This window comes from Streptomyces beigongshangae (genome assembly GCF_019710745.1).
Taxonomy (GTDB): Bacteria; Actinomycetota; Actinomycetes; order Streptomycetales; family Streptomycetaceae; genus Streptomyces; species Streptomyces beigongshangae.
On the sequence record NZ_JAHKJW010000054.1, the window covers coordinates 1 to 53,027 of the forward strand.

General features: G+C 72.8%; 48 protein-coding genes and 3 pseudogenes. 30 read left to right on the top strand and 21 right to left on the bottom strand.

The features are described 5' to 3' along the window. A partial coding sequence (locus tag KM933_RS30830) for a VldE C-terminal domain-containing protein (protein ID WP_488269387.1) occupies positions 1-861 on the bottom strand: 861 nt, incomplete at its 3' end. Between the two features lie 104 nt (positions 862-965). Further along, positions 966-4,244 (bottom strand): AfsR/SARP family transcriptional regulator, encoded by a 3,279-nt coding sequence (locus KM933_RS40395; RefSeq protein ID WP_308013599.1) that lies wholly within the window; start codon positions 4,242-4,244, stop codon positions 966-968. Positions 4,245-4,469: 225 nt separating this feature from the next. On the opposite strand from KM933_RS40395, the gene KM933_RS30840 reads away from it, so the two are divergent. The 5 genes from KM933_RS30840 (at position 4,470) to KM933_RS30860 (ending at position 10,287) form a co-directional block, all read left to right on the top strand. Then, positions 4,470-6,110 carry a peptide ABC transporter substrate-binding protein gene (locus KM933_RS30840; protein WP_221358292.1) on the top strand — a complete coding sequence of 547 codons (1,641 nt, stop codon included), beginning with the start codon at positions 4,470-4,472 and terminating at the stop codon, positions 6,108-6,110. A 93-nt stretch (positions 6,111-6,203) separates the two neighbouring features. Next, positions 6,204-7,127, top strand: a complete 924-nt coding sequence (locus tag KM933_RS30845) for an ABC transporter permease (protein WP_221358294.1) — start codon at positions 6,204-6,206, stop codon at positions 7,125-7,127. Positions 7,128-7,167: 40 nt separating this feature from the next. Beyond that, a complete protein-coding gene (locus KM933_RS30850) occupies positions 7,168-8,214 on the top strand; it encodes an ABC transporter permease (protein WP_221358380.1) in 1,047 nt (348 codons plus the stop codon). Positions 8,215-8,219: 5 nt separating this feature from the next. Then, positions 8,220-9,203, top strand: a complete 984-nt coding sequence (locus KM933_RS30855) for an ABC transporter ATP-binding protein (RefSeq protein WP_221358296.1) — start codon at positions 8,220-8,222, stop codon at positions 9,201-9,203. Beyond that, positions 9,196-10,287 carry an ABC transporter ATP-binding protein gene (locus tag KM933_RS30860; RefSeq protein ID WP_221358298.1) on the top strand — a complete coding sequence of 364 codons (1,092 nt, stop codon included), beginning with the start codon at positions 9,196-9,198 and terminating at the stop codon, positions 10,285-10,287. The genes KM933_RS30855 and KM933_RS30860 overlap by 8 nt, the downstream gene beginning before the upstream one ends. Before the next feature lie 164 nt (positions 10,288-10,451). Here KM933_RS30860 and KM933_RS30865 read toward each other — a convergent pair whose 3' ends face one another. After that, on the bottom strand, positions 10,452-12,608 hold the full coding sequence (locus KM933_RS30865; protein WP_221358300.1) for a S9 family peptidase: 2,157 nt from the start codon (positions 12,606-12,608) through the stop codon (positions 10,452-10,454). A 188-nt stretch (positions 12,609-12,796) separates the two neighbouring features. Between KM933_RS30865 and KM933_RS30870 the strand changes: the two genes are divergently transcribed. Beyond that, on the top strand, positions 12,797-12,991 hold the full coding sequence (locus KM933_RS30870; protein WP_221358303.1) for a hypothetical protein: 195 nt from the start codon (positions 12,797-12,799) through the stop codon (positions 12,989-12,991). A gap of 79 nt (positions 12,992-13,070) precedes the next feature. On the opposite strand, the gene KM933_RS30875 is transcribed toward KM933_RS30870, so the two are convergent. Continuing rightward, positions 13,071-13,472: a MerR family transcriptional regulator gene (locus KM933_RS30875; RefSeq protein WP_221358305.1), complete on the bottom strand. Its 402-nt coding sequence runs from the start codon at positions 13,470-13,472 to the stop codon at positions 13,071-13,073. A 134-nt stretch (positions 13,473-13,606) separates the two neighbouring features. Here KM933_RS30875 and KM933_RS30880 point away from each other — a divergent pair, with 134 nt between their 5' ends. Further along, entirely contained in the window at positions 13,607-14,320 is a 714-nt protein-coding gene (locus tag KM933_RS30880; RefSeq protein WP_221358316.1) for an SDR family oxidoreductase, read from the top strand. Between the two features lie 20 nt (positions 14,321-14,340). Here KM933_RS30880 and KM933_RS30885 read toward each other — a convergent pair whose 3' ends face one another. Both KM933_RS30885 and KM933_RS30890 read right to left on the bottom strand, forming a co-directional pair. After that, a complete protein-coding gene (locus tag KM933_RS30885) occupies positions 14,341-14,550 on the bottom strand; it encodes a DUF397 domain-containing protein (protein WP_221358318.1) in 210 nt (69 codons plus the stop codon). After that, positions 14,547-15,422: a helix-turn-helix domain-containing protein gene (locus KM933_RS30890; RefSeq protein ID WP_221358323.1), complete on the bottom strand. Its 876-nt coding sequence runs from the start codon at positions 15,420-15,422 to the stop codon at positions 14,547-14,549. The genes KM933_RS30885 and KM933_RS30890 overlap by 4 nt, the downstream gene beginning before the upstream one ends. 155 nt (positions 15,423-15,577) lie before the next feature. On the opposite strand from KM933_RS30890, the gene KM933_RS30895 reads away from it, so the two are divergent. The 5 genes and pseudogenes from KM933_RS30895 (at position 15,578) to KM933_RS30915 (ending at position 20,885) form a co-directional block, all read left to right on the top strand. Then, positions 15,578-16,018: an ATP-binding protein gene (locus tag KM933_RS30895; protein WP_221358325.1), complete on the top strand. Its 441-nt coding sequence runs from the start codon at positions 15,578-15,580 to the stop codon at positions 16,016-16,018. Between the two features lie 136 nt (positions 16,019-16,154). Next, a pseudogene (locus KM933_RS30900) lies at positions 16,155-16,981 on the top strand (hypothetical protein). 73 nt (positions 16,982-17,054) lie between these two features. Then, positions 17,055-17,981, top strand: coding sequence for an N-acetyl-1-D-myo-inositol-2-amino-2-deoxy-alpha-D-glucopyranoside deacetylase (gene mshB / locus KM933_RS30905; RefSeq protein WP_221358327.1), 927 nt, complete (start codon positions 17,055-17,057; stop codon positions 17,979-17,981). Then, on the top strand, positions 17,978-18,463 hold the full coding sequence (locus KM933_RS30910) for a DUF6113 family protein (protein ID WP_221358329.1): 486 nt from the start codon (positions 17,978-17,980) through the stop codon (positions 18,461-18,463). Before mshB ends, KM933_RS30910 begins: the two co-directional genes overlap by 4 nt. Positions 18,464-18,623: 160 nt before the next feature. Further along, positions 18,624-20,885: a hypothetical protein gene (locus KM933_RS30915; RefSeq protein ID WP_221358332.1), complete on the top strand. Its 2,262-nt coding sequence runs from the start codon at positions 18,624-18,626 to the stop codon at positions 20,883-20,885. 180 nt (positions 20,886-21,065) lie between these two features. Here the strand turns inward: KM933_RS30915 and KM933_RS30920 are convergent, their stop codons facing one another. Beyond that, positions 21,066-21,914, bottom strand: coding sequence for a transglutaminase family protein (locus KM933_RS30920; RefSeq protein ID WP_221358333.1), 849 nt, complete (start codon positions 21,912-21,914; stop codon positions 21,066-21,068). 179 nt (positions 21,915-22,093) lie between these two features. Further along, positions 22,094-23,110: pseudogene (locus KM933_RS30925) on the bottom strand (GNAT family N-acetyltransferase); the annotation flags it as partial. Between the two features lie 141 nt (positions 23,111-23,251). Here KM933_RS30925 and fdxA point away from each other — a divergent pair. Further along, positions 23,252-23,572: a ferredoxin gene (gene fdxA, locus KM933_RS30930; RefSeq protein WP_003973842.1), complete on the top strand. Its 321-nt coding sequence runs from the start codon at positions 23,252-23,254 to the stop codon at positions 23,570-23,572. Positions 23,573-23,784: 212 nt separating this feature from the next. Then, positions 23,785-24,885 carry a bifunctional succinyldiaminopimelate transaminase/glutamate-prephenate aminotransferase gene (locus KM933_RS30935; RefSeq protein ID WP_221358336.1) on the top strand — a complete coding sequence of 367 codons (1,101 nt, stop codon included), beginning with the start codon at positions 23,785-23,787 and terminating at the stop codon, positions 24,883-24,885. Between the two features lie 103 nt (positions 24,886-24,988). Here KM933_RS30935 and KM933_RS30940 read toward each other — a convergent pair whose 3' ends face one another. Both KM933_RS30940 and KM933_RS30945 read right to left on the bottom strand, forming a co-directional pair. Next, the gene (locus tag KM933_RS30940; RefSeq protein WP_221358337.1) at positions 24,989-25,489 is read right to left on the bottom strand and encodes an ATP-binding protein; all 501 of its coding nucleotides are present in this window, start codon (positions 25,487-25,489) and stop codon (positions 24,989-24,991) included. 374 nt (positions 25,490-25,863) lie between these two features. Beyond that, positions 25,864-26,871, bottom strand: a complete 1,008-nt coding sequence (locus KM933_RS30945) for a VldE C-terminal domain-containing protein (protein WP_221358338.1) — start codon at positions 26,869-26,871, stop codon at positions 25,864-25,866. 153 nt (positions 26,872-27,024) lie between these two features. On the opposite strand from KM933_RS30945, the gene dapE reads away from it, so the two are divergent. Continuing rightward, entirely contained in the window at positions 27,025-28,104 is a 1,080-nt protein-coding gene (gene dapE / locus KM933_RS30950; protein WP_221358339.1) for a succinyl-diaminopimelate desuccinylase, read from the top strand. Positions 28,105-28,191: 87 nt separating this feature from the next. After that, entirely contained in the window at positions 28,192-28,950 is a 759-nt protein-coding gene (locus KM933_RS30955) for an LOG family protein (protein WP_221358340.1), read from the top strand. Positions 28,951-29,052: 102 nt separating this feature from the next. On the opposite strand, the gene folP is transcribed toward KM933_RS30955, so the two are convergent. Beyond that, a complete protein-coding gene (gene folP, locus KM933_RS30960; RefSeq protein WP_221358341.1) occupies positions 29,053-29,913 on the bottom strand; it encodes a dihydropteroate synthase in 861 nt (286 codons plus the stop codon). A gap of 149 nt (positions 29,914-30,062) precedes the next feature. Here folP and KM933_RS30965 point away from each other — a divergent pair, with 149 nt between their 5' ends. Together KM933_RS30965 and KM933_RS30970 are read left to right on the top strand one after the other, a co-directional pair. Continuing rightward, complete coding sequence (locus KM933_RS30965) at positions 30,063-30,413, top strand: DivIVA domain-containing protein (RefSeq protein WP_221358381.1); 351 nt, start codon at positions 30,063-30,065, stop codon at positions 30,411-30,413. After that, positions 30,410-30,994: a DNA-3-methyladenine glycosylase I gene (locus KM933_RS30970; protein WP_221358342.1), complete on the top strand. Its 585-nt coding sequence runs from the start codon at positions 30,410-30,412 to the stop codon at positions 30,992-30,994. Before KM933_RS30965 ends, KM933_RS30970 begins: the two co-directional genes overlap by 4 nt. Positions 30,995-31,119: 125 nt before the next feature. Here KM933_RS30970 and chcB read toward each other — a convergent pair whose 3' ends face one another. Then, positions 31,120-31,926 (bottom strand): 2-cyclohexenylcarbonyl CoA isomerase, encoded by an 807-nt coding sequence (gene chcB / locus KM933_RS30975; protein ID WP_221358343.1) that lies wholly within the window; start codon positions 31,924-31,926, stop codon positions 31,120-31,122. A gap of 359 nt (positions 31,927-32,285) precedes the next feature. Here chcB and KM933_RS30980 point away from each other — a divergent pair, with 359 nt between their 5' ends. Beyond that, the gene (locus tag KM933_RS30980; protein ID WP_003966491.1) at positions 32,286-32,453 is read left to right on the top strand and encodes a DUF3117 domain-containing protein; all 168 of its coding nucleotides are present in this window, start codon (positions 32,286-32,288) and stop codon (positions 32,451-32,453) included. Positions 32,454-32,619: 166 nt separating this feature from the next. Here the strand turns inward: KM933_RS30980 and KM933_RS30985 are convergent, their stop codons facing one another. Next, complete coding sequence (locus KM933_RS30985; protein ID WP_308013600.1) at positions 32,620-33,318, bottom strand: O-methyltransferase; 699 nt, start codon at positions 33,316-33,318, stop codon at positions 32,620-32,622. 225 nt (positions 33,319-33,543) lie between these two features. Between KM933_RS30985 and sigE the strand changes: the two genes are divergently transcribed. The 5 genes from sigE (at position 33,544) to KM933_RS31010 (ending at position 38,768) form a co-directional block, all read left to right on the top strand. Then, positions 33,544-34,245 (top strand): RNA polymerase sigma factor SigE, encoded by a 702-nt coding sequence (gene sigE, locus KM933_RS30990; RefSeq protein ID WP_221358345.1) that lies wholly within the window; start codon positions 33,544-33,546, stop codon positions 34,243-34,245. Next, on the top strand, positions 34,242-35,231 hold the full coding sequence (locus KM933_RS30995) for an anti-sigma factor family protein (protein WP_221358348.1): 990 nt from the start codon (positions 34,242-34,244) through the stop codon (positions 35,229-35,231). The genes sigE and KM933_RS30995 overlap by 4 nt, the downstream gene beginning before the upstream one ends. Positions 35,232-35,370: 139 nt before the next feature. Further along, on the top strand, positions 35,371-37,146 hold the full coding sequence (locus tag KM933_RS31000) for a S1C family serine protease (RefSeq protein ID WP_221358350.1): 1,776 nt from the start codon (positions 35,371-35,373) through the stop codon (positions 37,144-37,146). Positions 37,147-37,344: 198 nt separating this feature from the next. Continuing rightward, the gene (locus KM933_RS31005; RefSeq protein ID WP_221358352.1) at positions 37,345-37,788 is read left to right on the top strand and encodes a sec-independent translocase; all 444 of its coding nucleotides are present in this window, start codon (positions 37,345-37,347) and stop codon (positions 37,786-37,788) included. A 323-nt stretch (positions 37,789-38,111) separates the two neighbouring features. Beyond that, positions 38,112-38,768: a hypothetical protein gene (locus tag KM933_RS31010; RefSeq protein WP_221358354.1), complete on the top strand. Its 657-nt coding sequence runs from the start codon at positions 38,112-38,114 to the stop codon at positions 38,766-38,768. A 203-nt stretch (positions 38,769-38,971) separates the two neighbouring features. Here the strand turns inward: KM933_RS31010 and KM933_RS31015 are convergent, their stop codons facing one another. From KM933_RS31015 to KM933_RS31025, 3 genes are read right to left on the bottom strand one after another with little or no spacing between them, the layout of a single operon-like run. Further along, positions 38,972-40,105: an Mrp/NBP35 family ATP-binding protein gene (locus tag KM933_RS31015; RefSeq protein ID WP_221358356.1), complete on the bottom strand. Its 1,134-nt coding sequence runs from the start codon at positions 40,103-40,105 to the stop codon at positions 38,972-38,974. A gap of 42 nt (positions 40,106-40,147) precedes the next feature. Further along, positions 40,148-40,750 carry a DUF1003 domain-containing protein gene (locus KM933_RS31020; protein ID WP_221358357.1) on the bottom strand — a complete coding sequence of 201 codons (603 nt, stop codon included), beginning with the start codon at positions 40,748-40,750 and terminating at the stop codon, positions 40,148-40,150. Next, positions 40,740-42,173: a magnesium transporter MgtE N-terminal domain-containing protein gene (locus KM933_RS31025; RefSeq protein ID WP_260334412.1), complete on the bottom strand. Its 1,434-nt coding sequence runs from the start codon at positions 42,171-42,173 to the stop codon at positions 40,740-40,742. Before KM933_RS31025 ends, KM933_RS31020 begins: the two co-directional genes overlap by 11 nt. A gap of 271 nt (positions 42,174-42,444) precedes the next feature. Here KM933_RS31025 and KM933_RS31030 point away from each other — a divergent pair, with 271 nt between their 5' ends. After that, entirely contained in the window at positions 42,445-43,206 is a 762-nt protein-coding gene (locus tag KM933_RS31030; RefSeq protein WP_221358367.1) for a hypothetical protein, read from the top strand. Positions 43,207-43,312: 106 nt separating this feature from the next. Here the strand turns inward: KM933_RS31030 and KM933_RS31035 are convergent, their stop codons facing one another. After that, positions 43,313-43,897 (bottom strand): hypothetical protein, encoded by a 585-nt coding sequence (locus KM933_RS31035; RefSeq protein ID WP_221358369.1) that lies wholly within the window; start codon positions 43,895-43,897, stop codon positions 43,313-43,315. Between the two features lie 92 nt (positions 43,898-43,989). Continuing rightward, complete coding sequence (locus tag KM933_RS31040; protein WP_221358371.1) at positions 43,990-45,099, bottom strand: magnesium and cobalt transport protein CorA; 1,110 nt, start codon at positions 45,097-45,099, stop codon at positions 43,990-43,992. A gap of 558 nt (positions 45,100-45,657) precedes the next feature. On the opposite strand from KM933_RS31040, the gene KM933_RS31045 reads away from it, so the two are divergent. The 4 genes from KM933_RS31045 to KM933_RS31060 all read left to right on the top strand — a co-directional run bounded on the left by KM933_RS31045 (position 45,658) and on the right by KM933_RS31060 (position 49,166). Continuing rightward, on the top strand, positions 45,658-46,287 hold the full coding sequence (locus KM933_RS31045) for a suppressor of fused domain protein (protein ID WP_221358373.1): 630 nt from the start codon (positions 45,658-45,660) through the stop codon (positions 46,285-46,287). Positions 46,288-46,588: 301 nt separating this feature from the next. Beyond that, complete coding sequence (locus tag KM933_RS31050; protein WP_221358375.1) at positions 46,589-47,230, top strand: DUF6758 family protein; 642 nt, start codon at positions 46,589-46,591, stop codon at positions 47,228-47,230. Positions 47,231-47,419: 189 nt separating this feature from the next. Next, positions 47,420-48,286, top strand: a complete 867-nt coding sequence (locus KM933_RS31055; RefSeq protein WP_221358376.1) for a PHP domain-containing protein — start codon at positions 47,420-47,422, stop codon at positions 48,284-48,286. 274 nt (positions 48,287-48,560) lie between these two features. Continuing rightward, positions 48,561-49,166: a MarC family protein gene (locus KM933_RS31060; protein ID WP_221358377.1), complete on the top strand. Its 606-nt coding sequence runs from the start codon at positions 48,561-48,563 to the stop codon at positions 49,164-49,166. A gap of 63 nt (positions 49,167-49,229) precedes the next feature. Here KM933_RS31060 and KM933_RS31065 read toward each other — a convergent pair whose 3' ends face one another. Continuing rightward, positions 49,230-49,382 (bottom strand): hypothetical protein, encoded by a 153-nt coding sequence (locus tag KM933_RS31065; RefSeq protein ID WP_007384531.1) that lies wholly within the window; start codon positions 49,380-49,382, stop codon positions 49,230-49,232. A 212-nt stretch (positions 49,383-49,594) separates the two neighbouring features. Here KM933_RS31065 and KM933_RS31070 point away from each other — a divergent pair, with 212 nt between their 5' ends. After that, positions 49,595-50,509, top strand: a complete 915-nt coding sequence (locus KM933_RS31070) for an NYN domain-containing protein (RefSeq protein ID WP_221358378.1) — start codon at positions 49,595-49,597, stop codon at positions 50,507-50,509. A 127-nt stretch (positions 50,510-50,636) separates the two neighbouring features. On the opposite strand, the gene KM933_RS31075 is transcribed toward KM933_RS31070, so the two are convergent. Together KM933_RS31075 and KM933_RS31080 are read right to left on the bottom strand one after the other, a co-directional pair. Continuing rightward, positions 50,637-51,539 (bottom strand): alpha/beta fold hydrolase, encoded by a 903-nt coding sequence (locus tag KM933_RS31075; protein WP_221358379.1) that lies wholly within the window; start codon positions 51,537-51,539, stop codon positions 50,637-50,639. Between the two features lie 174 nt (positions 51,540-51,713). Beyond that, positions 51,714-53,027 (bottom strand): annotated as a pseudogene (locus KM933_RS31080) (DEAD/DEAH box helicase); the annotation flags it as partial.

Sequence of the window (53,027 nt, forward strand, 5' to 3'; positions counted from 1 at the left end):
GCGTCCGGCCGGGTCGCGGGCGAAGACGGACAGCGCTCCGTTGGGGCTGAGGACGACCGCCGGGTCGCTCGCGAGGTGGCCGCCCAGCGACACCCAGTCCGGCGCCCACGCCCCCGCCTCCGACTGCCAGGTGTGCCACAGCGCCCCGTCGGTCCCCCGTACGAACACCGCGAGCCTGCCGTAGCGGCCGACCAGGGCCCACGGCCGTCCCACCGCTCCGGGGGACGGGCGGCCCAGCGGTGTCCACGCCGACCACGCGCCGCCCGCCCGGTTCTGCCACCGGTGTGCCACGTCGCCCGCCCCGTCGACCCCCGACACCGTCATGCCCGAGCCGTGGTCCACCACGGACGGGACCCCGACGCCGACCCGCGGCGCGGCCGCCCCGCTCCCGCCCGTCCACCAGGTGGTCTCCCGGCGGGCCCCGGCCCAGCCGAAGCTGAAGTGGACGTGGTCGGTGTGCGGGCTGGCACCGGTGTACGGCGTCCAGCCGGCGTCGGCGCGGGCCGCCTGCCAGATCCGCCGGTTCCAGATCATGTACATGATTCCGAAGCGGCGGGCGAGGGCGTGGCGGTTGCCGTGCCGGTCGGTGGCGAGCAGCCAGTCGAGGAGACCGGCGGCGACGTGGGCCTGGCTGCCGGCGCTGACCCCCCAGTCCCAGGCCCTGCCCTCCTTGTGCTCACTGACTCCCGGCCTGCCGCACTCCCTGCCGATGCCCAGGCTGCTCGTGCCCGGACAGGCGGCGAGGACCAGGTCGCGGAAGTCGAGGAGGCCGGGCTTCGCCGTCGGGTCGCAGTCCCGCTGCCCCTCGTGGGGGGCGTAGTCGTCGATGCGCGGACCGAAGTCCGGTGCGGTGGGGGGCATGCGGTGGCCTCCTGGAACGGCGTCGCACCGTGGGCGGAGCGCTTCGCCACGGCTTCTCGCCCTCCACCCTCACAAGCCGCGCTGTCATCCCGGTCACACCTCGGTCACTCCCGCCGCGCCCGCCCCGCCGCCGCACCCCGCCGCGCTCCTCCGTCCCCTGCGGACCGCTCCGTTCGGGACCGTTCCCCTCCGGGCCGCTCCGTTCGGGACCGTTCCCCTCCGGGCCGCTCCGTTCCGGACCGTCCCGTTCCCGTCCGCCCGGCTCCGGACCGTTCCGCGTCACCGTCGCGCGCCACCGTCTCCCGGTGGGCGTCCCGCGCGATGCCGAGGACCAGTGCGACGCCGTCCTCAGCGGTCGCGCCCCGTTCCCACGCCCGGGCGTACGCCCTGTCCGCCAGCTGTTCCCTCGCGCGGCGGCACGTGCGGTCGTGGAGCGCGGCGAAGGGGGTGAGTCCTTCGATCCGGGCCCCCGTCACCCGGCGGTGGCGGTGCGCCGCGCCCAGGACGACGGCCGCCCGGCCGGCCTGGCCGAGGGCGCCCAGGGTCCAGGCGAGGGTCTCCATGCTCCAGGCCGGCCCCCAGTTGTCGTCGAAGGCGCGCTGTCTCGCGAGCGCGTCACACAGGGGCGCCAGCGCACGGGCCGGTTCCCCGTGCAGCAGTTCGGTGAGGGCCGCGCACCACTGGCTCCAGGTGTACGCCCACTGCGCTCCGGCCGCCTCGGCCTCGGCCAGGTACGTGTCGCACGCCGCGCGGGCCTCGGCCGGGTCGCCGAGGAACGCGGCGGCCATGGCCCAGAACATGGTGGCCATGTGCGCGTCACCGGTGTGGCCCGCCTTCGCGAACCCGTCGCGTGCCGCCGCCAGCAGGGGGATGCCGGCGCGGTCACCGGGCACCAGCAGCGCGTACACGCCCTCGACGTACAGGACGGGCGCGGAGCCGGCGGAGGCGTCCGCGGCGCGGCACCGGTCGAGCAGGACACGGGCCTCGCGGTGGTCCCCCTGGATGATCGTGACGAACGCCTGCATGGCCGTCACCATGACCCCCGGGGCCCCGGGGACCGGACCGGGCAGCGCCGACAGGCCCTCGATCCAGTGCCGGGCCTCGCCGAGGGTGCTGCCGAAGAACCAGCACCGCGTCCGTATCAGGTCGACGGCGATGGACACGCCGGTCTGCGCGCGGCCGGGGTGCGTGCGGCAGAAGTCCAGCGCGGCGCGCAGGTTGGGCAGTTCGCGGCGCAGCCGCTCCAGCCAGCCGATCTCGTCGGGGCCGTACCAGTCGGCGGCGCCACGTCCCGCGAGCGCCCGGTAGTGGTCGCTGTGCCGGACGCGCAGCCCGGTCGCGTCGCCCTCCGCGCGCAGCCGGTCCGCGCCGTACTGGCGGATGGTCTCCAGCAGCCGGTAGCGGGTGGTGCCGGCCTGCCGTCCGACGGGGGTGAGGGTATCGACGGTCGCGACGGGAGTGAGGGTCGCGACGGGGGTGAGGGTCTCGACGGTCGCGTCGGGGGTGGGGGTCTCGACGGTCGCGTCGGGGGCGGGGGTCTCGACGGTCACGACGGACTTGTGGACGAGGCCGTCCAGGAGGTCCAGCACGTCCTCCCGCGCGATGCCCCCGCCCGCGCACACGGCCTCGGCGGCCCGGAGCTCGAAACCGCCGACGAAGACCGACAGCCGGGCCCACAGCAGCCGCTCCTCCGCCGTGCACAGCCCGTGGCTCCAGTCCATGACGCCGCGCAGGGTCTGCCGGTAGCGGCCGGCGTCGCGGCCGGCGGTGTGCGCGCCCGCCGCCCCGGCCCCGGCCGCACCCGGTGCCGTACGGGGGCCGGACAGCAGCCGGAAGCGGTCCTCCAGGCGTTCCAGGATCTCCTCCACGGTCAGGGAGCCCAGGCGCACGGCGGCCAGTTCGATGGCCAGCGGGATGCCGTCCAGGCGCCTGCACAGCTCGACCGCCGCCGCGCCCTGCGGTCCGTCCGCCCGCAGGGCGGCCGCGCTGGCCGCCGCACGGTCGGCCAGGAGGCGCACCGCCTCGCAGGGGGTGCTGTCCGGCCCGGCGCGCAGCGTGAGGCAGGGCACCGGCAGCAGGTGCTCGCCCGGTACGCCGAGCCGCTCCCGGCTGGTGGCGAGCACCCGCAGGTCCGCCGCGGCCCGCAGCAGCCGCAGGACCAGCGCGGCCACCGCGTCCACCAGGTGCTCGCAGTTGTCCAGGACGAGCAGCAGGCGGCGTCCGCGCAGATGCCCGCAGACCGCGTCGGCGGCGGACCGGGTGGACTGGTCGCGCAGGCCCAGGGACTCGGCCACCGCCCGCTCCACCAGCGCCGGGTCGGTGACCGCCGCCAGGTCGACCAGCCACACCCCGTCCGGAAAGGCGGGCGCCGCCCGCCGCGCCGTACGCAGGGCGAGCCTGGTCTTGCCGACGCCGCCCACTCCGACCAGGGTGACCAGACGGGACAGCCGCAGGAGTTCCCGGGCGGTGGCGAGTTCCCTCTCCCGCCCGATGAAGGAGGTCGTCTCGGCGGGCAGGTTGCCCCGCTCGCCCGGACCCGGCCCCGGCCCCGGCCCCGGACTCAACCCCGGTCCCGGACTCAACCCCGGACCCGGACCCGGCGCCGTGCTCCGAGGCGCGGCGGGGACGAGGTCGGGTGCCGCGGTGAGCATCCGCTGGTGCAGGGCCCTGAGCTCTGCACCGGGTCCGATGCCGAGTTCTTCGGCGAGCAGGGCGGTGACCTCGCGGAAGCACTCGAGCGCCTCGCCCCGGCGGCCGCACTGGTGGAGCGCCAGCATCCGCTGGGCCCAGAAGCGCTCGCGCAGCGGATGCAGTCCGGTCAGCCGGCTCAGTTCCGGGAGGGCCTCCGCGGGGTGCCGGCAGCGGATCACCGCGTCGACCCACGACTCCTGGGCGGCCAGCCGCTGCTCGCGCAGGGCGGGGACGACGTCCGCGAACCGCTGGGGCGGCAGATCGGCCAGCGGCTCGCCCCGCCACAGTTCCAGCGCGCCCTCCAGCAGGGCGGCCGCCCTTTCGGGCCGGTCCTCCGCGAGCGCCGCCCGGCCCTCCCGCACGAGGGCGGCGAAGCGGTGCGTGTCCAGCCGGTCCCGGGCCCCCTCGGCCCCCATGTCCAGCGCGTAGCCGCCGCGTTCGGTCCGTACGGCCCCGGGGCCGAGCGCCCTGCGCAGCCGCAGTACGTAGTTCTGCACGGCGTTCCGCGCGCCGTCCGGCGGACGGGTCCCCCACAGCCGGTCCACCAGCGAGTCCACCGACACGGTGCGGCCGGCGTCGACGAGCAACGCCGCGAGGAGCGTCCGCAGCTGGGCCGCGCCGACGCACACGTACGACCCGTCGCGCCGTACGACCAGCGGCCCCAGAATCCCGAACTCGTACTGTACGTCCATTGCAGTGATGCTATAACTCTGAGTTACTGATCTGCTACGGAACGTGTGTACGGCCGCGATGCCGGTCGGTGCCCGTCGGCGGGCGCCCGTCGGTGCCCATCGGTGCCGGCCCCTCCCCACCCGTGTGGGTCGGCGGATGTGCGCCATGGGGCGTATGCGTCGATATTGGGCGCAAAGGTACTGGCTCCGGCGCCGGGACCGCAGCGCACCAAGAGGAGGCACTCCATGCGTGGAGCCACGCACGCCAGATGGGCCGTATGCGCGACGGCGGCAGCCCTCGCGGCGACGGCCTGCGGAGGCGGTGGAGGCGGTGGCAGCGGTGGCGGCGGCGACGGCTCCGGGATCCTCAGCTCCTCGTGGGGCGACCCGCAGAACCCCCTGGAGCCGGCCAACACCAACGAGGTGCAGGGCGGCAAGGTCCTCGACATGCTCTTCCGCGGTCTCAAGCGCTACGACGCGGAGAGCGGCGAGGCGGAGGACATGCTGGCCGAGAAGATCGAGACCTCGGACTCGCAGAACTTCACCGTCACCGTCAAGGACGGCTGGACGTTCAGCAACGGCGAGGCCGTCACCGCCAAGTCGTTCGTGGACGCCTGGAACTACGGCGCCAGCCTGAAGAACAACCAGAAGAACGCGTACTTCTTCGCGTACATCGACGGCTACGACAAGGTCCACCCGGAGGACGGCGGCAAGCAGACGGCCGACACCCTGAGCGGTCTGAAGGTGACCGGCGACAGGACCTTCACCGTCAGGCTCAACCAGAAGTTCTCGACCTTCCCCGACACCCTCGGCTACGCGGCCTTCGCGCCGCTGCCCAAGGCGTTCTTCGACGACCACGCGGCCTGGCTGAAGAAGCCGGTCGGCAACGGCCCGTACACCGTCGACTCCTACGCCAAGGGCTCGGTGATGAAGCTGCGCACGTGGGAGGGGTACCCGGGGGAGGACGAGGCGCAGAACGGCGGGGTGGACCTCAAGGTCTACACCGACAACAACACCGCCTACACGGACCTGATGGCCGGCAACCTCGACCTCGTCGACGACGTGCCCGCCTCCCAGCTCAAGAACGCCAAGGCCGACCTCGGCGACCGGTACATCAACACGCCCGCGGGCATCATCCAGACCCTCGCCTTCCCGCACTACGACGAGAACTGGGACAAGGCCGGCATGGAGAAGGTCCGCACCGGTCTGTCCAGGGCCATCGACCGTGAGCAGATCACCGAGACGATCTTCCAGAAGACCCGGACCCCCGCCACCGACTGGACCTCGCCCGTCCTCGGCGAGGACGGCGGCTACAAGGAGGGGCTGTGCGGTGACGCCTGCGAGTACGACGCCGCCGAGGCCAAGAAGCTGATCGAGGAGGGCGGTGGCCTCCCCGGCGGCCAGATCAAGATCTCCTACAACGCGGACACCGGCTCCCACAAGGAATGGGTGGACGCCGTCTGCAACTCCATCAACAACGCGCTGGACGACGACAGGGCCTGCGCGGGCAACCCGGTCGGCACCTTCGCCGACTTCCGCAACCAGATCACCCAGTCCAAGATGTCGGGCCCCTTCCGGGCCGGCTGGCAGATGGACTACCCGCTGATCCAGAACTTCCTGCAGCCGCTGTACTACACCAACGCCTCCTCCAACGACGGCAAGTGGACCAGCGAGGAGTTCGACGACCTCGTCGACAAGGCCAACGCGGAGACCGACCAGGCCAAGGCCGTCGGCCTGTTCCAGCAGGCCGAGGAGGTCCTGCGGGACGACATGGGCGCCATCCCGCTCTGGTACCAGAACGGCAGCGCCGGCTACTCGGACCGGATCTCGGACGTGGCGCTGAACCCGTTCAGCCTGCCCGTCTACAACGAGATCAAGGTCAGCTGAGCCGCGGGGGCGCGCACCTCGGCGAGAACCGGGTGCGCGCCCCCGCCCCCGTCCCTGCTCCCGCCCTCGCCCCCGCCTACCTCCGGAGTCCTCATGGGACGGTATGTGATCCGGCGTCTGCTGCAGATGATCCCGGTCTTCATCGGCGCCACCCTGCTGATCTTCCTGATGGTGAACGTGATGGGCGACCCCATCGCGGGCCTCTGCGGCGACCGGCAGTGCGACCCCGCGACGGCGACCCAGCTGCGCCGGGAGTTCGGCTTGGACAAGCCCGTGTGGCAGCAGTACGCGACCTACATGGGCAACGTCTTCACCGGCGACTTCGGCACCGCGTTCAACGGGCAGGAGGTCACCGAGCTGATGTCGGGCGCCTTCCCGGTCACCGTCCGCCTCACCGTCGTCGCGGTCCTCTTCGAGGTCGTCATCGGCATCACGCTGGGCGTCGTCACCGGCCTGCGCCGCGGCCGGCCCGTGGACACCGGTGTCCTGCTGGTCACCCTCGTCGTCATCTCGGTGCCCACCTTCGTCACCGGCCTGCTGCTCCAGCTGCTGCTGGGCGTGAAGTGGGCCTGGATCAGCCCGTCCGTCTCCTCGGAGGCCCCCTTCGGCGAGCTGATCGTGCCGGGCCTGGTGCTCGCCTCCGTCTCCCTCGCCTACGTGACCCGGCTGACCCGGACCTCCATCGCCGAGAACCGGCGCGCCGACTACGTCCGCACGGCCGTCGCCAAGGGCCTGCCCCGGCGCCGGGTCGTCACCCGGCACCTGCTGCGCAACTCGCTGATCCCGGTGATCACCTTCATCGGCACCGACATCGGCGCCCTGATGGGCGGCGCGATCGTCACCGAGCGGATCTTCAACATCCACGGCGTCGGCTTCCAGCTCTACCAGGGGATCCTGCGCCAGAACACCCAGACCGTCGTCGGCTTCGTGACCGTCCTCGTCCTCGTCTTCCTGGTGGCCAACCTGCTGGTCGACCTGCTGTACGCCGTACTCGACCCGAGGATCCGCTATGCCTGAGCACCCCACGCCGCCCGAGGAGCCCCGGCCCCTGCCCGCCATGCCGCCGGGGCCGCACCTGCCGGGCGACGGCCCCGCCTCCGAGGACGGCGCCATCGCCGCGACGGGCATGGGCGGCGCGATGGACCTCGCCACGGAGCAGGGCGACTCGCTGCGGAAGGGCCCCGCGGGACCCGGAGCGCCCGGGGGGGCGGGAGGGCCCGGGGGACCCGGCGGACCGGACGGCACGGGCCCGCAGGAGAAACCCCGCTCCCTCTGGTCCGACGCCTGGCGCGACCTGCGGCGCAACCCCGTCTTCATCATCTCGGGGCTCGTCATCCTCTTCCTGGTCGTCATCTCCCTGTGGCCCTCGCTGATCGCCTCCGGCAACCCCCTCAAGTGCGACCTCGCCAAGTCCCAGGAGGGCTCCCAGCCGGGCCACCCCTTCGGCTACAACGGCCAGGGCTGCGACGTCTACACGCGCACGGTGTACGGGGCCCGGGTCTCCGTCACCGTCGGCGTGTGCGCCACGCTCGGCGTGGCGGTCCTCGGATCGGTGCTCGGCGGGCTCGCCGGGTTCTTCGGCGGGGCGTGGGACGCGATCCTCTCCCGGATCACCGACATCTTCTTCGCGATCCCGGTCGTCCTCGGCGGCCTGGTGCTGCTGTCCGTGGTCACCAGCTCCACGGTCTGGCCGGTGATCGGCTTCATGGTGCTGCTCGGCTGGCCGCAGCTCTCCCGCATCGCCCGGGGATCGGTCATCTCCACCCGGCAGAACGACTACGTCCAGGCCGCCCGCGCGCTGGGCGCCTCCAACTCCCGGATGATGCTGCGGCACATCACGCCCAACGCGGTCGCCCCGGTCATCGTCGTGGCGACCATCGCGCTGGGCACGTACATCTCGCTGGAGGCGACCCTCTCGTTCCTCGGGGTCGGACTGCGCCCGCCCACGGTCAGCTGGGGCATCGACATCTCCTCGGCGTCCCAGTACATCCGCACGGCGCCGCACGCCCTGCTCTGGCCGGCCGGGGCGCTGGCCGTCACCGTCCTCGCGTTCATCATGCTCGGCGACGCGGTGCGCGACGCCCTCGACCCGAAGCTGAGGTGAGTGCCGTGCTGCTCGAAGTGCGCGACCTGCACGTGGAGTTCAGGACCCGGGACGGCGTCGCCAGGGCCGTCAACGGCGTCACCTTCGGCGTCGACGAGGGCGAGACGCTCGCCGTGCTCGGCGAGTCCGGCTCCGGCAAGTCCGTGACCGCGCAGGCCGTGATGGGCATCCTCGACACACCGCCCGGCAGGATCACCGCGGGCGAGATCCTCTTCCGCGGCCAGGACCTGCTGAAGTTCAGGGAGGAGGACCGGCGCAAGGTCCGCGGCGCCCAGATGGCGATGATCTTCCAGGACGCGCTGTCGTCCCTGAACCCGGTGCTCAGCGTCGGCGCCCAGCTCGGCGAGATGTTCACCGTCCACCGCGGCGCGTCCAGGAAGGACGCGCGGGCGAAGGCCGTCGAGCTGATGGACCGGGTGCGCATCCCCGGCGCGGCCGCCCGGGTGGGCGACTACCCCCACCAGTTCTCCGGCGGCATGCGCCAGCGCATCATGATCGCGATGGCGCTGGCCCTGGAACCCGCCCTGATCATCGCCGACGAGCCCACCACCGCCCTCGACGTCACCGTCCAGGCCCAGGTCATGGACCTGCTCGCCGAGCTCCAGCGCGAGCTGCACATGGGCCTCGTCCTCATCACCCACGACCTCGGCGTGGTCGCGGACGTGGCCGACCGGATCGCCGTGATGTACGCGGGCACGATCGTCGAGTCCGCCCTGGTCCACGACATCTACAAGGCCCCGGCGCACCCGTACACCAAGGGCCTGCTGGAGTCGATCCCGCGGCTGGACCAGAAGGGCCGGGAGCTCTACGCGATCAAGGGCCTGCCGCCGAACCTGCTGCACATCCCGCCGGGCTGCGCCTTCAACCCGCGCTGCCCCATGGCCCGGGACGTCTGCCGCACCGACGTGCCGCCCCTGTACGAGGTGACCGGGGCGGGCCCGGACCGCAGGAGCGCCTGCCACTTCTGGAGGGAGTGCCTCGATGGCTGAGCCGACGAGCGGTCCGGTTGCCGGCCGCCCGGCCGTCCCGGTGGCCGAACCGATCCTCCAGGTGCGGGGCCTGGTCAAGCACTACCCGCTCACCCAGGGCGTCCTCCTCCGCAAGCAGGTGGGCGCGGTCAAGGCGGTCGACGGGGTCGACTTCGACCTCGGCGCCGGGGAGACCCTCGGCATCGTCGGCGAGTCCGGCTGCGGCAAGTCGACGGTCGCGAAGATGCTGGTCAACCTGGAGAGACCGACCGCGGGCGAGATCCGGTACAAGGGCGAGGACACCGCCAAGCTGTCCGGCCGCGCCCTCAAGGCCGTGCGCCGCAACATCCAGATGGTCTTCCAGGACCCGTACACCTCGCTCAACCCGCGGATGACCGTCGGCGACATCATCGGGGAGCCGTACGAGATCCACCCCGAGGTCGCGCCGAAGGGCGACCGGCGCCGGCAGGTCCAGGACCTGCTGGACGTGGTCGGGCTCAACCCGGAGTACATCAACCGCTATCCGCACCAGTTCTCCGGCGGCCAGCGCCAGCGCATCGGCATCGCGCGCGGTCTCGCCCTGCGCCCCGAGATCATCGTCGCGGACGAGCCGGTGTCGGCCCTCGACGTCTCCGTGCAGGCCCAGGTGATCAACCTGATGGACCGGCTCCAGAGCGAGTTCGGCCTGAGTTACGTCTTCATCGCGCACGACCTGTCGATCGTGCGGCACATCTCCGACCGGGTGGGGGTGATGTACCTCGGCCGGATCGTGGAGAGCGGCCGGGACACCGAGATCTACGACCACCCGACGCACCCCTACACCCAGGCGCTGCTGTCCGCCGTGCCCGTGCCGGACCCGGAGGCCCGTGAGCACCGGGAGCGGATCATCCTCTCCGGGGACGTGCCCTCGCCCGCGAACATCCCCTCCGGCTGCCGCTTCCGCACCCGCTGCTGGAAGGCCCGGGAGAGGTGCGCCCTGGAGGTCCCGCTGCTCACGGTGCCGGCGGAGTTCCGGCACGAGGGGGGCCCGGCCGCGCACGACTCGGCCTGCCACTTCGCGGAGGACGTGTCCCTCTGGCACGCCCCGCCGGGGGAGCCGGGATGAGCCGGTGGACACCCGCCGACTTCGTTAACACACAGGCAACCCGCCCGACCCGGCACCGATATGCGGAAGCGTCACTCTGGACGGCGTACGGCCGTGCGGGTGCCGTGGGCCGGCCGGGGCGCGTCATGTCACCCCGGCCGGTCGCCGTTCCCGCACCGTTCCGTCTAGGCGAGCCCGAGGGAACGCCTCAGGAAGTCCACCTGGAGCAGCAGCAGGTTCTCGGCGACCTGTTCCTGGGGGGTCATGTGCGTCACCCCGGACAACGGCAGCACCTCGTGCGGGCGGCCGGCGGCCAGCAGCGCGGACGACAGCCGCAGGGAGTGCGCCACCACCACGTTGTCGTCGGCGAGACCGTGCACGATCATCATCGGCCGCGCCGGTTCGGCGGCCTGCACCAGGCCGTCGTCGTCGATCAGCGAGTTCGCCGCGTACACCTCGGGCTGCCGGTTCGGATCGCCCAGGTACCGCTCGGTGTAGTGGGTGTCGTACAGCCGCTGGTCGGTGACCGGCGCGCCCACCACGCCCGCGTGGAAGACGTCCGGGCGGCGCAGCACCGCGAGCCCCGCCAGATAGCCGCCGAACGACCAGCCGCGGATCGCCACCCGGGTCAGGTCCAGCGGGAAGTCCCCGGCGAGTGCCTGGAGCGCGTGGACCTGGTCGTCCAGGGCGACCGCCGCCAGGTCGCCCTTGACCGCCTTCTCCCAGGCCGGCGAGCGGCCCGGCATGCCCCGCCCGTCCGCCACGACGACGGCGAACCCCTGGTCCGCGAACCACTGCGGGGTGAGGTACGCGTTGTGCGCGGCCAGCACGCGCTGGCCGTGCGGTCCGCCGTACGGGTCCATCAGCACGGGCAGCGGACCACCGGTGTGACCGGTGGGGAGCACGACGGCGCACGGCACCCGGCGCGCACCCGCTTCCGTGAGGTGCACGCGCGGGCTCATTCCGGGGTGCTCGGCGTACGAGGCCACGGTCACCGCAGCCGCGCGGCCCCCGGAGCGGCCGGCTCCGCCCTCCCGCCGGCCGCCGTCCCGCACCACCCGGACCAGGGCCCCCGGCCGGTCGGGACCGGCCGACACCAGCACGGTCACCCCGCCCGCCCGCACCGCCGAGTGCACGCCGGGCTCCTGCGAGATCCGCTGCACGCCCAGGTCGTTGACCCGGTAGACGTGCACCTCCCCGATCTCCGCGTCGGCCGCCGCCGTACCGGCCGACGCGGACACCAGCACGTCGTCGTCGGACACGTCGAGCACGGCGCGCACGTGCAGCTGCGCGCCGGTCAGGACGCGTTCGCCGACCGCCAGCACCCGCGCCCCGCCCTCGTCGGCGATCCGTACGAGCTGTCCGCTCGGGCTCCAGACCGGCACACCAGGGAAAAGATCAAGCCATTGTGGATCTTCGTCCGCGTGGACCATCCGGGTCGTCCCGGTCTCCGGGTCGACGGCCAGGTAGAGCTGGCTCGTCTGGTCCCGCGCCTGTACGAGCAGCAGGGGCGCCCCGGCCGCCGACCAGTGCACCCGCGCCAGATAGGGGTAGCGCGCCCGGTCCCACAGCACCTCCGTGCGCGCCCCGTCGAGCCCCACCACGAAGAGCCGTACGTCCGCGTTGTCGGTGCCCGCGGCCGGGTAGGCGACCTGCTGCGGCTCCCGCTCGGGGTGGGCGGGATCGGCAATCCACCAGCGGCGTACGGGGGCGTCGTCGGCCCGTGCGACCAGCAGCCGGTCCGACTCCGGCGACCACCAGAACCCACGCGAACGGCCCATCTCCTCGGCCGCGATGAACTCGGCGAGCCCGTAGGTGACGGTGTCCGACTCGGGCTCCGCGAGCGCCCTGTCGCCCTCGCCCTCGGCGCCGACGACCCGCAGGGCGCCCTGGGCGACGTACGCGACGAGCCGTCCGTCGGGGGACGGGCGCGGGTCGATCACCGGCCCGTGAACCCGCAGCTCACGCGCCGTACCGGCGCGCAGTTCGGCGGTGAAGAGCCGCCCGGACAGGGCGAAGGACGCCAGCTCCACGGCCGCGTCCGTGGCGTAGCCGACGATGCCCGCGCCCCCCTCGCGGCTGCGCTCGCGCCGGGCCCGCTCGGCCGCCGGGAGCCGCTCCGAGGAGCCTCCGAGCAGCGCCCCCGGGTCGGCGGCCGGATGCTCCTTGCCGCTCGCCACGTCGAGGACCCACAGCAGGTTCGCCCGGTCGGTACCGGAGGAGGAGCGCAGGAACGCGACACGCGAACCGTCGGGCGCCACGGTGAACGCGCGGGGCGCGCCCAGGGTGAAGCGCAGGGTACGTGCCTGGCGGCGCGGGAAGGAGAGAGGCTCGGTCGTCATGCCCCGACCATATTGGCCATGCGCCCCCTTGTGCGGCCGTGCGCCGATCAATGCGCACGCACGAATAGTTATGATCACTGGCGCTACGTGGGTATCAACCTGCTGGCTGCTGTACGGATTTACTGCCCCCATCCCGACCCACGACCCCCGGCCCCCGTGTCCCTGGGATCCTTTGGAGGTGAGCCGCCGTGGCACTTTCGATTTCGGCGGTAGTGCTGCTGGCGATCATCGTCTTCATCCTGGTCAAGAAGTCAGGACTGAAGGCGCCTCACGCCATCGTCTGCATGCTGCTCGGCTTCTACCTGGCCAGTTCGACGATCGCCCCGACGATCAACGACCTGACCACGAACATCGCAGGCATGATCGGGGACATCAAGTTCTGACCCCGCCGCAGGACGGGCTCACGGCCGCGGGTGGCCTGAGCCCGCACCTGTCGACCGTTCCGCTCCTTCGCGGCGCCCGTCAGGTCGCGGTGGGCTCCGGGACAGCGGCCTGGTCGAGCGAGGCCGGGCAGCGGTCGACATCCGGGTGTGTGGCGAGCCCGATCAGCACATCGAGCCTGCGGCCCGCGGCCTGCAGCTCGGCGGTCTTCGCGCTGATGCGTGCCCGCTCGTCGAGCAGGCGGCCCAGCAGTTCGGGGCCCATGGAACGGGCGTCGATGGCCGGCAGGAGCGTGGCGATCAGCGGGCTGGCGAGACCGGCGGTGTAGAGCTGCTGGATCAGCCTCACCCGGTCCACGGCCGACTCCGGATAGACGCGCTGGTCGCCGGCGGTCCGCTGCGGACTCAGGAGGCGCTGCTCCTCGTAGTAGCGCAGGGCGCGTGTGCTGACCCCGGCCCGTTCGGCCAGTTCACCGATACGCATGGTGACCTTTCTGCTCGTGTCCGCCTGTGCCGTCGCTCCTCACGACTTGCCCTTCACGTCAACGTCAAGTTTTAGCGTAGGCGATGACACAGGGCGGGCGCGGACCGCATGCCCGCCTGCCGAAGGGAATCATCATGGACATCGCCGGTGCCACCGCGCTTGTGACCGGAGCCAACCGAGGGATCGGCCGGCGCTTCGTCGACCAGCTGCTGGAACGGGGAGCCGAAAGGGTCTACGCGACGGCTCGCCGCCCGGAGGCGATCGGCTTCTCCGACCCCCGGGTCGTGCCGCTGCGCCTCGATCTGCTGGACGAGAAGTCGATCTCGGAGGCGGCCGCAGCGGCCCAGGACGTCACGTTGCTGGTCAACAACGCCGGCATCACCACCGGTGCCGATCTCCTGACCGCCGACCTGGACATGATCCGGCAGGACCTGGAGACGCACCTCTTCGGCACCCTGCGGGTCATCCGCGCCTTCGCGCCGGCCCTGACCGCCAACGGCGGGGGCGCGATCGTGAACGTCCTCTCCGTGCTGGCATGGGTGGCCACCCACGAAGGGTCGGGGTCCTACTCCGTGGCCAAGGCCGCGGAGTGGAACATGACCAACGGAGTGCGCGTCGAGCTCGCCGGCCGGAACATCCTCGTCCAGGGCGTGCATCTGGGGGCCGCGGACACCGACATGATGGCGGGACGCGACGCACCGAAGATCGACCCGGCGGACGTCGCGCGAGCCAGCCTCGACGGCGTGCAGGCAGGGTCCATCGAGGTGCTCGTCGACGACCCCAGCCGCTTCGTCAAGGCGGCGCTCTCGGGTGACCCCGCGCAGCTCTACGCCCCGCTGACCGGCTGAGGGCTGATCGGCGGGACCGGTCAGGCTGTGGAGGCGTAGGGCACGAAGGCCGACCAGGTGCGGGGGGAGAAGTCCAGGCGCGGGCCGTTCACGTCCTTGGAGTCGCGGACGTGGACGGTGCCGGGAGTGGTGGCGAGTTCGACGCAGGATTCGCCGTTGGTGCCGCCGCTGTAGCTGCTCTTGGACCATGCCAGTTCGGAGGCGTCCCCGCCGGGGGCCTTGCGGATCATGTTTCTCCCAGCAGTTGTTCGATGAAGGCCGACGACTCCCGTGGTGAGAGAGCCTGCGCCCGGATGCTGCCATATTGCAGTTCGATGATGCGAAGCTGCTTCGGATCGGTGGTCGGCCGTCCGCTGAACGCGCCGTCGGAGCGTCCCACGGCTGTGCCGTCCGGGAACTTGAGCAACTCGATCCTGCCGTCCAGCCCCGGATGGGCATCCGTGTTGGTCGGCATGACCTGAAGCGTGACGTTGTGCAACCGCCCTGCCTCCAGCAGATGTTCGAGCTGCTGCCGCCACACCATTGTGCCCCCGACTTCTCGGCGCAGCGGTGCCTCTTCCAGTACGAAGTGGATGGACGGGGCCGGGTCACGTTCGAAGACCGATTGCCGAGCCAGGCGAGCAGTCACCATGCGCTCCACGTCGTCCGGGGAGTACGGAGGCTGGGCCGCGCCGATCACGGCCCGCGCGTGTTCCGGTGTCTGCAACAGTCCCGCGATGACGTTGCACTCGTACACGCCGATCTCGATCGCCTTGCCCTCCAGCTTTCCCAGCTCCCGCACCTTCTTGGGATACCGGACCTTCTTCACGTCCTCCTTCATCGCCGAGAGCAGCCCACCCGCATCCAGGACCTCGTCAGCCCTGTCCAGATAGGCGGGCTGAGGAATCCGCTTGCCGGACTCGATCTTGTAGACCATGTCCTCGCCGTACCCGACGGCCACCCCGAATTCGGCGGCCCGCATCCCCATCGCCTCCCGCCGCAGCTTCAGCTGCCGCCCCACCGTGGCGACGACCGCCACGCCCCAGTCGTCGTCCGGGTCGACCTCCCAGCCCGGTTCGTCCGCCTCGGTCCTGAGTCGACCCTCGCCACTGTCCCCGTGCATAACGCGCCTCTCCGCCGGTCCTCCACTGCTCAACGCGCCCTGCCCGTACGGGTGGCTTCGACAGTCCGGACAACGCCGGACAAGCCGTCGACAGTCACCGTACGTATCCACGTCGTCACTGTTCACGGTAAGCAGGTGCGGCCACTCTGGGTGACGTGATTCAAGAAACCACCACCGTCGAGGCCCGGCCGGACCGCCCCGGCCGCACCTACAGCGTGCAGCTGTCCCCCACGCCACGCGGAGCCCGCCTGGCCCGCCTGCTCGCCACTGAGCAACTGCGCTCGTGGGGCATCCCGTTGGACCCGGCGCGCCACCTCGTCGCCGAACTCGCCGCCGACGCGGCCACCCACAGCCGGGTCCCGGGCCGGGACTTCCGGCTGACGCTCGACGCCGCCCCGTCGACCCTGCGCATCGAGGTGACCGACACCTGTGGCGAATTGCTGCCCCACCCGCAGGCCCTCGCGCCCGACAGCGAATCCGGCCGGGGTCTCGTCCTCGTCGAGGCGCTCGCCGACCGGTGGGGCGTCACCCGGGGCCCGCATCCCCGGAAGACGGTCTGGGCGGAGCTGTGTCTATGCCCTCATCCGGGCGAGTGAACACCGCCAACTTGGCCGGATTATCCATCCATTTCCCGTCTTGCGCTCAGCGCGGCACGACAGCAGACATGTGTGGCTCCCCCGCACGTCTGAACGCGTGCAGAAACGCGCGGACCGAAAAACGTAAAGGAACCGCATGTTCAGCCCGCCCCATGAGGCGATGCATCGCATTTTCCAGGAGTACCCGGAGCTGTTCACCGGTGTCTCCCGAGTCCTCGGTCTCGATTTCGCTCCGCCCACCTCCGTCACGGCCGTGCCGACCGATCTCACCGAGGCCAGACCGGTCGAGCGCCGGGTGGACACACTGCTTCGGTTCGACTGCGACGGCTCAGCGGGAGAGGACTCGTTCCTGCTGGCCGTCGAGTCGCAGGGAAAGAAGGACCCGGACAAGCACGCCAGCTGGGCCTACTGCCTGTCGTTCTTGTGCAGCAAGTACAAGATTCCGGTCCTGCTGCTGGTCGTCTGCCAGGACCGGGCCACAGTCGAGTGGGCCGCCCGACCGGTGTCCCTCAGTCCTCGGCGATGGCCCGCGCTGACCTGTCGCTGGCCGCGCTGTCCGTCATCACCCACGCGAAAGATCCGGGTATCGGTGAAATACTGAAGACCCTGTCCACCGCCCTGCAGGGCGTGACCGAAGCCGTCTCGGACCCCATCGTCGAATTCACCGCACAAGGCATGGGCGGCAACCGCCGGGCCGCAGAACTCCGGAGGAACCTGGTGGCTGTGGACCTCTCCTTCTGCAAGTCGTACCTCGTCGAAGAGATCCGGGACGAGGCACGAACGGAATCCCGCGTCCAGGACATCCTGCTCGTTCTCGAAACGCGCGGCCTTGACGTGCCCGACGAAGTCCGTGAGCGCGTCATCGGCTGTGACGACCCCGGTCTCCTCCGCCGCTGGCTCACCCGGGCCGTCACCGCGCCGTCCGCCGGGGAGATCTTCACGGAGGCGCCGGACGACGTGTGAGGCCCGGGGGCGTCGGTCGGCCGGTGGGGCGGCCGATGCCCCCGGGGCGCCCGGTCCCTCGTAGGGTGAGCACATGACAGAACTGCCCGCCAGGCGTCTGCTCCTGGTGCACGCGCACCCGGACGACGAGGCGATCAACAACGGCGCGACCATGGCCCGGTACGCGGCCGAGGGCGCCCGGGTCACCCTCGTGACCTGCACCCGGGGCGAGATGGGCGAGGTCATCCCGCCCGGCCTCGCCCATCTGTCGGGCGAGGAGCTGGGCGCGTACCGCCTGGGGGAGCTGGCCGAGGCGATGCGCGCGCTCGGTGTGCGGGACGTGCGGTTCCTCGGCGGCGCCGGCCGGTACCGGGACTCCGGGATGATGGGCGTCCCGGAGAACGACGACCCCCGCTGCTTCTGGCGGGCGGACGTCGACGAGGCCGCCGCGCACCTGGTCGGGGTGATCCGCGAGGTGCGCCCCCAGGTACTCGTCACCTACGACCCGGACGGCGGGTACGGCCACCCGGACCACATCCAGGCCCACCGCGTCGCCATGCGGGCCGCCGACCTGGCCGCCGAGCCGGACTTCCGCACCGACCTCGGCGAACCGTGGGCGATTGCGAAGATCTACTGGAACCGCGTGCCGCGTTCCGTCGCCGAGGAGGGCTTCGCCCGGCTGAAGGAGGAACTCGCCGAACTGCCGTTCCCCGCCGCCGCCACGGTCGACGACGTACCGGGCGTGGTGGGCGACTCCGTGGTCACGACGGAGATCGGCGGAACCGGCCCGGACGGCGGTGACCACGCGGCCGCCAAGGCCGCCGCGATGCGGGCGCACGCCACCCAGATCGAGGTCGCCGGACCGTGGTTCGCCCTCTCCAACCGGCTCGCGCAGCCCCTCTTCCCCGTCGAGTACTACGAGTTGGTGCACGGCGGAGGTACCGGGACGGCGCGGGAGACCGACCTGTTCGCAGGGATCGCCGATTCGTTCGCGAATGCCAACGACGGTGGTGCCCGATGAGCGCGGCGGAGCGGTCGCGGGCGGACCGGGCGAACCCGGATCGATCGAACACCGACCAGTCGCACGCGGACCGGTCGAACGCGGGCAGTGCGCTCGCCCAGCCCTTGCGACTGCCCTCGGCCACCCGGACCGCCGCCCACCTGGGGCTCTTCCTGCTCGGTGCCCTGGTCGCGGTGGCCGGGGCGCTGGTCCAGTCGGGCTGGTTCCCGGGCGGGCTGCTGCTCGCGCTGGCCGGGGCGGCGGGACTGTTCCTGGGCGGCTCGTACGCGATGGGCGGCCGGGCCGGGGCCCTCGCACCCGCGGCCGGCTGGATGGTCGCCGTCATCCTGCTCACCGCCAGCCGTCCGGAGGGCGACTTCCTCTTCGCCGCGGGAGCCGGTTCCTACCTGTTCCTGCTCGGTGGGATGGCTGTGGCTGTGATGTGCGCCACCCTTGGCCAAGGGTGGCAACCGGGCGGTCCCACCGCCCGACTTGGCAAGTGACGTACCGCTTCGCCACGACACACCGGTGCACGTCCGGTGTGGGTTTCCCCGAAGGCCGCAGGAAGCGGGGGACAAGTGGCCAGTATGGTGGTGCGCGCCGCCGAGCCGCCCGAATCGAGGTCGAGTACACGGGCGGTGGAGCCAACCGGGAGAACCTGCCTTGAGTCGTGAAACTGACAGTTCGTCCTCCGGGCCCAACGGGCGCGGCGGAACCGCATACCCGTCGGGGACTCCGCCGTACGGAACCCCCATGGCTTCCGACGCCGCCGCCGACCGGCCGGAACAGCCCAAGACCGAGACCACGCTGACGACCCGGATCCGCATCAACATCCCCGGATCCCGGCCGATCCCGCCGGTCGTCGTGCGCAAGTCCGTGGCCAACGGGGCCAACGGGGAGTCCTCCGACGCCACGGGTGCGTCGCGGACGCCCGCCCCGGACGCCGGACCGGCCGCACCCTCCGGCGGGCCCGTGGACCCCGACACGGGGTCCCACGCCCTGCCCGCCGGCGCCGACGGCGGCGGCGGGGAGAAGGCCAGCGACTGGTTCGCACCACGCAAGGCCGGTGCGCCGAAGGGTGGTCCGGGCGGTGCCGGTGCCAACGGCGCGGGCCTGGCCGCCGGTTCCGGTGCCCAGGGCCCGGCGTCCGGCGGCGCACCCGCGGCGCGGCCGGGCAGTGGCCCCGGTGGCCCCCGGAACCCCTCCGCCGGTGGTGGCGTGCCCCGTCCCGGCGGCACCAAGGGGGCGGGACTGCCCGGCGCGGGCGGCACCGGACCCGTGGCGCCCGGTCACGGCGGCGGCACCGGCTCGTTCGACGTGTCCCGGGCGCTGGCGGCGGGGCCGTTGGGCTCCGGACCGGGCGAGTCGCCGTATCCGGCGGGCCCCTCGGCGGGCTCTCCGGCGGGCGGCGGAGAACCGCGACCCGACGGACTCCCGTACTTCTCCGACGGCGGCCAGGGCAATCACGGCAATCAGGGTGGACCCGCGGGCGCGACCGGCGGGCCGGTCACCGGTGACACGCCCCTGGCCGTGCGCGGCGGTGTCCCGGACGGTCAGGGCTTCCCCGGCGGGCCCGCCGGGCAGGGCGGCCCCGGCGGTGGCCAGGGCGGCCCCGCGGCCTCCGACGCCTCCGGCTTCCCCGGCGGGAAGGGGGCCCAGAGCGGCTCCCCCTTCTCCGGTGCCCCCGCGGGCGCCGACCGCCCCGGTGGCGGCCTGAGCGACGACACCGCGATCCTCACCCCGCAGATCCCCGCGCCCGAGCCGGGCGCGCCGGGTGCGCCGGGCCGCGGCGGCGCCGGTGACGACGTCTCCGGGCACACCCTCACCAGCGGCATCCCCGTCGTGCCCCCCGCCTCGAACTCGCCGTTCGGACCGGGCGCGCACACGGACGGGCCCCTGCCGCACCAGCCCCCGAAGCTGTCGGAACCGGTCCCGCCGGCCGCCCCCGCGGCCGCGCAGTCCAAGAAGAAGAAAAAGAAGGGGCGCAGCAAGCTGGTGCTCCTGGTCACCGGCCTGGTGACCCTGGGCGGCATCGCGTACGGCGCCGGACTGCTCATGAACCACTCCGACGTGCCCAAGGGCACCAGTGTGCTCGGCGTGGACATCGGCGGCGGCACCCGCGACGACGCCGTCAAGAAGCTCGACGACGCCTTCAAGGAGCGGGCGGCCAAGCCGCTGCAGCTCTCGGTCGACGGCGACACCGTCGCGCTCAAGCCGGACCAGGCCGGACTCCAGCTCGACGGCCAGGCCACCGTGCGCGCCGCCGCGGTCAGCGACTACAACCCCGTCTCGGTGATCGGCTCGCTGTTCGGCAACGGGCGGGCCGTCGCGCCCGTCATGCCCGTCGACGAGGAGAAGCTGGCCGCCGCCCTGGAGCGGGCCGCGGGCGGCTCCGGCTCGGCGGCCGAGGGCACGATCGAGTTCGAGTCGGGCAAGGCCGTCCCCGTCTACGGCAGGGCGGGCAAGGGCATCGACGTCGACCGCTCCACGGAGGCCGTCGAGGAGGCGTACCGCACCCAGGTGGAGACGGGGAGGCCGGCCGCCGTGCGGGTGCCCACCACGCAGAAGGAGCCCAAGGTCAGCAAGGCCGAGGTCGACCGCATGATGAAGGAGTTCGCGCAGCCGGCGATGTCCGGCCTCGTGACCGTCAAGGCCGGCACGGCGGTGGTGCAGTTCAGCCCGGAGAACTCCCTGTGGAAGTTCATCGGCGTCAAGGCCACCGGCCAGGGCAAGCTGGTCGACCACTACGACCTGGACGCGCTCAAGGAGCTGTACGGCGGCGCGTTCGACGGCGTGCTGATCACCCGGGGCAACGGCAACAGGACCGCCGTGACGCCCCAGGACGTGGTCGGCGCGCTGCGCCCGGCCCTGCTCGGCAAGACGGAGGCGGAGCGCGTCGGCGTGATCGAGACCGACCCCAGCTAGCCGTTCCGGTGGCCGGTGGCCACCAGCCGACGGCCGCGGCCTGACGGTGGAGACGAGAGGGCACCCGGTGATGACCGGGTGCCCTCTCGTCCTGTCCGGGCGTCCTGTCCGGGCGTCCTGTCCGGGCGTCCTGTCCGGGCGTCCTGTCCGGGCGTCCTCTTCGGGTGTTCTGTCCGGGCCTCAGTTGAGCATCGCGCGGGCCGCGTGTGCCTGGCTGCGTACGCGGTCGGCGGTGGGCTCGTCGACCGCGGCCACGATCTCCGCGTACGCGTCCAGTTCCCTGGCCCCCGTGAGGAAGTCGCCCCGCTGGACGAGGAGCTGGGCGCGCTCGTAGCGCAGACGGGCCGGGTGGGAGGGCAGCAGCAGGGAGAGGTCGACCGCCCAGAGGGCCACGTCGGAGCGTTCGGGCCGGGCGGCGGCCCAGGCGCGGACGTTGTTGAGGATGCGCAGGACGACGTCGAGCGGATCGGCGGGCGCGAGCATCGACGGGTCGAGCGGGGAGCCGGTGGCCCCGGCCACCATCAGCGCGGCGTCGGTGCCGGTCAGGACCCGGCCGCCGTCGAAGGGGTCGGCGAGGACCTGCTGCTCCGGCGGGCCGAAACCGACGACGAAGTGACCGGGCAGGGCGACCCCGTAGACGGGCGCCCCGGCCCGCCTCGCGACCTCCATCCACACGACCGAGAGCAGGATCGGCAGTCCGCGGCGCCGCCGCAGCACCTCGTGGAGCAGCGAGGAGTGCAGACGCTGGTAGTCGCCGGGTACGCCGCGGAAGCCGAGGCCGCCGAGGTGCTCGGCGAGTGCGGTGGCCCAGGACCGGGGGCCGCCGGGCCGGAACGGCAGCTCACCGGCCAGCCGGTCCAGCTCGATCTGGGCCGCGTCCATCCCGGCCTCGGTCAGCTCCCCGTCGGCCTGGGCGCCCACCAGCAGGCACAGGGCGGACAGGTCGGGGCGTTCGGACCGTGCCTCGTCGGCGAACCGCCGCCGCCACTCGGCGCTCCGCTCCGGGCCGGGGGGATGAAGAGGACGCATAGCTGCTTCGTGCCCTTTCACGCCGATCGATACGGGTCGACGGCGTCTTTGCCGGGGTCCCCGCGGGGGCTGCGGGGGCGGTCGGCTCGGCCGGGACGGTCGGGTGCGGGTTCGTCGTGGCCGGTCGCGCGGTTCCCCGCGCCCCTTTCGGGGGCGCCGGTCCCCGCGCCTCCTTCAGGGGACGCCGGGGCCCGGTAGTGGTGGTACGTGTGGTGCGGGGTGAAGCCCAGGTGGGTGTACAGGGCGCGGGCGCCCGTGTTCTCCGTCTCCACCTGGAGCCAGGCGGCCGAGGCGCCCTCGGTCAGTGCCCGGCGGGCCAGTGCCGTCATGACGGTGGTGGCCAGGCCCTGGCGGCGCAGCCCCGGGTCCACCTCGACCGCGGCGAACCCCGCCCAGCGGCCGTCGACGACACAGCGCCCGATCGCCGCCGGTGCGCCCGGCCCGGTGCCGGGCACGGTCGCGAACCACACCGAGGGGCCGCTGCCCAGCACCTTCAGCGCCACCTCGCTCACCCCCTTGCGCTGGTAGCGCTCCAGCCACCGCTCGTCCGCCTCACGCGACAGCGTGACCGTCCGCTCCGGGCCCGGCGGGGCCGTCGGGCCGGGGAGGTCGGCCACCGGCGCCAGCGCGCCGATCCACAGCTCCGCGCTCACCTCGCGCACCCATCCCCGCGCCTCCAGCTCCGCGCAGAGCAGTTCCTGCGTCCCCTCGGCACCCGTCGCGGTCTGCGCGTAGGCGGGCAGCCCGCGGGCCCCGTACCACTCCCGTACGCGTGCCAGCGCCTCGTCCAGCGGCATGCCCGGATCGCCCAGGGGCAGCACCGAGTTGGCGCGGCGGGTGAAACCGGACGCGGCCCGCAGCTCCCACTCCCCGAGCCGCTCCCGCTCCACCGGCTGCCAGGCCCGCGCGGCGATCCGCGCGAGCTCCCCGTAGGAGGCGGCGGGACCCCGGCGGCGCGCCGGGGCGGAGGGCACCACCTTGCCCGCCACCAGCGCGGACTCCGGAATCCGGACGCTCTCGCCGGACCGGCGTGTGACCAGCAGCACACCGTCGTCCCATGATGTGAGAACGCCAACGGTGTCGCTGAACTTCTCACCCTTAGGGGCCCCTACTCTCAGCTGCCGCACCGAGACACGTTTCCCCACGTCAGCCGGGGTAACGCTGACCTGGAGCCGGAAGTGTGCAGAGAAATCCACAGCTCAGTCCAACCCTCCTGTTCGGATCATGCCCAAGAACGGAGATACTAGGTGCGGGCATCGACGACGCCGCGCTCCCGCGCGCCAGGTGGCGGAGCCTGAAGACGGCTCGCCAGCGCCCTATCGAGGAGGAACGACAGCGTGACCTACGTCATCGCGCAGCCTTGTGTCGACGTCAAGGACAAGGCGTGCATCGAGGAGTGCCCGGTCGACTGCATCTACGAGGGCCAGCGGTCCTTGTACATCCACCCGGACGAATGCGTCGACTGTGGTGCCTGTGAGCCGGTCTGCCCGGTCGAGGCGATCTTCTACGAGGACGACACTCCCGAGGAGTGGAAGGACTACTACAAGGCGAACGTCGAGTTCTTCGACGAACTCGGTTCGCCCGGCGGCGCCAGCAAGCTGGGACTCATCGAGCGCGACCACCCCTTCGTCGCAGCGCTGCCGCCGCAGAACCAGTAAGCGGTCCGTGCGTTCGCGGCCCCGCCCGGCGGTGGCCGGGGGGCGCCGCTCCGGTCCCGTACGGCCCCGCCGCCGTACGGGACCGCCGTGTCCGCCGTGCGTGACCGGTATGCATACGCGTGCGCGGATATGTACGTACATGTGGATGTGCGTCCACGATCACATGTACGCGTCCGGACGTGCCGTCCGTGCGAGAAAGTGAGCCAGAACCCGTGTCCGCAGTCTCCGACCGGCTCCCCGACTTCCCCTGGGACAAGCTGGAGCCCTTCAAGGCGACGGCCGCCGCCCACCCGGACGGCATCGTCGACCTCTCCGTCGGCACCCCGGTCGACCCGGTGCCCGAGCTGATCCGCGAAGCCCTGGTCGCGGCCGCCGACTCGCCCGGCTACCCCACGGTGTGGGGCACGCCGGAGCTGCGGGACGCGCTGGTCGGCTGGTGCGGGCGGCGGCTGGGCGCGCGGGACCTCACGCACCGCAACGTCCTGCCGGTGGTCGGCTCCAAGGAGCTGGTGGCCTGGCTGCCGACCCAGCTGGGCCTGGGCCCCGGGGACAAGGTGGCCCACCCGCGCCTGGCGTACCCGACGTACGAGGTCGGCGCCCGGCTGGCCCGCGCGGAGCACGTGGCGTACGACGACCCCACCGACCTGGACCCCGCCGGCCTCAGGCTGCTGTGGCTCAACTCCCCGTCGAACCCCACCGGCCGGGTCCTCTCCCGGCAGGAGCTCACCCGGATCGTCGCCTGGGCGCGCGAGCACGGCGTCCTCGTCCTCGCCGACGAGTGCTACATCGAACTGGGCTGGGAGGCCGACCCGGTCTCGGTCCTGCACCCCGACGTGTGCGGCGGCTCGTACGAGGGGATCGTCGCGGTCCACTCGCTGTCGAAACGGTCCAACCTGGCGGGCTACCGGGCGGCGTTCCTCGCCGGTGACCCCGGCGTCCTGGGCGACCTGCTGCAGATCCGCAAGCACGGCGGCATGATGACGTCCGCGCCCACGCAGGCCGCCGTGGTCGCCGCCCTCTCCGACGACGTCCACGTCCGGGAGCAGCGCGAGCGGTACGCGGCCCGCCGCCGGGTCCTGCGCGAGGCCCTCGTGCGGCACGGCTTCCGCATCGAGCACAGCGAGGCGAGCCTCTACCTGTGGGCGACCCGGGACGAGTCCTGCTGGGAGACGGTGGCCCGGCTGGCCACCCTCGGCATCCTGGTGGCCCCGGGCGACTTCTACGGCCCCGCGGGCGACACGTTCGTACGGGTGGCCCTGACGGCGACGGACGAACGGGTGCGGGCGGCGGCGGACCGCCTGGCGGCCTCCTGAGCGAGTCCTTCCGGTCGTGGTCCCGGTCGTGGTCGCGCACGCCGAGGGGGTCCGGGGAAGCGGAAGCTTCCCCGGACCCCCTCGGCGTGCGGCCTCCCGGCGACTAGCCGACCGGCAGCTTCTTCAGCGGCAGCTGCTCGGTCGGCAGCCCGCCCTTCGCCTTCGCGACGCTGTCGGTCGGCAGCCCGCCGTCCGCGGCCGAGCCCGCGGTTTCACCGACCACGTCGCCCGCGGTCCCGGTGGCGTCACCGGCGGCCTTCTGCGCGACGGGCGTCGCGGCCTTGACGGCCTTCTTGACGGCCTTGCCACCGGTCTTGCCCGCGGCCGGCATGGCCTTCTTGACGGCCTTGCCGCCCGTCTCGCCCGCCACCGGTACGGCCTTCTTCACGACGGTGCCGCCCGCGGTACCGGCCAGCCCGGCCGCCTTCTGGGTGGCGTTCTCGGCCGTGCTGTCCGCGTTGTCCAGCGTGCTCAGGCCGCCGAGGTCGGGGGCGGCCGGCAGTCCGGCCGCGCTCGCGGAGCCGGCCGCACCGACCACGGGCGCCGCTCCCGCTGCGATGAGCAGCGCGGCACGGGCGATCCGACGGGTCAGGGAGAGGGACATGGTGCTCCTTTGACGGAAGAGAACGAGGGATGGCGAGGAAACAGTGCGCCGAACCCGGTGGTTGACCGACTGGGTGTCGGACGGGCGTCGATCGGCCGGCTGCTGATCGTTCCGGGCCCGGACGCAGTGACTACCGCTCGAAGTCCGCGAAGGTTGCGGTGACCGGACGTAAAGAGTTGGTAACGCGTCGCATTATCGGCTGCGGAGAAAACCGGGCAAAGGGCACCGGGGTGCGCGCTTCGCCGTACGGGCACAGCCCTTTGTTCCCATGGGATGCGCCGTCGGCGGCGCGGCTGCGGGGAGGGCTCGTGGGAAACCCGGGCGGGATCTCGACGCGGCACGCCGGAAGTGCCCCCAACGGGTGAGGGCCCGTACTACTGACCGGTGACGATGCGCACCTCGTCCGTGGTGTCACGGGAGCCCGGGCCGCCGGTCCGCCATTCGCTGCGGGTGCTCCCGGCGGTCCACACCCGGCCCGCGTACGAGACCTGCCTGACGTGCAGCGCGGAGGAGTTGGCCACGGCCCAGTGCGCGAGCGCCCAGCCGCGCTGCCGCTTCCCGCCCTCGCTCCCCTTCCCGTTCCCGTCGGGAGAGGTCTCCGGGACGGGCACGGTCACCGTGTGCGCGCCGGAGGAACCGGCGGACGGGGTGCCGACGGGCGAGGTACCGGCGGACGGGGAGGCGGCGGGCGGGGAGGCGGCCACCGCGGCGCCCGTCTCCTGGAGGACCCCGCGGCCGAAGTCCCGTACGAGCGCCGCGCGCACCGCCTGCGGGCCGCCGGGCCGTACGTCCGGGCGGCCCTCGCAGGTGAGCGTGGCGGCGGCGCGCCCGGTGAGGGCCGCCGCCAGGAGCGCCGCGTCCGGTTCGTGCTTGGCGTACGCGTCCGGGTAGCCGCTGCGCTGGACGCGCTGCGCGGCGACGGTGAGCGGCAGGCTCGCGTAGCCCTCCACCTTGTCCAGGTGCTCGTAGAACTCGCCCGCCGCGTACGCCGGGTCCATGATCTCCTGCTCGGAGCCCCAGCCCTGCGAGGGCCGCTGCTGGAAGAGCCCCAGCGAGTCCCGGTCGCCGTAGTCGATGTTGCGCAGGGCGGACTCCTGGAGCGCCGTGGCGAGGGCTATCGTGACGGCCCGCTCGGGCATGCCCCGGTTGGTGCCGACCGCCGAGATCGTCGCCGCGTTCACCGCCTGCTCCGCCGTGAACTCGTACGACGCGCCGTCGCCCGTGCCCGGGACGACCCTGCACTTGGGCACTCCGGTCCCGCCGGTCAGGTAGTGCGCGGTGAGGTAACCCGCGACGCCGAGGAGCACGACGAGGGCCGCACCGAAACGGAGCAGACGGCCGCGGCGCGCGCGAGGGGCGGAAGTGGGGGACGGCTCAGGCACCCGTACAAGGTACTGGAGAGTACGGCCGGTGATCCGTGGGGTTGTGGATGTTCCACGGGGGCGGTGGGGCCCCGGAGGAGGACGGCGCGGTCCGGCGGAGACCGGGCGGTCCGGCGGGGGCCATGGCCGGACCGGCGCGTTAGGGTCGTCGGCATGGCCGACACCCCGCTCGATCTCACCCTGGACGCCGCCCGGCTCACCGCGCGGCTCGTCGACTTCCCCTCGGAGAGCGGCACCGAGAAGCCCCTCGCGGACGCCGTCGAGACCGCCCTGCGCGCCCTGCCCCACCTCACGGTCGACCGGTACGGCAACAACGTCGTCGCGCGGACGGACCTGGGCCGGGCCGAGCGCGTGGTGCTGGCCGGCCACATCGACACGGTCCCCATCGCGGACAACGTGCCCTCGCGCCTGGACGAGGACGGCGTCCTCTGGGGCTGCGGCACCTGCGACATGAAGTCGGGCGTCGCGGTGCAGCTGCGGATCGCGGCCACGGTGCCCGCCCCCAACCGCGACCTCACCTTCATCTTCTACGACAACGAAGAGGTCGCCGCGGACCTGAACGGCCTCAAGCACGTGGCCGAGGCCCGCCCCGAGTGGCTGGAGGGCGACTTCGCGGTCCTCCTGGAGCCCTCCGACGGGCAGGTCGAGGGCGGCTGTCAGGGGACCCTGCGGGTGCTGCTGAAGACCACGGGCGAGCGGGCGCACTCCGCGCGCGGCTGGATGGGCTCCAACGCCATCCACGCCGCCTCCGCGATCCTCGCGCGCCTCGCCGCCTACGAGCCGCGCCGCCCGGTGATCGACGGACTGGAGTACCGCGAGGGCCTGAACGCCGTCGGGATCACCGGCGGGGTGGCCGGCAACGTCATCCCCGACGAGTGCGTGGTGAGCGTCAACTTCCGGTACGCGCCCGACCGCAGCGGGGAGGAGGCGCTCGCGCACGTCCGCGAGGTCTTCGCCGACTGCGGGGTCGACGAGTTCGTCGTCGACGACCACAGCGGCGCCGCGCTGCCCGGTCTGTCCCACCCGGCCGCGGCCGCCTTCATCGAGGCCGTCGGGGGTACGCCGCAGCCCAAGTACGGCTGGACGGACGTCTCCCGCTTCAGCGCGCTCGGCATTCCGGCGGTCAACTACGGCCCCGGCAATCCGCACTTGGCGCACAAGCGGGACGAAAGGGTGGAAACCGCCAAGATCCTGGCGGGCGAGGAGCGGCTGAGGGCCTGGCTGACCGCCTGATCCACGGCGGACATGCCGGCGTCCCCCCTCCTTCACCTCCGCCGATCTACGCTGAGGTGGAACGATCGCCAAGCGGAGGGAGCGGACATGGCTACCGGCAACCCCGAGGGCAGCACGCAGCCACCGGAGGAGAAGCGGCTGGGCCCCGTGCTGCGCAGGCGGGAACAGGTGCAGCGGAGCACGACGGACCAGCGGCTGCTGGACGAGCGCGCTCCGACGGACTGGGTGCACACCGACCCCTGGCGCGTGCTGCGCATCCAGTCGGAGTTCATCGAGGGCTTCGGCACGCTCGCCGAACTCCCGCCCGCCATCAGCGTCTTCGGTTCGGCGCGCACACCGGCGGGCTCCGCCGAGTACGAGGCCGGGGTCGCGCTCGGCCGCGGTCTGGTCGAGGCGGGCTTCGCGGTGATCACCGGCGGTGGCCCGGGGGCCATGGAGGCCGCCAACAAGGGCGCCTGCGAGGCGAAGGGCATCTCCGTCGGCCTCGGCATCGAGCTGCCCTTCGAGCAGGGGCTCAACCCCTACGTCGACATCGGCCTCAACTTCCGCTACTTCTTCGTGCGCAAGATGATGTTCGTCAAGTACGCGCAGGGGTTCGTGGTGCTGCCGGGCGGCCTCGGCACCCTCGACGAGCTCTTCGAGGCCCTCACGCTCGTCCAGACCCAGAAGGTGACCCGCTTCCCGATCGTGCTCTTCGGCACGGAGTACTGGGGCGGTCTGGTCGACTGGCTCAAGAACACCCTGATCGCCCAGGGCAAGGCAGCGGAGAAGGACCTGCTCCTGTTCCACCTCACGGACGACGTGGACGAGGCGGTGGCGCTGGTGTCGAAGGAGGCGGGACGGTAGGGCCCACCGGCTCCTCGAACGCCGGGCGGGCCGGTTCCCCGGCCCGTCCGGGGGCGGAAGACCCGTCCGGGGCGGAAGACCTGGCCGGGGGCGGAGGGAGTCCTACGCCAGCCCCCGCCGGGCGACCGCCGGCGGCCGGTGCCCCGCGATGGACGCCACCATGTCCAGCACCTGCCGCGTCTCGGCGACCTCGTGCACCCGGTACACCTGCGCCCCCAGCCACGCGGACACCGCGGTCGTCGCCAGCGTCCCCACCACCCGCTCCTTGACCGGCCGGTCGAGCGTCTCGCCCACGAAGTCCTTGTTGGACAGCGACACCAGCACGGGCCACCCGGTCCCGACCATCTCCCCGAGCCGCCGCGTGGCCTCCAGGCTGTGCCGCGTGTTCTTCCCGAAGTCGTGCCCGGGATCGATGAGCACGGACTCCCGCGGCACGCCGAGCGAGACGGCCCGCTCGGCCAGCCCCAGCGTCACCCGCAGGATGTCGGCCACGACGTCGTCGTAGGCGATGCGGTGCGGGCGCGTACGCGGCTGCGTGCCGCCCGCGTGCGTGCACACGATCCCCGCCCCGTACCGCGCGGCGACCTCGGCGAGGAGCGGGTCGACCCCGCCCCAGGCGTCGTTCAGCAGGTCCGCGCCCGCCTCGCACACCGCCTCGCCCACCTCGTGCCGCCAGGTGTCGACGCTGATGACCACGTCGGGGAAGCGGCGCCGCACCTCGGCGACGAACCCGACGGTCCGCCGCGCCTCCTCCTCGGCGGTCACCTCCTCGCCGGGCCCGGCCTTGACCCCGCCGATGTCGATGATGGCGGCCCCCTCGGACACCGCCTGCTCCACGCGTGCGAGCGCGGGCTCGTCGCGGAAGGTGGCCCCCTGGTCGTAGAAGGAGTCCGGGGTCCGGTTCACGATCGCCATGATCACCGGCTCGTGCGCGCCGAACTCGCGCCTGCCCAGCCTGAGCATCCCCTGTGGCCTTTCCCGGTAGACGGCGGCGGATGTCGCCGTTCCGCCGCCTGCGACCCTAACGGTCGCGGGCACATGGCACGATCGGGGCCTGACACTTTCCGTGCCGGCGCGCCCCGCGTCGGCATCAGAGCGTGGGGACCTCACAGATGTTCATGTTCCTGTTCCTGGTCGTCGCCCTCGTCGTCGTGGTCGGCGCGGTGACCCTCTCCGTGGTCGGAGGCGGTGACAGCGCCGTCCTGCCCGAGGTGGCGCCGGAGCGGCTGCGGGACCCCCTGCCCCCGGACCGCCCCCTGCACAGCGGGGACCTGGGGGCGCTGCGCTTCCCGCTGGCCCTGCGCGGCTACCGCATGGCGGACGTGGACGACGCGCTGGACCGCGTCGGCGCCGAACTCGCCGAGCGGGACGCCCGGATCGCCGACCTGGAGGCCGCGCTGGCCGGAGCGCGCTCGACCGCGGCCACCTCCCTGCAGAAACCCGCGGAGGGGGATCACCGGTGAGCGACGCCCTGAAGGGCGCCGACGGGGCGCTGCGCTGCCCCTGGGCCCTGTCGGCCGACGACTACACGGCCTACCACGACGAGGAGTGGGGGCGCCCGGTCCACGGCGACGACGCGCTGTACGAGCGGCTGTGCCTGGAGGCATTCCAGTCGGGCCTGTCCTGGATCACGATCCTGCGCCGCCGCGAAGGCTTCCGCGCCGCCTTCGCGCACTTCAGGATCGCCGACGTCGCGGAGTTCACGGACGCCGACAAGGAGCGCCTCCTCGCCGATCCGGGCATCATCCGCAACCGCGCCAAGATCGAGGCGACGGTCGCCAACGCGCGCGTACTGGCCGGCTGGGCCCCGGGCGACCTGGACCGGCTGATCTGGTCGTACGCCCCGGACCCGGCCGGCCGGCCCGCCCCGCGGACCCTCGCCGAGGTCCCGGCGGTCACCGACGGGTCCACGGCCCTCTCCAAGGCCCTCAAGAAGGAGGGCATCCGCTTCGTGGGCCCCACGACGGCCTACGCCCTGATGCAGGCGTGCGGCCTGGTGAACGACCACCTGACGGACTGCACGTCCAGGACGACCGCCCCCTGAGGGGCGCGGGGAACCGCGCGCCCAGCCCTCACGGACCGGCACGATCCGATTCGACCCGACTCGACCCGATCCGTCCCGGAGCCGCCGGGCCGGGCCCGCCCGGCCCGGCGGCTCCGGCGGAGCGGCTACCGCCCGAGGTACTCCGGCTTCTCCTTGTCGACGAACGCCCGCACGGCGATCAGGTGGTCCTCGGAGGACCCGGCCCGGGTCTGCAGCTCGTCCTCCTTCTCCAGGGTCTCCTCCAGCGAGTGCGAGATCCCGAAGGCGAGGGACTCCTTGAGCGCGGCGTACGCCAGGGTCGGCCCCTCGGCCAGCCCGCGGGCCAGCCGCACGGCCTCGGCGGCCAGCTCGGCCGCGGGCACGATCCGGTTGGCGATCCCCAGCTCGTACGCCTCCCGCGCGGTGATGCTGCGCGGGAAGAGCAGCAGGTCGGCGGCGCGCGAGGGCCCGACGACCCGCGGCAGCGTCCACGAGATCCCCGAGTCGGCGGTGAGCGCGACCCCGGCGAACGACGTGTTGAAGGCGGCCGTGTCGGCGACGATGCGGTAGTCCGCGGCGAGCGCGAACCCGAACCCCGCGCCGGCCGCGACACCGTTGACCGCGGCCACCACCGGCTTCGCCGCCCCGGTCAGGGCCCGTACGATCGGGTTGTAGTGCTCCTGGACCGTGCTCATGACGCCCTCGCCCGAGTCCGGCCCGCGCGCCGCCATGAGCCCGCCGACGTGCTCCTTGAGGTCCTGGCCCACGCAGAACGCCCGGTCGCCGGCCGCGGTCAGCAGCACCGCCCGTACGGAGTCGTCCGCCGCGGCCGCCCGCGCCGCCTCCCGGAGGGCGACCTTGGCCTCGGTGTTCATCGCGTTCATCGCCTCGGGGCGGTTCAGCGTGATCGTCGCGAGTCCGTCGCTCACCTCGTAGAGCACGGTGTCGGCCATGATGGTCCCCTCCGGTGTCGCGGCTTCGTCGTACCCGTCGGTACGCGGCTTCAGAGGACAGCATGGCGGAGATCATGGAGGGCGGCGGAGTTCGTACATGTGACCTGCGTCAAAGAATTCCGCTGTCCGAAAGTCCATGCAGTGGCGCAGTATCGCAGTCACACCACCGAATTGGGTGGTTTTGCTCAAGCGCGTTGCGTAAGCGATGCCGACCGATGTTGGTCATCGGGTCCTGAGATGCGGGATAATGGCTTGGAAGCAATGTGTTCGATGCCGGTGACGCGCGTCCGACGCAGGATGCGTGCCCTTCAATGGGGGCCGTCGGCGACGATGAGCTGGTTTCAGGAAGGGGAACGAGCATGGCGGCCATGAAGCCGCGGACGGGCGATGGCCCGCTCGAGGTGACCAAGGAGGGGCGGGGCATCGTCATGCGCGTTCCGCTCGAAGGCGGCGGTCGGCTCGTCGTCGAGCTGACCCCCGACGAGGCCGACGCGCTCGGCGACGCCCTCAAGAAGGTCGTCGGCTGACGCGGAACGCGACCATACCTCTCCACTGCCCCGGCATCAACGCGATGCCGGGGCAGTGGTGTCCCAGGAGGGGGGCGGCCGACGTGCCCCCGCGCCGCCGGGGCCCGGCGATGCGGGCGTCCACGCGGGCCGGTGCCGTTCATGCGCTCGTTCGGGGAAGGGCGGATCAGCGCTTGACCGCGCACAGCAGGCCGTCGCCGACGGGCAGCAGGGAGGGCACCAGCTCCTGGCTCTCGCGGATCGCGCGCAGCAGCTCGCGCAGCCGCAGCACCTCCGTGGGCTGCGGGCCCGACTCCACCGTCCGTCCGTTCGCGAACACGCCCTCGAAGGCGACGAGCCCGCCCGGCCGCAGCAGGCGCAACGATTCAGCGAGGTAGTCGAGGGATTCCAGCCGGTCGCCGTCGCAGAAGACGAGGTCGTACCCCGCGTCCGCGAGTCTGGGGAGGACGTCCAGCGCGCGGCCCGGGATGAAGCGGGCCCGGTTGCTGGCGAAGCCGGACGCGCGGAAGGCCTGACGGGCGAACTGCTGGTGCTCCGGTTCCGGATCGACGGTCGTCAGTACGCCGTCCGGCCGCATCCCGTGCAGCAGATGAATTCCGGAGACTCCGGTTCCGGTACCGATCTCCGCGACCGCCTTGGCGTCCACGGTCGCGGCGAGCAGGCACAACGCGGCGCCCGTGCCGGGCGACACCGAGCGCAGCCCTGCTTCCCGGGCCCGCTCCCGGGCCCAGTGCAGCGCCTCGTCCTCGGGGACGAAGGCGTCGGCGAACGCCCAGCTCGTCAGCCGGTTGCCGGTAATGGCCCTCTCCTGTCCCCGTGGTTGCCTGGGCGTGACTGTATCCGTTGCCGCCGGGAACCCGCAGATGGGACCAGGCGTTTGGAGAGTGCGGGGAACGGACGGGGAACCACACGGGGGCGGCGGATGGATCTGGACGCGGAGCAAGTGCTGATGCAGCCGTATGAGCGCGTATCAATTTCTCGTAAAACCGCTTATCCGGAGCTAACGGGCGAGGTGGCTATGGTAGGTGCTCCACTGGACACCACCAGAGCCGACAGGGGAGGTGCGGCTGTACCCGTGGACCGGGGAGGGGTGCTTCGGCGCCTGCTCAGGCCGGTGGGTGAGCCGAAATCTGTGAACAACACTGCTGACCGTTCCCACACTGCCGACTCCGCGCAGACAGCGACCTTCACGTCCGACGCGGATTCGCAGGCGTGGACTCCGCCCACCTGGGAGGAGATCGTCAGCACGCACAGCGGCCGGGTGTACCGGCTCGCCTACCGCCTGACGGGCAACCAGCACGACGCCGAGGACCTGACCCAGGAAGTCTTCGTCCGGGTCTTCCGCTCCTTGTCGACCTACACGCCCGGCACCTTCGAGGGCTGGCTGCACCGCATCACCACGAACCTCTTCCTGGACATGGTCCGCCGCAAGCAGCGCATCCGCTTCGACGCCCTCGGCGACGACGCGGCCGAGCGCCTGCCCAGCCGTGAGCCCTCCCCGCAGCAGGTCTTCAACGACACGCACTTCGACGCGGACGTCCAGCAGGCCCTCGACACGCTCGCGCCGGAGTTCCGCGCGGCGGTCGTCCTCTGCGACATCGAAGGGCTCTCGTACGAGGAGATCGCCGCGACGCTGGGCGTCAAGCTCGGCACGGTCCGCAGCCGGATCCACCGCGGCCGCTCCCAGCTGCGCAAGGCGCTCGCCCACCGTTCGCCCGAGGCCCGTGCCGAGCGCCGCGGTTTCGCGGTCACCGGAGTGCCCGCTCTGGGAGGGGGAGGTGCGAGCGCGTGAGCCAACCACGGCTGAATCCTGTCGACGGGCCCCTTGCCGAGCAGCACCTCGGCGACCGGCTCTCCGCCCTCGTGGACGGCGAACTCGGCCACGAGGCGCGTGAGCGTGTCCTGGCCCACCTCGCCACCTGCGCGAAATGCAAGTCGGAGGCCGACGAGCAGCGACGGCTGAAGAACGTGTTCGCGGAGGCCGCCCCGCCGCCTCCGTCCGAGAGCTTCCTGGCCAGACTGCAGGGGCTTCCCGGAGGGGACGACCCGGACGGCGACAGTCCGCGACTGGGCCGGGGGACCTTCGGGGCGTCCGGCGTCTTCGACATGAGGCCGGACTCCTTCGGTTATCCGCCCTCGGACACCCACGCGGCCGTGCTGCCCTCGGAGCAGCGCGGATTCCGCATCCACGAGATGGGCCGGCGCGAGACCGAGCGGTCCGCCTCCCGGGGGCTGCGCTTCGCCGCCGCCGCGGCCGGTGCCGTCTCGCTCGCCGCGATCGCGCTCGGCGGGGTGTCGGCGGGCATGCCGACCGACACCACCGACGCACGGGGCGGCTCGGGCTCGGGAAGCAACGTGACCCCGGTGCGCACGTCGAGCACGAGCGGTGCGACGGGCTCCGACACACAGCGCCGCCGGTCCGTCGCGCCCCTGGTCGCCCAGGGCCAGCGCTCCTTCGGCGGTGAGGGGGGCGCGCAGACCGGGATGTCCGCGCCCCTGCTGCCCGGCGTCCCGGCGTCCGGCGTCCCGGTCTCCGGTGCGCCCGTGCCGCCGCCCGCCGAGCGGAGCAAGGGCTCGCTGCACGCGCTGACCACGCCCATGGTGGTGGGTGCGGCGGCCATGTCCCCCCTGATACGTCCGTTCACCCCGGCCCCGCCGGTCAAGCCGACCAGGGGATCGTCCGGTGCGGAGCTGGAGGTGTCCGTCCTGTCGGCGGTCCCCCCGGTTCTCCGGTCGGCCGTCCCGTCCGTCTCACCCGCGCCTTCCCCCTCCGGCTGAACCGGCCCTCTGCGCGCCGGCCCGCGAACCTGGTTGAATCCAGGGATGGGCCGCGCCCGCCGCAGGGATCCGGGCGCGGAGGTCGACGAACCGCGGCGACCGCCGATGGGCGGTGCCGCGGGTCAGGTGTGGGGAGAGCATGGACGAGGGGAAGCCCACGAAGCCGGCGTGGTGGAGCCGGCCACGGACCCACGCACCGGATGCCGCTCCGGCGGACCCGGTCCCCGGCCAGGACGGCACGAGTGGGTTCCACGGGGGCGGGGGCGGCGCGGACGGCGACTTCCCACTGGAGAAGCCCACGGGGGCGGGTACCGGCGCCACCGCCGACCTGACCGCCGACCTGACCGCCGGGCGGGCCTCGGACGACGTGGGCGGTGGGGTCGGCGCGTCCGCGTCCGCTGCCGGGCCCGCTTCCGGTGAGCGGCCCACCCCCCTGCACGACCCGGACCCCTACAGCACGCCGCCGTACGGCGGGCCCGGTCCCTACGCGCCCGCGCCGCCGGTGCAGCACCCCGGGACGACTCCCGCGCACGGTACGGCGACGGGGACCGCGGCACCGCTCCAGGACGTACACGCGGAAGCGGGCCCCGGGACGGCCGCCCCCCTCACACTCGCCCAGCAGCCCCAGCAGCCCCAGCAGCCCCAGCAGCCCCAGCAGCCCCAGCAGGTGCACGGAGGGCTCGGTCCGGGGCCGTCCGCCGGTCACGGGGCGGCCACCCATGACCCCTGGCGGAACTACGACCCCTGGGCCGCCGCGCCCCTCCAGCACCACGGGGCCGCCGCGGAGGCGCCGGGCGGGCGCCGCGGGCGGGCCGGGCGCGCGCTGGTCCTCGGCATGGCGCTGCTCGCGCTCGTCTCCGGCGGTGTCGGCGGGGCCGTGGGCGCCTATCTGGAGCGCAACGGGGGCATCGACGACGTCCGGCTCCCGCAGGCCGATGCCGAGGCCAGGGACCGGGCGCCGGACAGCGTGGCCGGTATCGCGGCCAGCGCGCTGCCGAGCGTGGTGACCCTGCACGTGAACGGTTCGGACGAGCAGGGCACCGGTACGGGTTTCGTGCTCGACCGGCGCGGCCACATCCTCACCAACAACCACGTCGTCGACCCGGCGGACGGCGGTGGCGAGATATCCGTGACCTTCAGCGGCGGCGAGACCGCCGAGGCCGAGATCGTGGGGCACGACAGCGGCTACGACCTCGCCGTGGTCAAGGTCACCGGTGTCAGCGGCCTCAGGCCCCTCTCGCTCGGCAACTCCGACAACGTCGAGGTCGGTGATCCCGTGGTCGCCATCGGCGCCCCCTTCGACCTGGAGAACACCGTCACGGCCGGGATCATCAGCGCCAAGGAGCGCCCGATCACGGCGGGCGGCGAGAAGGGCGACGGCAGCGACATCTCGTACGTGGACGCGCTGCAGACGGACGCCCCGATAAACCCCGGCAACTCCGGCGGCCCCCTGGTCGACTCCGAGGCCCGCGTCATCGGGATCAACAGCGCCATCCGCTCCGCGGACAGCGGCTCCGACCTGGAGGGCGCTCAGTCCGGCTCGATCGGCCTCGGCTTCGCCATCCCCATCAACCAGGGCAAGCGCGTCGCCGAGGAGCTGATCAACACCGGCAGGGCGACCCACCCGGTGATCGGCGTGACGCTGGACATGGACTACGGCGGCGACGGCGCCCGGGTCGGCACCGAGGGCGACGACGGCGGCCCGCCGGTCAACCGGGGCGGTCCGGGCGCACGGGCCGGGATCAGGGCCGGCGACGTCATCACCGAGATCGACGGACAGCGCGTGCGCTCCGGCGAGGAGCTCATCGTCAAGACGCGGGCGCACCGGCCCGGCGACCGGCTGGAGCTGACGCTGGAGCGCGACGGCAGGGAACGGAAGGTCACCCTCGTCCTCGGCTCCGCCGACGGCGACTGACACGGCCCGGCGGGCCGACGGGGCCGACCGGCCGGCGCGGGCGGCCACCCGTGGCGGACATCCTGGGGAACCGCACGTGTACACGCGGTCGGGGACCCCGGGACAGTACCGGTCGGACGGGATGGACGGGTACCGTGGATCCGGCCCGGACCACGGAATGACCTGCCGAGCACCGAGGACATCGCAAGGAGCTGCAAGGTGTTCAATGACATAGGACCGCTCGAGCTGGTGACGATCATCGTCCTCGCCGTGCTCGTCTTCGGTCCGGAGAAGCTCCCGAAGATGATCCAGGACGTCACGCGCACCATTCGCAAGATCCGTGACTTCTCGGAGAGCGCCAAGGCGGACATCCGTGAGGAGCTGGGTCCGGAGTTCAAGGACTTCGAGTTCGAGGACCTGAACCCCAAGACGTTCATCCGCAAGCAGCTGGACAACGACGAGCTGGGGCTCAAGGAGATCCGCAACGGCTTCGACCTGAAGAAGGAGATGGCCGAGGTCACGGACGCCGTGCACGGCAGGGACCCCGATCCGGCGTCGTCCTCCTCGGCCGCGGGCTCCACGGGCGGCTCCGTCGACCTGACGAAGAAGCGCGAGAAGCTCGCGCCGGACGAGCGCCCGCCCTTCGACGCGGACGCGACCTGAGCCCTCAGCGGGTCGCCGCCTGAGCCCCGAGCGGGTCGTCGCCCGAGCCCCGAGCGGGTCCGCAGGGCCCGCGACGGGCGGCGCGCCCGCCGTCCGGAACACGCTTCACTTTCAGCCGTACGCCGTCCGTCCCCCCTTACGCCGCCCGGCCCGCACCCGCTCGGGACGAGCCGGAGACAGGACGTATGTGCGCCATGTGCCGACCGGCTTCACTGGCCGCCGCCGGGCTGTGACTATCCTGCCTAGTTGTTGTGCGGACCGGAAGAACGCCCGAAGGGGGGCGGGCCACCCGGTCCGACGAGAACGAGGAGGCGTCCGGGCAGATGGAGACGACAAGTCGGGTGGGCGCGCAGGCGCCGGCGGCGGAGGGCGGACAGCAGCTCCCCTCTGCCCGGCGCACGGTCGACGGCTACCTGCTGGCGCCCTTCCCGTGGTACGGCCTCGACGAGGCGTTCACGGGACCGCGCTGGCTGATGCAGGTCGGGGCCGCGGCCGACGGGGCCATCGAGCACGGTTCGGTCGGACACGGCGACGAGCCGTCGGTCCGCAGCGAGTCCACCGAGGACAAGGAGCGGTTCGCGGTCGTGGTCACCGTCGCCGCCAATCCGGTGCGGCGCAGCGCCGACGGCACGGGGATGATGGAGGCCACCTCGGTGTCCTCCGCGGCCTGGCTCGCCGGAGTGGGTCTGCTGTCCTTCACCTGGCCGGGGCAGATGGACCACACCCTGCGTGACGACTGGCTGGACCAGCAGACCGAGACGGCGTGGGTCCTGGCGGACGACCTGACGGGCCCCGACTGGTCGACGCTGTCCCTGCCCGTGGACGGGGTGCCGACCCCCTTCCACTACCGGGAGTCCGAGTTCGGCTGGGTCCTGGCGGGCTCGACGCAGGAAGGGGTGCACGTGGGGGCGTACGGGCGGGGGATGAGCGCGTACGGGGTGGCTTTCGCCGTGATCAAGGACATCAGCACGTACGCCTAGGCGGCGGGCCGTGCGGTGGGGCGCCGGCCGGTGGTTGTCGGCTGCCGTCCGGTGATTCCCCGCGCCCCCTGAGAGCAAGGGCTGCCGCCCTCCGATGAAGGACCGGGGCGCAGCCCCGTCCTTCAGGGGCGCGGGGAACTGCGCGACCGGCCACGACGGACCCGCACCGGCCCGCCCACCTCGGGCAGAGCCCCGCCGAGGGGCTAGAACTTGTTCCTCGGGGTGATGCCCAGGGACATCCCCGACAGCCCCCGCTGACGCCCGCCGAGCTTGCCGGCGATGGCGCGCAGCGCGGACCCCGCGGGCGATTCGGGGTCCGTCAGGACCACCGGCCTGCCCTCGTCGCCCCCCTCGCGCAGACGGACGTCGATGGGGATGGACCCGAGCACCGGGACGGTGGCGCCGGTCGTACGGGTCAGCCCGTCGGCGACCGACTGCCCGCCGCCCGTACCGAAGACGTCGACCATCTCGCCGCAGTGGGGGCAGGGCAGCCCCGCCATGTTCTCGACGACACCGACGATCTTCTGATGGGTCTGCACGGCGATCGACCCGGCCCGCTCGGCCACCTCCGCGGCGGCCTGCTGCGGCGTGGTGACGACCAGGATCTCCGCGTTCGGCACGAGCTGCGCGACCGAGATCGCGATGTCGCCCGTACCCGGCGGCAGATCCAGGAGCAGCACGTCCAGGTCACCCCAGAAGACGTCCGCGAGGAACTGCTGCAGGGCGCGGTGGAGCATCGGGCCGCGCCACACGACGGGCGCGTTGCCCGGGGTGAACATGCCGATCGAGATGACCTTCACGCCGTTCGCCGACGGCGGCATGATCATGTTCTCGACCTGGGTCGGGCGCCCGTCGGCGCCGAGCATGCGCGGCACCGAGTGGCCGTAGATGTCGGCGTCCACGACACCGACCTTGAGGCCGTCCGCGGCCATCGCCGCCGCGAGGTTGACCGTCACGGACGACTTGCCCACACCGCCCTTGCCCGAGGCGACCGCGTAGACGCGCGTGAGCGAGCCCGGCTTGGCGAAGGGGACCTCGCGCTCGGCCTGGCCGCCGCGCAGCGCGGACGCCAGGTCCTTGCGCTGCTCGTCGCTCATCACGTCCAGCGTGACGTCGACACGCGTGACGCCCTCGACGCGCGAGACCGCCTCGGTCACGTTCTTCGTGATGGTGTCGCGCATGGGGCACCCGGAGACGGTCAGGTACACCGCGACCGCGACCGCGCCGTCCGCACCGATCTCCACCGATTTGACCATCCCCAGCTCGGTGATGGGCCGTTGGATCTCGGGGTCGTTCACCGTCGCCAGTGCTTCGCGCACCGCGTCTTCCGTAGCCATGGGTCGATGGTACGGCGCCCGCCCCGGGGGCGGGAAAGCCCGTCACCGGTCGTCTACGTCACGTCCCCGGGGGCGTTCCGCCGGGAATACGGCCCGGTCGTCACCGGGCCCGTCGGAACGCCGGGACTCCAGCTCCTTGAGCAGGTCCTCCAGCTCGGAGCGGATCCAGTCCCGGGTGGCGACCTCGCCGAGTCCCGCGCGCAGCGCCGCGACCTCCCGGGTCAGGTACTCGGTGTCCGCTATGGACCGCTCGTTCTGCTTGCGGTCCTGTTCGAGGTTGACCTTGTCGCGGTCGTCCTGCCGGTTCTGCGCGAGGAGGATCAGCGGGGCGGCGTACGAGGCCTGGAGCGAGAGCATCAGGGTCAGGAAGATGAACGGGTAGTTGTCGAAGCGCAGGTCGCGCGGCGCGGTCACGTTCCACACCACCCACATGATGATGACGAACGTCATCCAGACGATGAACCGCCCCGTGCCCAGGAACCGCGCGATCCGCTCGGAGAGCCGGCCGAATGCCTCCGGGTCGTACTCGGGCAGGAAACGGCGCCGCGGCGGCTGCGGCTGGTCGAGCCGCAGCCGCGGCCGGGGACCGGCGCCGCCCCCGGCGACGGCCCGTTCACGGGCCTCACGCTCGCGCTCAGGAGTCATCGGTGGCCCTCTCGGCAGGGGTGGTCCCGGCGCCGCCCGCCGTGCCGTTCCCGACGGCTTCCTCGTCCACGGTGTACCTGTCCGTATCCGTATCCGTATCCGTATCCATGTCCGTGTCCATGTCCCTGTCCCCGGCGTCCCGGTCCGCGGTCTCCCCGTCCGGGTGGAACTCCTTCTCCCGCCAGTCCTCGGGCAGCATGTGGTCGAGGACGTCGTCCACGGTGACCGCGCCGAGCAGCGACCCGCTCTCGTCGACGACGGGCGCCGCGACCATGTCGTACGTCGCGAAGAAGCCGGCCACGACGGGCAGCACGGCCTCCGGGTCCAGCGGCCGCAGGTCGTCGTCGATCATCGAGCCCACGAGCGTGTACGGCGGGTCGCGCAGCAGCCGCTGGAAGTGGACCGTGCCCAGGTACTTGCCGGTCGGCGTCTCCTCGGGCGGCCGGCACACGTACACCTGGGCGGCCAGCGCGGGGGAGAGGTCGGCGTTGCGCACCCGGGCGAGCGCGTCCGCGACCGTCGCGTCGGGACGCAGCACGATCGGCTCGGTCGTCATCAGACCGCCCGCGGTGCGCTCCTCGTACGCCATCAGCCGCCGTACGTCCGCCGCGTCGTCCGGGCGCATCAGCGCCAGCAGCCGCTCCTTGTCGTCCTCCGGCAGCTCGCCCAGCAGGTCGGCCGCGTCGTCGGGGTCCATGGCCTCCAGGACGTCCGCGGCGCGCTCCTCCTTGAGCTTGCCGAGGATCTCGATCTGGTCGTCCTCCGGGAGCTCCTCCAGGACGTCGGCGAGCCGGTCGTCGTCCAGGGCCGCCGCGACCTCGGCGCGCCGCTTCGCGGACAGGTGGTGCAGGACGTTCGCGAGGTCGGCGGGGCGCAGCTGCTCGAAGGTGGCGAGCAGGCTCTCGGCGCCCTGCCCGTGCTCCTCCAGCGAGAACCCGGTGACGGCCGACCACTCGACGGTGAGCGTCTCCCCCTTGGCCCGCCGGAACGCCCCGCCCGCCCTCCCCTTCCGCACGAACACCCGGTCGATCTCCCAGTCGCGGCGAGCGGGCAGCTGCTGGATGGAGACGTCGAGGACGGTGACCGTCTCGGACGGCTCCCCGTTCCCGACGAGCGTGACGCGCCGGTCGAGGAGTTCGCCGAGCACGAGCCGCTCGGTGGGGCGCTGCTCGAAACGGCGGACGTTCAGTACGCCCGTGGTGATGACCTGGCCCGACTCGATGCCCGTCACCCGGGTCATGGGCAGGAAGATGCGGCGCCGGGTGGACAGTTCCACGACGAGGCCGAGCAGCCGGGGGGGCCGCCGGCCGACGCGCAGGATGGCGACCAGGTCGCGCACGCGTCCCACCTGGTCGCCGTTGGGGTCGAAGACGGCGATCCCGGAGAGGTGTGAGACGAAGATCCTGGGGGCACCTGCCGCCATCCCGGCGCCTCCTTCTGGTGTGTGGTTCGGTTCGCTTCTTGTGTGCGGTCCGGTGTCCGGTCCGGCCCGGACCGCGGTCCCGGTCCGGGGTACGGGCTCCGGTACGTACGGTTTGAGTCCGCATGCCCGCTCGGACGGGCTTCAGGCTAGCCCGTCCCGGTCGGATACGCCCTGGTGAGCGGTCTGCCGGGACTGAGCTCCGGTGGTGTGGCGGACCCCGGTACGCTGCGGTACGCCGTTGAGGACCACCGCACGAGAGGCAGCGCCACCTGTGACTGCGATTCGCCGGGGACGTACCCGTAAGGCCGCGTTGGCGAGGGCCGTGTGCGCGCTCGTCGTGGCGGGGGCGGGGATGACGGGGTGCGCCGCCGAGAAGGACCCGAACGCGGGCACCAACGGGGTCGGGAAGCTTCGCCCCGCCGAGATCCAGACCAGGACCCGGACGGCCGCGGAGGCCGCTCCGACGGTACGGCTGTCCGGAGCCGTGATCAGCAACAAGCGCACCTACCGGCTCGACATGCAGCTCAAGGAGGACGGCGGCACGGGGTCGGTCACCTCGAAGGGGGTGACGTTCCGGCTGCTGCGGGTCGGCGAGCACCTGTTCATCAAGGCCGACGCGGACTTCTGGACCCACCAGGACGGCGAGGGCGACGGCAGTACCTCCGGCACGACGGCGGCGGGCAAGCTCGAGAACATGTACGTGAAGGTACCCAAGGGCGATCCCGCCTATCAGCAGCTGAGCGTCTTCACCGACAAGGACGTCCTGCTGGACGGACTGCTCTCGTTGCAGGGGGAGCTGGACACCGACGGCCACCACAAGCTGAACGGCGTGCGGACGATCCGCCTCACCAGTGACAAGGGCGTCGGCGGACGGATCGACATCGCCCTGGAGGGCAAGCCGTACCCGCTCCTCCTGGTCCGCGCGGGGGACGCGGGCACGCTTCGTCTCACGGACTGGGGCAGGGACTTCCCCCTCCAGGAACCGGAGAAGGACGAGACGGTCGACTACGGCCAGCAACTCCCGTCGTCCTGAGGCTGAAGGCGCGGGCGCAGCCCCGTCCTCAGGGGCGCGGGGAACCGCGCGACCGGCCCCCACGCACCCGCAGCCGACGAACCGCCCGGCCCGCGGAGCACAGCGCTCAGCGGCGGGCGCCGCGCTTCCGGCCGCGCCCGAGGAGCAGCCGCGGCACCGCCGCCGGAACCGGCTGCCGCGTGGTCGCCGGCGTGGGCACCGGCACCGCGGCCAGCGACCCGTCGGGCAGCGGCGCGGTCGCCCCCGTCGGCTCCAGCCGGACCACCCGGCACTCACGGGCCCACCGCTCCGTCATGGCCTCGCCGTCGGGCGCGTTCAGCCGCTTCCCCTTCAGCTCGCCGACCGCCACGTCCCAGGCGTCGGACCCCGGCGCCAGCTCCACCACCGTCGCGGACCAGGAGACGAGCCGCCCGCCCTTGTCCTTGCTGCGGACCGTCACCAGCGCCTCGTGGCCGTCCACGAGCCCGGGCAGCGGCTGCTCGCCGGGACCGTCCCCGACCAGGCACGCCGCCCCGTCGTGCCATACGTGCCACAGTGCCCTGGCCGGCTCCCCGGGGCGCGCGTCCAGCGACGGGACACCGCTTCCCCGCACCCAGATGAGCCCGGACTTCTTGGTGGCCTCCTCGACGAGGGCACGGTCCATCAGGAGCGGCGCCGCGGAGGGGGTGGAAGGGCTGGCCTGATCCGTCATGCGGGCCAGCCTAGCCGGACCGTCCGGAGCCGGGCCGGACCGTCCGGAGCTGGACCGTCCGGAGCCCGGCCGGACCGTCCGGAGCCCGGCCGTCAGAGCCAGCCGTTGCGCTTCAGCGTCCGGTGGATGCCCAGGCAGAGCACCACCGTGATGCCCATGATCATGGGATACCCGTACCGCCAGTGCAGCTCCGGCATGTGCTCGAAGTTCATGCCGTACACACCGCAGACCATCGTCGGCACGGCGACGATCGCCGCCCAGGACGTGATCTTGCGCATGTCCTCGTTCTGCGCGACGGACGCCTGCGCGAGGTTGGCCTGGAGGATCGAGTTGAGCAGTTCGTCGAAGCCGACGACCTGCTCCTGCACCCGGGCCAGGTGGTCGGCGACATCGCGGAAGTACTTCTGGATGTCGGGGTCGATCAGCCGCATCGGCCGCTCGCTCAGCAGCTGCATGGGCCGCATCAGCGGCGACACCGCGCGCTTGAACTCCAGCACCTCACGCTTGAGCTGGTAGATCCGGGCCGAGTCGACACCCCGCGACACCCCGCCCCGGGGGCCGGGGGAGAACACCTCGGTCTCGACGTCGTCGATGTCGTCCTGCATGGCGTCCGCGACCGCGATGTAGCCGTCCACGACGTGGTCGGCGATGGAGTGCAGCACGGCCGACGGCCCCTTGGCGAGCAGTTCCGGGTCGTCCTGCAGCCGGTGCCGCAGCGCCCGCAGCGAGCCCTGCCCGCCGTGCCGCACGGTGATGAAGAAGTCCCGTCCGGTGAAGCACATCACCTCGCCGCTCTCCACGACCTCGCTGGTGGCGGTGAGTTCGTCGTGCTCGACGTAGTGGATCGTCTTGAAGACGGCGAACAGGGTGTCGTCGTACCGCTCCAGCTTGGGCCGCTGGTGGGCGTGGACGGCGTCCTCGACGGCGAGCGGGTGCAGCCCGAACTCTGCGGCCACACCGGCGAATTCGTCCTCGGTGGGCTCGTGCAGGCCGATCCAGGCGAACCCTCCGTCGCGCCGCGCCTGACGGATCGCCGCACGCGGCGTGAGGCCGTCGTCGGACGGGAGGCGGACGCCGTCGCGGTAGACCGCGCAGTCCACGACGGCCGAACTCGCCCCGGCCTCCCGGGTGGTGTCGTACGCGCCGCCGTCCTTGCGCAGCGAGGGGCGGACGGCGGCACGCAGGCTGTGGATCATCGACATGGGTGGCTCCTTCGCGAACGAAGCCCGCCGGCGACGGATGGAACCACCCGGAATGGGGACGTCCTGACCTCGGATGTTTGGCACGTCCACAAAGCGGGGAGCACCGCACCGTCACGGTGGCGGCTTCGCTACTGATACAGATCAGAAAAATTCAGACAGATCAGGAAAAACGAAGTGCTCTTCCGTTGTGCACCGGACCGGCCATGACGCGAGCGCGAGAGGTGGCAGCCAGTAGAGCGTGAGCTCGGAAAGCTGAGGGGTCCTCAGCAGCCGGAAGAGCGGGTGGTACTGCCTGGTCGACTTCGATCCATGGAGCCCCACCTCCTCCGGCCGGTCCCCCGTGGGGGAGGTCCATCCCCCGCAGGGGAGTCTCATGCGTCGAGACGTGGGCCGGNGGGGAGGTCCATCCCCCGCAGGGGAGTCTCATGCGTCGAGACGTGGGCCGGGACTCGAGAGCGACGCTTCTGCGTGCTGCCCCGGCCAGCGGCCAAGAGTATCAGCCGACTGACGTGTCAAGTCGTCGCTTTGCCTGCTGCTGACGAGTTCTATGCTCGGCGCATGGCTGATGTTCTTCCTCTGGTGGAGGCCCGTTTGCGCACCGCGCTGGGCGAACCGGACGCCCGCGCCGCGGTGACCTTCCTCGGCACCGACCGCATCGAGGTGCTCCGCTTCACCGACTTCGCCGACGCGGACACCGGCACGGGCACGGGCGTGGGGGCCGGTACGGGGATCGTCCGCTACGCCACCCTCGGCATGTCGGCCCAGCCGATGGCGGACCCCACGGCGGTCGTCGCCGACCCGGTCGCGGGCCCGCGCGCCGAGTTGGTCCTCTCGGTGCGGGCCGGTGCCGCCGACACCGACAAGGTGCTCCGCCCCCTCGCCGTACTGGCCGCGTCCCCGCAGGTCGAGGGCCTGGTCGTCGCTCCGGGCGCCTCGCTCGACGTGGGTGCTCCGCTGTGGCCCGGAGCGCCCTTCACCTCCGTCCTGGTCGCCGAGCCGGGCGGCCTGGTCGAGGACCTCGAACTCGACGCGCCCCTGGATCCCGTACGGTTCCTGCCGCTGCTCCCCATGACGCCGAACGAGGCCGCGTGGAAGCGGGTGCACGGCGCGGGGGCCCTCCAGGAGCGCTGGCTCACGAACGGAACGGACCTGCGCGACCCCGTACGCAAGTCCGTGTCCCTGGACTGACCGGACCCGCTGGACCGGCCGGACGGGCGGAGCCGATGGCACCGGACCCCAACAGCCGCCACCGGAAGATCAGTTGGGAATGTCACACGCGCGCGGCCGGGGTGGCGGGAACGGACCGGTGCCGCCGAGGCCGGCGCCCTGGAGGCGACGGCCGATGCCCCGGGGGCGCCCGGGAGGCGGTCGGGGCGGGGCCGGGAGACGGCCGGGGAGCGGCCGGGGCGGGGTCGGACAGGTGAGAGGTGCGCGCCGGACGGGTGATCGTCCTTGACGCGACGAAGGACGGGGAGGACCGTTGTGCCCTATGAGGGGCGAACCCAGTTGCCCGAAGTGTGGTGGCCGGGTCAGGGCTCCCGGTCTCTTTGCCGACTCCTGGCAGTGTGACGTGCACGGTGTCGTGCACCCGCTGCAGCCCGTGATCCCGCCCAGCGTCGAGGCCCTCGGCGTGGTCGTGCACCGCGCGCGCGTACCGGTGTGGATGCCGTGGCCCCTGCCCGTCGGCTGGCTCTTCACGGGTGCGGCGTTCGCCGGCGACGACCGCAGCGGTGGCCGTGCGACGGCCGTGGCCTGCTCGGGGCCCGGACCGCTCGGCGGCATGGGGGAGCTGATGCTGGTCGCCGAGGAGCTGGGCGTGGGCCTCGGCGCGCGCTACGCGGGCATCGACGGGCCCGACCCCGGCCCGTACCTGGACATAGCGAAACCCGCCGAGGCGAAGGTGCTGGCCGCGGGCCGGCCGACCCCTCTCTGGCACGTCTCCGGGGCGCCCGACGACCGGGCCGTCTTCGCGGGCGAGGCGCGCGGGCTGTGGCTGTGGGCGGTCGTGTGGCCCGAGCGGTCGGGGCTGATCATGTACGACGAACTGGTGCTGACGGACCTGCGGGACGCCGGCGCGGAGGTGGACCTGCTGCCGTGCGGGGCGCTGTCCCCGCGGATCCTGGAGCCGTAGGCCCACCGGCGGGGCGGGCCGGCCGGCACGGGGCGGCGCGGGTGGCGTGCCCGCGGTCCGCTCTCCCGGAGGACCGCTTGCGGAGGGTTGTAGGGGGCGACCCCGCGCCCTGGGTGTGACGGGAGCTGTTTCCGGTCCCGCTATCCTTGAGCGGTTCCCTTCGTCCCGCCCGTGTCTGGAGTCCGTGTCGTGCGCATCGATCTGCACTGCCACTCCACGGCCTCCGACGGTACGGACACCCCGGCCGAGCTGGTGCGCAACGCCGCCGCGGCCGGTCTCGACGTCGTCGCGCTGACCGACCACGACACCACCCGCGGATACGCCGAGGCCGTCGCGGCCGTGCCCGACGGACTGACGCTCGTGACCGGCGCCGAGCTGTCCTGCCGCCTCGACGGGATCGGCCTCCACATGCTGGCGTACCTCTTCGACCCCGAGGAGCCGGACCTGCTCCGCGAGCGTGAACTCATACGCGACGACCGGGTGCCGCGGGCCCGGGCGATGGTCCGCAGGCTGCGGGAGATGGACGTGCCCGTCACCTGGGAGCAGGTGGAGCGGATCGCGGCCGGCGGCTCCGTGGGCCGGCCGCACATCGCGACCGCGCTGGTCGAGCTGGGCGTCGTACCCACCGTCTCGGACGCGTTCACGAGCCGGTGGCTGGCCGACGGCGGGCGGGCGCACATCCAGAAGCACGAGTCGGACCCCTTCGAGGTGATCCGGCTGGTCAAGGCCGCGGGCGGAGTGACCGTCCTCGCGCATCCCGGCGCCGCCAAGCGGGGACGGACGGTCTCGGAGTCCGCGATCACCGAGCTGGCCGCGGCCGGTCTCGACGGGATCGAGGTCGACCACATGGACCACGACGGGGAGACCCGGACCCGGCTGCGCGCACTCGCGCGCGAGTCCGGGCTGCTGACGACCGGTTCCAGCGACTACCACGGCAGCCGCAAGACGTGTGTGCTCGGCGAGTACACGACGGACCCCGAGATCTACGGCGAGATCACCCGCCGTGCGACGGGCGCGTTCCCCGTCCCGGGCGCGGGCGGACCCACGGGCGAGTAACACCCGCCGCCGTCGGCCGCGGACGACCCGCCCCGGCCATGGCGCCGTACCCCGCCGGCGACGCACCGGAGCCGGCTGCCGCACCGTTCGGCGGCGGCTGCCCGCAGTCGGCCGACGTCGGCTGCGGCGCCGTCCGGCAGGGGCCCGGCAACCGGCTGAAGGGGCGCGGGGAACCGCGCGACCAGCCACGATCCGACCCCCACCCACCCGGCAGCCCGACCCGCCCCCACTCCTCATCCCTCATCCCTCCCCACTCCGCAAGGCGCAACCGCTCATGTTCGACCTGGCCGTCTTCGGCTCCCTCTTCCTCACGCTCTTCGTCATCATGGACCCCCCGGGGATCACCCCGATCTTCCTCGCGCTGACGTCCGGACGCCCCGCCAAGGTGCAGCGGCGGATGGCCCTCCAGGCCGTCTGCGTGGCCGGCGGCGTCATCGCCGTCTTCGGGCTGCTCGGGCACCAGATCCTGAACTACCTGCACGTGTCCGTCCCCGCGCTGATGATCGCGGGCGGACTGCTGCTCCTGCTCATCGCACTGGACCTGCTCACCGGCAAGACGGACGAGCCCCAGCAGACGAAGGACGTCAACGTCGCCCTCGTACCGCTGGGCATGCCGCTGCTGGCCGGCCCCGGCGCGATCGTGTCGGTCATCCTGGCCGTCCAGGACGCCGACAGCGTGGCGACCCAGGTGTCGGTGTGGGCGGCGATCGTCGCCATCCACGTCGTGCTGTGGACCGTGATGCGGTACTCGCTGCTGATCATTCGCGTCATCAAGGACGGCGGCGTCGTACTGGTGACGCGCCTCGCGGGCATGATGCTCTCCGCGATCGCCGTGCAGCAGATCATCAACGGCGTCACACAGGTAGTCCGGGCCGGCTGAACGCGCGACCCCCGCCCGGCGCCGTGCCGGACGGGGGTCGCGAAAGCTGTCGAACGACTGCCGTTATGAGGCCGAGGTGTCGGCCGGGCGGATCCAGAGGCGCTGCCCTATGGCGGCGGCCTGCTGCACGATCCGGTTGACGGAGGCGGCGTCCACGACGGTGCTGTCCACGGGCGTACCGTCGACGTCGTCGAGTCGCATGATTTCGAAGCGCAAGGGCTTCTCCCTTCGTCTGGTCATCCTCCTGGAGGAGAACTACTGGTGAGGTGGGTGAGCGGGTCCTGTGTGTCCCGCGTTCCCACTGAAGTCAACGGGATGTCTGTGACGAACATTCCCTACGCTAAAGAAAACTTTCGAACGTCTAATTACTTGCGAGTATCGGAACGAACCGCATTCGAGCGGTGACGTCCTGTGACAATGAGGCGCATATGAATGAAGACTTCGTGGCACCTGACGACCTCGCCGCTCTGAGCGCGCGCGTCGACCGCACGAACGAGCTGCTCCAGCGCATGCTCGCCGAGGTGGCGAAGACGCCGTCGACGCACGCGATCTTCGTCGACGCCGGATACCTCTACGCGGCCGCGGGCCGGCTCGTCGCCGGGACGGAGGACCGCCGGGCCTTCGAACTGGACGCGGAGGGGCTCATCGACGCGCTCATCGACCGGGCGCGCACGATCTTCGCGGACAGCAGGCTGCTGCGCGTCTACTGGTACGACGGGGCGCGGCGCCGCATCCACACGGCGGAGCAGCAGTCCATCGCCGAGCTGCCCGACGTCAAGGTGCGGCTGGGCAACCTCAACGCCAACAACCAGCAGAAGGGCGTCGACTCCCTGATCCGCTCCGACCTGGAGTCGCTGGCCCGGCACCGCGCCATCAGCGACGCGACGCTCATCGGCGGCGACGAGGACCTGGTCTCGGCGGTAGAGGCGGCGCAGGGGTACGGGGCCCGGGTCCACCTCTGGGGTATCGAGGCGCCGGAGGGCCGCAACCAGGCCGAGCCGCTGCTCTGGGAGGTCGACAGCCAGCGCACCTTCGACCTGGAGTTCTTCAAGCCGTACGTGGTCCGGCGCGCCGGCGTCCCGTACGACACGTCGGCGGCGGGCCGGCCCCCGCGGGAGGACGTGCGGTTCGTGGGGGCGCAGATCGCCGCGAAGTGGCTGGCCTCGCGGGGACGGGAGTCGCTGGCGGAGCTGCTGCCCGGACACCCGTACCTGCCCGGACCGGTCGACCAGGAACTGCTGGTGGAGTCCGAGGGGCTGCTGCAGTACTCGCTGCGGGGCCAGGCCGATCTGCGACGGGCGCTGCGGGACGGGTTCTGGGAGCACCTGCAGGGCCAGTACTGAGCCCGGACGCACCTCTCGCCGGTCCTCGGCCCGCCCCGCCCGGCCCGCCCCGCCCGGCCCGCCCCGACCGGGCTGCCGCCGCCCGGTCGGTCCGCGCCCAGCCCGCTCCTGCCCGGTCGGTCCGTGCCTAGCCCGCTCCTGCCCGGTCCGTCCGCTCCATCCGCTCCACCCGGTCCCAGAACGCGGCGAGCGCCCGGGCCGTCTCCAGCGGGCGGTCGGCGTTGGGCGAGTGCTCCGCCCCGTGGACGACCGTGCGATGCGCCCCCAGCCGGGCGGCCATGTCGTCGAGGAGCGGCACCGGCCAGGTGTCGTCGCTCTCGCCCGACACGACGTGCACGGGCAGCCCCAGGGCCGCCAGGTCGTGCACACGGTCGGGTTCCTCGCACAGCTGCCGTCCGGCGGCGATGAGCTGGGCCGGACTGTTGCCGAGCCAGCGCCGCCGCAGGTCCTCCTGGTCGTCCAGGCCGGCGTCCAGCTCGCCCTCGGCGTCCTCCGGCGGCTCCAGTGCCCGGATCGCCTGCCACACCCGCTCCATGTCCATCACGGCGAGCGCGTCCCGCAGGAGCTTCACCCGCTGCTGCTGGCCGGGGGAGATCTCGGCGGGCCCGGAGGACACCAGGGTGAGCGACCGGAAGCGGGCCGGCTCCAGCAGGACGGCCGCCCGGGCGACCTGGCCGCCGAACGAATGGCCCACCAGGTGGAAACGGTCCCCGGCGCCGTCCGCGAGCGCATCGATCTGGGCGCCCACGTCCCGCGCCAGCTCGCTCTGCGCATAGGGCGCCTCGTCGTCCCGCGGGCCCGGTGTCTCGAACTGGCCGCGGCCGTCCACGGCGACGGTGCGGTACCCGGCCGCCGCCAGCGGCTCGTGCAGCGAGATGAAGTCCTCCTTGCTGCCGGTGAACCCGGGCAGCAGCAGCGCGGTCCCCTTTACGGGCCTGCCCGCGTCGATCACGGCGAACTCCCCGCGCGCCGTGCCGAGACGGTATGCGCGGGCCCCTGCGGGCGGGACGAAGGTGGCGGGCCTGCTCATGAGGAGGAGGCTATCCGGGGATCCCGACGGACGGCATACCGGGCGCGCGTACCGGGTGGGCACACCGGGCGGGCGTACCGGGCGGTGGCATCGGACGCCACGGACCGGTCGGGGCCGGAGAACGCCGACGGCCCGGCCCCACCGAAGTGGGACCGGGCCGTCGGATGCGCAGCCTCAGCCCTCAGTGGGCTCGGCGGGCGCGGCCGTCTTGCGCGTGCGCCGACGCGGCTTGGCCGCGGGGGCGGCCTCGGCGGCCCCCGCGGTCCCCGCGTCCGTTGCGGTGTCCGCGGCGGCGTCGGGTGCGGTGGCCTTGGCGGCCGTCTTGCGCGTACGGCGTGGTTTGGCCGGGGTCTCGGCGGTGTCCGCCGCGGCCCCGGTGGCCGCCTGGGCCGGGATGTCGCCCTCGGCGACCGCGACCTTGCGGGTGCGGCGGCGGGGCTTCGCCTCGGTCGCCTCGGCCGTGTCCACGGCACTCTCCGCGCCCTCGGCGGGCGCGGCGGCCGTCTTGCGGGTGCGGCGCGGCTTGGCCGCCGTGGCCGACGGTGCCTCGACCGCCGTACCCTCGGCGGTGTCCACCGCGGTCTCGGCGGCGGGGGCGGCCTTGCGCGTACGCCGACGCGGCTTGGCCTCCTCGACGGGCGCTTCCTCCGACGGGGCGGCCGGGACGGCCGGGACGGCGGGTACCGTCTCGGCGGCCTTGCGGGTGCGGCGCCGCGGCTTGACGTCGGGCTCCTCGGTCGCCTGGGCGGGGATACCGGCCTCGGCGACGGCGGTGACCTCGGCGGCCTCGGTGGCCGCGGCGGTCTTGCGGGTCCGGCGGCGCGGCTTTGCCTCGACGGTCGCGACGGCCTCGGCGGTGTCCAGGGCGGTCCCGGGAGCGGCCGTGGCCTTGGCGGCGGTCTTGCGGGTGCGGCGCGGCTTGGCCTCGACGGCTTCGACCGGGTCCACGACCGCCTCCACCGCGGCTTCGGCGGCCTTGCGGGTCCGGCGGCGCGGCTTGGTCTCGGCGGCCTCCGCGGCCGCGGCGGGCTCCGGTACCTCGACAGCCGTCCCTCCGGCCGTGTCCACCGCGGTTTCGGCGGTGGCGGCGGCCTTGCGGGTGCGGCGGCGCGGCTTGGTCACGACGGCTTCGGCGCCTTCGGCGGTTTCCGCCGCCTCGGTCACCTCGGTCACCGTGGCCGGCTCGGCCGCAGGGGCCTCCTCGACGACGGCGGCCTCGGGCTGCGCGACCTCCGCCGTGCGGCGGGTGCGACGGCGGCGCGGCGCCGCCTCCGCGTCCGTGGCCGCGACCGGCTCGGGGGCCGGTGCGGCAACGGGCTCGGGGGTCTCGACGTCCGTGCTCCCGGACGCGGCGACCGCGGTCGCGGCAGCTTCCGAGGACCCGGCTCCGGCACGCGTACGACGACGCCGGCGCGGGGTGCGCGGCTCGGTGGCCGGGGCCGGCGCGGCGGTCGCCTCCGACGGGGACGCGGGCTGCGCCGCGGGCTG

Excerpts from the sequence above, each read along its gene's own strand:
- KM933_RS40395 (WP_308013599.1), bottom strand. The coding sequence starts at position 4,244 with ATGGACGTACAGTACGAGTTCGGGATTCTGGGGCCGCTGGTCGTACGG.
- KM933_RS31045 (WP_221358373.1), top strand. The coding sequence starts at position 45,658 with ATGGCTGATGTTCTTCCTCTGGTGGAGGCCCGTTTGCGCACCGCGCTG.
- KM933_RS30880 (WP_221358316.1), top strand. The coding sequence starts at position 13,607 with ATGGACATCGCCGGTGCCACCGCGCTTGTGACCGGAGCCAACCGAGGG.
- chcB (WP_221358343.1), bottom strand. The coding sequence starts at position 31,926 with ATGGCCGACACCGTGCTCTACGAGGTGAGCGACGGACTCGCGACGATC.
- KM933_RS30955 (WP_221358340.1), top strand. The coding sequence starts at position 28,192 with ATGGCTACCGGCAACCCCGAGGGCAGCACGCAGCCACCGGAGGAGAAG.
- folP (WP_221358341.1), bottom strand. The coding sequence starts at position 29,913 with ATGCTCAGGCTGGGCAGGCGCGAGTTCGGCGCGCACGAGCCGGTGATC.
- KM933_RS30940 (WP_221358337.1), bottom strand. The coding sequence starts at position 25,489 with ATGTCCCTCTCCCTGACCCGTCGGATCGCCCGTGCCGCGCTGCTCATC.
- KM933_RS31000 (WP_221358350.1), top strand. The coding sequence starts at position 35,371 with ATGGACGAGGGGAAGCCCACGAAGCCGGCGTGGTGGAGCCGGCCACGG.
- KM933_RS31075 (WP_221358379.1), bottom strand. The coding sequence starts at position 51,539 with ATGAGCAGGCCCGCCACCTTCGTCCCGCCCGCAGGGGCCCGCGCATAC.
- KM933_RS30910 (WP_221358329.1), top strand. The coding sequence starts at position 17,978 with ATGAGCGCGGCGGAGCGGTCGCGGGCGGACCGGGCGAACCCGGATCGA.
- KM933_RS30865 (WP_221358300.1), bottom strand. The coding sequence starts at position 12,608 with ATGACGACCGAGCCTCTCTCCTTCCCGCGCCGCCAGGCACGTACCCTG.
- KM933_RS31060 (WP_221358377.1), top strand. The coding sequence starts at position 48,561 with ATGTTCGACCTGGCCGTCTTCGGCTCCCTCTTCCTCACGCTCTTCGTC.
- KM933_RS30965 (WP_221358381.1), top strand. The coding sequence starts at position 30,063 with ATGTTCATGTTCCTGTTCCTGGTCGTCGCCCTCGTCGTCGTGGTCGGC.
- KM933_RS31040 (WP_221358371.1), bottom strand. The coding sequence starts at position 45,099 with ATGTCGATGATCCACAGCCTGCGTGCCGCCGTCCGCCCCTCGCTGCGC.
- mshB (WP_221358327.1), top strand. The coding sequence starts at position 17,055 with ATGACAGAACTGCCCGCCAGGCGTCTGCTCCTGGTGCACGCGCACCCG.
- KM933_RS31025 (WP_260334412.1), bottom strand. The coding sequence starts at position 42,173 with ATGGCGGCAGGTGCCCCCAGGATCTTCGTCTCACACCTCTCCGGGATC.
- KM933_RS31010 (WP_221358354.1), top strand. The coding sequence starts at position 38,112 with ATGGAGACGACAAGTCGGGTGGGCGCGCAGGCGCCGGCGGCGGAGGGC.
- KM933_RS30845 (WP_221358294.1), top strand. The coding sequence starts at position 6,204 with ATGGGACGGTATGTGATCCGGCGTCTGCTGCAGATGATCCCGGTCTTC.
- KM933_RS31015 (WP_221358356.1), bottom strand. The coding sequence starts at position 40,105 with ATGGCTACGGAAGACGCGGTGCGCGAAGCACTGGCGACGGTGAACGAC.
- KM933_RS31070 (WP_221358378.1), top strand. The coding sequence starts at position 49,595 with ATGAATGAAGACTTCGTGGCACCTGACGACCTCGCCGCTCTGAGCGCG.
- KM933_RS30885 (WP_221358318.1), bottom strand. The coding sequence starts at position 14,550 with ATGATCCGCAAGGCCCCCGGCGGGGACGCCTCCGAACTGGCATGGTCC.
- KM933_RS31050 (WP_221358375.1), top strand. The coding sequence starts at position 46,589 with ATGAGGGGCGAACCCAGTTGCCCGAAGTGTGGTGGCCGGGTCAGGGCT.
- KM933_RS30920 (WP_221358333.1), bottom strand. The coding sequence starts at position 21,914 with ATGCGTCCTCTTCATCCCCCCGGCCCGGAGCGGAGCGCCGAGTGGCGG.
- KM933_RS30850 (WP_221358380.1), top strand. The coding sequence starts at position 7,168 with ATGCCGCCGGGGCCGCACCTGCCGGGCGACGGCCCCGCCTCCGAGGAC.
- KM933_RS30980 (WP_003966491.1), top strand. The coding sequence starts at position 32,286 with ATGGCGGCCATGAAGCCGCGGACGGGCGATGGCCCGCTCGAGGTGACC.
- KM933_RS31020 (WP_221358357.1), bottom strand. The coding sequence starts at position 40,750 with ATGACTCCTGAGCGCGAGCGTGAGGCCCGTGAACGGGCCGTCGCCGGG.
- dapE (WP_221358339.1), top strand. The coding sequence starts at position 27,025 with ATGGCCGACACCCCGCTCGATCTCACCCTGGACGCCGCCCGGCTCACC.
- KM933_RS31035 (WP_221358369.1), bottom strand. The coding sequence starts at position 43,897 with ATGACGGATCAGGCCAGCCCTTCCACCCCCTCCGCGGCGCCGCTCCTG.
- KM933_RS30890 (WP_221358323.1), bottom strand. The coding sequence starts at position 15,422 with ATGCACGGGGACAGTGGCGAGGGTCGACTCAGGACCGAGGCGGACGAA.
- KM933_RS30840 (WP_221358292.1), top strand. The coding sequence starts at position 4,470 with ATGCGTGGAGCCACGCACGCCAGATGGGCCGTATGCGCGACGGCGGCA.
- KM933_RS30860 (WP_221358298.1), top strand. The coding sequence starts at position 9,196 with ATGGCTGAGCCGACGAGCGGTCCGGTTGCCGGCCGCCCGGCCGTCCCG.
- KM933_RS30875 (WP_221358305.1), bottom strand. The coding sequence starts at position 13,472 with ATGCGTATCGGTGAACTGGCCGAACGGGCCGGGGTCAGCACACGCGCC.